At 40.7% G+C, this 57,671-nt stretch carries 59 protein-coding genes and 1 riboswitch (2 of these 60 only partly in view); of the genes, 31 read left to right on the top strand and 28 right to left on the bottom strand.

The features are described 5' to 3' along the window. A protein-coding gene (locus tag KK487_RS12925; protein ID WP_064663416.1) for an SIMPL domain-containing protein crosses the window boundary here: on the top strand, positions 1–54 show its 3' portion. It extends 663 nt beyond the left edge of the window; the window shows 54 of its 717 coding nt (coding positions 664–717); its start codon lies beyond the left edge, outside the window; the stop codon is at positions 52–54. On the opposite strand, the gene KK487_RS12920 is transcribed toward KK487_RS12925, so the two are convergent. From KK487_RS12920 to KK487_RS12885, 8 genes are all read right to left on the bottom strand, one after another. After that, positions 46–705, bottom strand: coding sequence for a hypothetical protein (locus KK487_RS12920; RefSeq protein ID WP_215521834.1), 660 nt, complete (start codon positions 703–705; stop codon positions 46–48). The genes KK487_RS12925 and KK487_RS12920 overlap by 9 nt on opposite strands. Positions 706–809: 104 nt before the next feature. After that, a complete protein-coding gene (locus KK487_RS12915; RefSeq protein ID WP_215521833.1) occupies positions 810–2,642 on the bottom strand; it encodes a DUF885 domain-containing protein in 1,833 nt (610 codons plus the stop codon). Positions 2,643–2,679: 37 nt separating this feature from the next. Further along, positions 2,680–3,816, bottom strand: a complete 1,137-nt coding sequence (gene hemW, locus KK487_RS12910; protein ID WP_058155239.1) for a radical SAM family heme chaperone HemW — start codon at positions 3,814–3,816, stop codon at positions 2,680–2,682. Continuing rightward, complete coding sequence (locus tag KK487_RS12905) at positions 3,813–4,412, bottom strand: XTP/dITP diphosphatase (RefSeq protein ID WP_069439858.1); 600 nt, start codon at positions 4,410–4,412, stop codon at positions 3,813–3,815. Before KK487_RS12905 ends, hemW begins: the two co-directional genes overlap by 4 nt. Positions 4,413–4,414: 2 nt before the next feature. Next, positions 4,415–4,858 carry a DUF4426 domain-containing protein gene (locus KK487_RS12900; protein WP_128583159.1) on the bottom strand — a complete coding sequence of 148 codons (444 nt, stop codon included), beginning with the start codon at positions 4,856–4,858 and terminating at the stop codon, positions 4,415–4,417. A 58-nt stretch (positions 4,859–4,916) separates the two neighbouring features. Continuing rightward, positions 4,917–5,450, bottom strand: a complete 534-nt coding sequence (locus KK487_RS12895; RefSeq protein WP_008113334.1) for a YggT family protein — start codon at positions 5,448–5,450, stop codon at positions 4,917–4,919. 26 nt (positions 5,451–5,476) lie between these two features. Beyond that, the gene (gene proC, locus KK487_RS12890; RefSeq protein WP_013465853.1) at positions 5,477–6,298 is read right to left on the bottom strand and encodes a pyrroline-5-carboxylate reductase; all 822 of its coding nucleotides are present in this window, start codon (positions 6,296–6,298) and stop codon (positions 5,477–5,479) included. A gap of 17 nt (positions 6,299–6,315) precedes the next feature. Further along, positions 6,316–7,029, bottom strand: coding sequence for a YggS family pyridoxal phosphate-dependent enzyme (locus KK487_RS12885; RefSeq protein ID WP_024600821.1), 714 nt, complete (start codon positions 7,027–7,029; stop codon positions 6,316–6,318). A 2-nt stretch (positions 7,030–7,031) separates the two neighbouring features. Between KK487_RS12885 and KK487_RS12880 the strand changes: the two genes are divergently transcribed. The 3 genes from KK487_RS12880 to KK487_RS12870 all read left to right on the top strand — a co-directional run bounded on the left by KK487_RS12880 (position 7,032) and on the right by KK487_RS12870 (position 10,676). Then, a complete protein-coding gene (locus KK487_RS12880) occupies positions 7,032–8,072 on the top strand; it encodes a type IV pilus twitching motility protein PilT (RefSeq protein ID WP_013465851.1) in 1,041 nt (346 codons plus the stop codon). Between the two features lie 9 nt (positions 8,073–8,081). Further along, positions 8,082–9,218, top strand: coding sequence for a PilT/PilU family type 4a pilus ATPase (locus tag KK487_RS12875; RefSeq protein WP_013465850.1), 1,137 nt, complete (start codon positions 8,082–8,084; stop codon positions 9,216–9,218). Between the two features lie 111 nt (positions 9,219–9,329). Then, positions 9,330–10,676: an IS1182 family transposase gene (locus tag KK487_RS12870; protein ID WP_138561695.1), complete on the top strand. Its 1,347-nt coding sequence runs from the start codon at positions 9,330–9,332 to the stop codon at positions 10,674–10,676. Between the two features lie 225 nt (positions 10,677–10,901). Here KK487_RS12870 and ruvX read toward each other — a convergent pair whose 3' ends face one another. From ruvX to KK487_RS12840, 6 genes are all read right to left on the bottom strand, one after another. Then, the gene (gene ruvX, locus KK487_RS12865; protein WP_064663514.1) at positions 10,902–11,351 is read right to left on the bottom strand and encodes a Holliday junction resolvase RuvX; all 450 of its coding nucleotides are present in this window, start codon (positions 11,349–11,351) and stop codon (positions 10,902–10,904) included. Between the two features lie 17 nt (positions 11,352–11,368). Then, complete coding sequence (locus KK487_RS12860) at positions 11,369–11,926, bottom strand: YqgE/AlgH family protein (RefSeq protein ID WP_024600819.1); 558 nt, start codon at positions 11,924–11,926, stop codon at positions 11,369–11,371. A gap of 135 nt (positions 11,927–12,061) precedes the next feature. Beyond that, the gene (gene gshB / locus KK487_RS12855) at positions 12,062–13,012 is read right to left on the bottom strand and encodes a glutathione synthase (protein ID WP_076922109.1); all 951 of its coding nucleotides are present in this window, start codon (positions 13,010–13,012) and stop codon (positions 12,062–12,064) included. A gap of 66 nt (positions 13,013–13,078) precedes the next feature. Next, positions 13,079–13,813 carry a 16S rRNA (uracil(1498)-N(3))-methyltransferase gene (rsmE, locus tag KK487_RS12850; protein ID WP_055012525.1) on the bottom strand — a complete coding sequence of 245 codons (735 nt, stop codon included), beginning with the start codon at positions 13,811–13,813 and terminating at the stop codon, positions 13,079–13,081. 70 nt (positions 13,814–13,883) lie between these two features. After that, positions 13,884–14,357, bottom strand: a complete 474-nt coding sequence (locus KK487_RS12845; RefSeq protein ID WP_215521832.1) for a hypothetical protein — start codon at positions 14,355–14,357, stop codon at positions 13,884–13,886. A gap of 77 nt (positions 14,358–14,434) precedes the next feature. Beyond that, positions 14,435–15,328, bottom strand: a complete 894-nt coding sequence (locus KK487_RS12840) for a DUF350 domain-containing protein (RefSeq protein WP_076922107.1) — start codon at positions 15,326–15,328, stop codon at positions 14,435–14,437. A 78-nt stretch (positions 15,329–15,406) separates the two neighbouring features. Between KK487_RS12840 and glnE the strand changes: the two genes are divergently transcribed. Next, positions 15,407–18,202, top strand: a complete 2,796-nt coding sequence (glnE, locus tag KK487_RS12835) for a bifunctional [glutamate--ammonia ligase]-adenylyl-L-tyrosine phosphorylase/[glutamate--ammonia-ligase] adenylyltransferase (RefSeq protein WP_215521831.1) — start codon at positions 15,407–15,409, stop codon at positions 18,200–18,202. Between the two features lie 64 nt (positions 18,203–18,266). Here glnE and KK487_RS12830 read toward each other — a convergent pair whose 3' ends face one another. From KK487_RS12830 to tolC, 3 genes are all read right to left on the bottom strand, one after another. Beyond that, positions 18,267–18,839, bottom strand: a complete 573-nt coding sequence (locus KK487_RS12830; protein ID WP_013465842.1) for a toxin co-regulated pilus biosynthesis Q family protein — start codon at positions 18,837–18,839, stop codon at positions 18,267–18,269. Between the two features lie 37 nt (positions 18,840–18,876). Continuing rightward, positions 18,877–19,800, bottom strand: a complete 924-nt coding sequence (gene lpxL / locus KK487_RS12825; RefSeq protein WP_138687047.1) for an LpxL/LpxP family Kdo(2)-lipid IV(A) lauroyl/palmitoleoyl acyltransferase — start codon at positions 19,798–19,800, stop codon at positions 18,877–18,879. A 372-nt stretch (positions 19,801–20,172) separates the two neighbouring features. Continuing rightward, the gene (gene tolC, locus KK487_RS12820; protein ID WP_013465840.1) at positions 20,173–21,531 is read right to left on the bottom strand and encodes an outer membrane channel protein TolC; all 1,359 of its coding nucleotides are present in this window, start codon (positions 21,529–21,531) and stop codon (positions 20,173–20,175) included. Between the two features lie 158 nt (positions 21,532–21,689). Between tolC and KK487_RS12815 the strand changes: the two genes are divergently transcribed. From KK487_RS12815 to rraB, 9 genes are all read left to right on the top strand, one after another. Beyond that, positions 21,690–22,316 (top strand): NUDIX domain-containing protein, encoded by a 627-nt coding sequence (locus KK487_RS12815; protein ID WP_013465839.1) that lies wholly within the window; start codon positions 21,690–21,692, stop codon positions 22,314–22,316. 31 nt (positions 22,317–22,347) lie between these two features. Continuing rightward, a complete protein-coding gene (locus KK487_RS12810; protein ID WP_215521830.1) occupies positions 22,348–22,806 on the top strand; it encodes a DUF1249 domain-containing protein in 459 nt (152 codons plus the stop codon). Further along, positions 22,793–23,578, top strand: coding sequence for a metallophosphoesterase (locus KK487_RS12805; RefSeq protein WP_215521829.1), 786 nt, complete (start codon positions 22,793–22,795; stop codon positions 23,576–23,578). The genes KK487_RS12810 and KK487_RS12805 overlap by 14 nt, the downstream gene beginning before the upstream one ends. Next, positions 23,563–24,126: a YqiA/YcfP family alpha/beta fold hydrolase gene (locus KK487_RS12800; protein WP_215521828.1), complete on the top strand. Its 564-nt coding sequence runs from the start codon at positions 23,563–23,565 to the stop codon at positions 24,124–24,126. The genes KK487_RS12805 and KK487_RS12800 overlap by 16 nt, the downstream gene beginning before the upstream one ends. Positions 24,127–24,146: 20 nt before the next feature. Further along, complete coding sequence (gene parE, locus KK487_RS12795; RefSeq protein WP_013465836.1) at positions 24,147–26,036, top strand: DNA topoisomerase IV subunit B; 1,890 nt, start codon at positions 24,147–24,149, stop codon at positions 26,034–26,036. Between the two features lie 27 nt (positions 26,037–26,063). Beyond that, positions 26,064–27,158 carry a PQQ-dependent sugar dehydrogenase gene (locus KK487_RS12790; RefSeq protein WP_033102549.1) on the top strand — a complete coding sequence of 365 codons (1,095 nt, stop codon included), beginning with the start codon at positions 26,064–26,066 and terminating at the stop codon, positions 27,156–27,158. Between the two features lie 10 nt (positions 27,159–27,168). After that, the gene (gene parC, locus KK487_RS12785; RefSeq protein WP_013465834.1) at positions 27,169–29,466 is read left to right on the top strand and encodes a DNA topoisomerase IV subunit A; all 2,298 of its coding nucleotides are present in this window, start codon (positions 27,169–27,171) and stop codon (positions 29,464–29,466) included. Positions 29,467–29,631: 165 nt separating this feature from the next. Next, on the top strand, positions 29,632–30,345 hold the full coding sequence (locus tag KK487_RS12780) for a 1-acylglycerol-3-phosphate O-acyltransferase (protein ID WP_036956639.1): 714 nt from the start codon (positions 29,632–29,634) through the stop codon (positions 30,343–30,345). Beyond that, the gene (gene rraB / locus KK487_RS12775; protein ID WP_008110603.1) at positions 30,345–30,680 is read left to right on the top strand and encodes a ribonuclease E inhibitor RraB; all 336 of its coding nucleotides are present in this window, start codon (positions 30,345–30,347) and stop codon (positions 30,678–30,680) included. The genes KK487_RS12780 and rraB overlap by 1 nt, the downstream gene beginning before the upstream one ends. Before the next feature lie 67 nt (positions 30,681–30,747). On the opposite strand, the gene KK487_RS12770 is transcribed toward rraB, so the two are convergent. After that, entirely contained in the window at positions 30,748–31,719 is a 972-nt protein-coding gene (locus KK487_RS12770; RefSeq protein WP_036956638.1) for a zinc transporter ZntB, read from the bottom strand. Positions 31,720–32,251: 532 nt separating this feature from the next. Here KK487_RS12770 and KK487_RS12765 point away from each other — a divergent pair. From KK487_RS12765 to KK487_RS12755, 3 genes are all read left to right on the top strand, one after another. Continuing rightward, positions 32,252–32,674, top strand: coding sequence for an ATP-dependent zinc protease family protein (locus tag KK487_RS12765; protein WP_008110607.1), 423 nt, complete (start codon positions 32,252–32,254; stop codon positions 32,672–32,674). Positions 32,675–32,740: 66 nt separating this feature from the next. Next, positions 32,741–33,646 (top strand): 30S ribosomal protein S6--L-glutamate ligase, encoded by a 906-nt coding sequence (gene rimK / locus KK487_RS12760; RefSeq protein ID WP_008110610.1) that lies wholly within the window; start codon positions 32,741–32,743, stop codon positions 33,644–33,646. Then, entirely contained in the window at positions 33,633–34,691 is a 1,059-nt protein-coding gene (locus KK487_RS12755) for a succinylglutamate desuccinylase/aspartoacylase family protein (RefSeq protein WP_008110612.1), read from the top strand. Before rimK ends, KK487_RS12755 begins: the two co-directional genes overlap by 14 nt. A 98-nt stretch (positions 34,692–34,789) precedes the next feature. Here KK487_RS12755 and KK487_RS12750 read toward each other — a convergent pair whose 3' ends face one another. From KK487_RS12750 to recQ, 4 genes are all read right to left on the bottom strand, one after another. Continuing rightward, the gene (locus KK487_RS12750; RefSeq protein ID WP_013465831.1) at positions 34,790–35,365 is read right to left on the bottom strand and encodes a mechanosensitive ion channel domain-containing protein; all 576 of its coding nucleotides are present in this window, start codon (positions 35,363–35,365) and stop codon (positions 34,790–34,792) included. A gap of 65 nt (positions 35,366–35,430) precedes the next feature. Further along, on the bottom strand, positions 35,431–37,149 hold the full coding sequence (locus tag KK487_RS12745) for a POTRA domain-containing protein (protein ID WP_215521827.1): 1,719 nt from the start codon (positions 37,147–37,149) through the stop codon (positions 35,431–35,433). Between the two features lie 128 nt (positions 37,150–37,277). After that, entirely contained in the window at positions 37,278–37,562 is a 285-nt protein-coding gene (locus tag KK487_RS12740) for a DUF3630 family protein (protein WP_215521826.1), read from the bottom strand. 7 nt (positions 37,563–37,569) lie between these two features. After that, a complete protein-coding gene (recQ, locus tag KK487_RS12735) occupies positions 37,570–39,393 on the bottom strand; it encodes a DNA helicase RecQ (RefSeq protein WP_028835655.1) in 1,824 nt (607 codons plus the stop codon). 152 nt (positions 39,394–39,545) lie between these two features. Between recQ and KK487_RS12730 the strand changes: the two genes are divergently transcribed. Together KK487_RS12730 and rarD are read left to right on the top strand one after the other, a co-directional pair. Continuing rightward, positions 39,546–40,001 (top strand): thioesterase family protein, encoded by a 456-nt coding sequence (locus KK487_RS12730; RefSeq protein WP_028835656.1) that lies wholly within the window; start codon positions 39,546–39,548, stop codon positions 39,999–40,001. 51 nt (positions 40,002–40,052) lie between these two features. Further along, the gene (rarD, locus tag KK487_RS12725; RefSeq protein WP_215521825.1) at positions 40,053–40,973 is read left to right on the top strand and encodes an EamA family transporter RarD; all 921 of its coding nucleotides are present in this window, start codon (positions 40,053–40,055) and stop codon (positions 40,971–40,973) included. A 5-nt stretch (positions 40,974–40,978) separates the two neighbouring features. Here the strand turns inward: rarD and KK487_RS12720 are convergent, their stop codons facing one another. Together KK487_RS12720 and KK487_RS12715 are read right to left on the bottom strand one after the other, a co-directional pair. Beyond that, a complete protein-coding gene (locus KK487_RS12720; protein ID WP_215521824.1) occupies positions 40,979–42,211 on the bottom strand; it encodes a response regulator in 1,233 nt (410 codons plus the stop codon). Between the two features lie 86 nt (positions 42,212–42,297). After that, complete coding sequence (locus KK487_RS12715) at positions 42,298–42,672, bottom strand: MaoP family protein (protein WP_008110628.1); 375 nt, start codon at positions 42,670–42,672, stop codon at positions 42,298–42,300. Positions 42,673–42,761: 89 nt separating this feature from the next. On the opposite strand from KK487_RS12715, the gene KK487_RS12710 reads away from it, so the two are divergent. The 8 genes from KK487_RS12710 to ung all read left to right on the top strand — a co-directional run bounded on the left by KK487_RS12710 (position 42,762) and on the right by ung (position 50,393). Then, positions 42,762–43,631: a LysR family transcriptional regulator gene (locus tag KK487_RS12710; protein ID WP_013465823.1), complete on the top strand. Its 870-nt coding sequence runs from the start codon at positions 42,762–42,764 to the stop codon at positions 43,629–43,631. Positions 43,632–43,794: 163 nt separating this feature from the next. After that, on the top strand, positions 43,795–44,724 hold the full coding sequence (locus tag KK487_RS12705) for a porin (RefSeq protein WP_215521823.1): 930 nt from the start codon (positions 43,795–43,797) through the stop codon (positions 44,722–44,724). Between the two features lie 50 nt (positions 44,725–44,774). Next, a riboswitch (cobalamin riboswitch) is annotated at positions 44,775–44,912 on the top strand. Positions 44,913–44,988: 76 nt separating this feature from the next. Next, positions 44,989–45,801, top strand: a complete 813-nt coding sequence (locus KK487_RS12700; RefSeq protein ID WP_215521822.1) for an ABC transporter ATP-binding protein — start codon at positions 44,989–44,991, stop codon at positions 45,799–45,801. A 1-nt stretch (position 45,802) separates the two neighbouring features. Next, positions 45,803–46,813 (top strand): FecCD family ABC transporter permease, encoded by a 1,011-nt coding sequence (locus tag KK487_RS12695; RefSeq protein WP_028835661.1) that lies wholly within the window; start codon positions 45,803–45,805, stop codon positions 46,811–46,813. After that, positions 46,813–48,294 carry a cobyric acid synthase gene (locus KK487_RS12690; RefSeq protein WP_096038757.1) on the top strand — a complete coding sequence of 494 codons (1,482 nt, stop codon included), beginning with the start codon at positions 46,813–46,815 and terminating at the stop codon, positions 48,292–48,294. The genes KK487_RS12695 and KK487_RS12690 overlap by 1 nt, the downstream gene beginning before the upstream one ends. Beyond that, positions 48,287–48,886 (top strand): cob(I)yrinic acid a,c-diamide adenosyltransferase, encoded by a 600-nt coding sequence (gene cobO / locus KK487_RS12685; protein WP_028835663.1) that lies wholly within the window; start codon positions 48,287–48,289, stop codon positions 48,884–48,886. The genes KK487_RS12690 and cobO overlap by 8 nt, the downstream gene beginning before the upstream one ends. After that, complete coding sequence (locus KK487_RS12680) at positions 48,886–49,734, top strand: cobalamin-binding protein (RefSeq protein WP_215521821.1); 849 nt, start codon at positions 48,886–48,888, stop codon at positions 49,732–49,734. Before cobO ends, KK487_RS12680 begins: the two co-directional genes overlap by 1 nt. Then, the gene (gene ung, locus KK487_RS12675; protein ID WP_215521820.1) at positions 49,731–50,393 is read left to right on the top strand and encodes a uracil-DNA glycosylase; all 663 of its coding nucleotides are present in this window, start codon (positions 49,731–49,733) and stop codon (positions 50,391–50,393) included. Before KK487_RS12680 ends, ung begins: the two co-directional genes overlap by 4 nt. A 59-nt stretch (positions 50,394–50,452) precedes the next feature. Here the strand turns inward: ung and KK487_RS12670 are convergent, their stop codons facing one another. Together KK487_RS12670 and tal are read right to left on the bottom strand one after the other, a co-directional pair. Beyond that, on the bottom strand, positions 50,453–50,641 hold the full coding sequence (locus KK487_RS12670; RefSeq protein ID WP_008467780.1) for a DUF3545 family protein: 189 nt from the start codon (positions 50,639–50,641) through the stop codon (positions 50,453–50,455). A 226-nt stretch (positions 50,642–50,867) separates the two neighbouring features. Further along, on the bottom strand, positions 50,868–51,818 hold the full coding sequence (gene tal, locus KK487_RS12665; protein ID WP_076922089.1) for a transaldolase: 951 nt from the start codon (positions 51,816–51,818) through the stop codon (positions 50,868–50,870). A gap of 218 nt (positions 51,819–52,036) precedes the next feature. Here tal and yaaA point away from each other — a divergent pair, with 218 nt between their 5' ends. Together yaaA and KK487_RS12655 are read left to right on the top strand one after the other, a co-directional pair. Next, positions 52,037–52,816: a peroxide stress protein YaaA gene (gene yaaA, locus KK487_RS12660; RefSeq protein ID WP_028835667.1), complete on the top strand. Its 780-nt coding sequence runs from the start codon at positions 52,037–52,039 to the stop codon at positions 52,814–52,816. Positions 52,817–52,921: 105 nt separating this feature from the next. Then, positions 52,922–53,878, top strand: coding sequence for a mechanosensitive ion channel family protein (locus tag KK487_RS12655; protein ID WP_033102560.1), 957 nt, complete (start codon positions 52,922–52,924; stop codon positions 53,876–53,878). 748 nt (positions 53,879–54,626) lie between these two features. Here KK487_RS12655 and KK487_RS12650 read toward each other — a convergent pair. Next, on the bottom strand, positions 54,627–54,947 hold the full coding sequence (locus tag KK487_RS12650; RefSeq protein WP_036956628.1) for a BON domain-containing protein: 321 nt from the start codon (positions 54,945–54,947) through the stop codon (positions 54,627–54,629). A 238-nt stretch (positions 54,948–55,185) separates the two neighbouring features. Continuing rightward, positions 55,186–56,412, bottom strand: a complete 1,227-nt coding sequence (gene srmB, locus KK487_RS12645) for an ATP-dependent RNA helicase SrmB (protein WP_013465810.1) — start codon at positions 56,410–56,412, stop codon at positions 55,186–55,188. Between the two features lie 76 nt (positions 56,413–56,488). Between srmB and KK487_RS12640 the strand changes: the two genes are divergently transcribed. Both KK487_RS12640 and KK487_RS12635 read left to right on the top strand, forming a co-directional pair. Beyond that, complete coding sequence (locus tag KK487_RS12640) at positions 56,489–57,187, top strand: tRNA1(Val) (adenine(37)-N6)-methyltransferase (RefSeq protein WP_036956627.1); 699 nt, start codon at positions 56,489–56,491, stop codon at positions 57,185–57,187. A gap of 94 nt (positions 57,188–57,281) precedes the next feature. After that, a protein-coding gene (locus tag KK487_RS12635; RefSeq protein ID WP_036956626.1) for a DUF2147 domain-containing protein crosses the window boundary here: on the top strand, positions 57,282–57,671 show its 5' portion. Its footprint extends 69 nt past the window's final position; 390 of the gene's 459 nt are visible here — the first part of the coding sequence; its start codon is at positions 57,282–57,284; the stop codon falls past the right edge of the window.

The raw sequence follows: 57,671 nt of genomic DNA, 5'->3' as shown, positions 1-57,671 counted from the left end.
CAAATTAAAAACGTACGTGTTGTTACCAGCGTAGAATATTACTTATCAGATTAGAGCCGCCACTTGTTCAGTAGAGCGCTGTAAATAAGCGGCGCTCAGTAGCAAGGTTATCTCGCTTGGGGGATTATTTTTTAATGCCTCAAGTATTTGTAATTTTGCTGCAGGATTTTGTTTTTGCTCAATTTCCATTAATGCGAGCAAGGCCGAAAATTCATGTTTTACCGGAATGTTTGGCTTATGTGCATAGGCAATATAACTGGCAACCGGAGTGAGCCCTCGCTTATTTGTATGTGCTAACGCATGTAGTAACTCTTCGTTAGATTCAAATAACATTAACGAGCGAACATAGTTAAAAGGCAGTTGTGTGGGCATTGCTTGCTTAAATACATTATGCAGGGCGTTATTGCCAGTGTCGTCTGTACTAATAAACCCCTTATTTAATTTAAGTGCAGGCGTAAAAAAACTCAGCGCATCTAAACTGGTTAGTTTTTCAATAAACGGCGCTGGTGGCGTATTAGTGGTTAAAATACGCACGGCGATGTTTTGCATAAAATCGTATTTAATACTCATGCGTAGCGCACTTTCAAACAGGTAATTAAGCTGTATTACTTGCTGTGCCTCAGTGAGCTTTTTAAAATCGTTATCTAGCTCATCAAACTGCTGTTGTTTAATACGCGCATTGAGTAGCTGTATGCTTAGATCCATTCTGTTCTCCTTGAATTCCAACTTTATCCTAGCTTAATTTTTTGCTTTATAAAACAAAAGGCCGCAATTGCGACCTTTTATACCTTTAAGTAAATACTTAAAAATTAAGCTTGTTTGCTGGCAATCCACTCATTAACGAAGTTTTCTAGTACGTTTAATGGTACAGGGCCATTTTTAAGCACTACATCGTGGAACTGGCGGATATCAAACTTATCGCCAAGTTGCATTTTAGCATCTTCACGTAGTTCTAAAATCTTCAGCATACCTACTTTGTAAGCCGTTGCTTGAGATGGCATTACAATGTGACGCTCAACCATTTTCACACCGTCAGAAGTGGCGTTAGGGGTGTTGTTAACGTAGTAATCAATACCTTCTTGACGAGTCCACTTCATTGCGTGAATACCGGTATCAACCACTAAACGACATGCACGCCATAATTCCATGGCTAAGCGACCAAAATCTGAATACGGGTCTTCGTAAAGGCCCATTTCTTTTGGTAGTAATTCTGAGTATAACCCCCAGCCTTCAATGTAGGCTGTGTAACCACCAAATTTACGGAACTTAGGTACACCCTCAAGTTCTTGTGATATGGCAATTTGCATATGGTGACCCGGAATCCCCTCATGATAAGCCAAGGCTTCCATTTGGTAAGTAGGCATTGCTTCCATGTCGTATAGGTTGGCGTAGTAAATACCTGGGCGAGAACCATCTGGCGCAGGTTGTTGATAAAACGCTTTACCTGCCGCTTTTTCACGGAATGCTTCAACACGTTTTACAATCATGTCGGCTTTTGGTTTTACAATAAACAGCTCATCTAAGCGTGTTTTCATGTTATCAATTAAGCCTTTAGCTTCACTTAGGTACTGTGCTTTACCAGCTTCAGTGTTAGCTAAATAAAATTGCTTGTCGGTTTTCATAAACTGCATAAAGGCGTTTAAGTCGCCCTCAAAACCGACTTTATCTTTAATGGCACGCATTTCATCATGAATACGTGATACTTCAGCAAGGCCAATGGCATGAATCTCTTTTGCTGTAAGGTCTGTCGTGGTGGTGCGTTTCAGTGCGTTATTGTAAAACGCTTCGCCATCAGGGAATTTCCAAGCACCGTCACGGTCATCAGCACGTTTTTCTAACTGTGCAATGTAGTTAATTAACTTAGAGTAAGCAGGTTTAACCGCTGTTTTTAATGCTTCAGTCGCTTTACTAATAAGTGCATCTTTTTCAGCTTGGTCTATTTCTAAGGCATTAACTTTGCGTTTAAAGTCAGCTAAAAGCGTAGAATCTTCACCTTGTTCAAACGGCGCACCTTTAATGATGTTTTTGCTTGAATCAATGACGTGTGGGAATACAAATTTAGGCGCGATGATGTTTTTATCGGCGCGAATTTCTAAGCCAGTAATAAGCTGATCAAATACACCCGGTACCCCATTTAAACGAGCAATGTAATCGTTGGCTTCTTTTACGTTGCTAATTTGATGCTGGTTGATTAAAAAAGCCGGCACCATAGAGTGCGTACCAAACATTTGGTTTACTGGGTAGTTATGGTAACGCCATTTGAAATCAGCAATGCTGGCTTCTAAATCTTGTTTTTTTAAATCATAACTTACTTGGGTTGCTGTATCTAATTGCGCACGATCAATGCTGTTGAGTGTGACCAAATCGGCTTTAGCTTGTGCCAAGTCTTTAAGGGCTTTTTCTTCGCTGTTGTCATCCCATTTATCGTAATCTTTTTTGATGCCCATGTAGGTTTGATAAACCGGGCTGCTCATTACATCACGATTAAAAGTGTCTTCAAAAAAAGCATTCGCTTTGTCAATTTCACTTTGAACAGGTTGAGCTTGAACCGCAGGTGCAGGCGTTGATTGTTGTGTTGCTTGTTGGCAACCTGCAAGCAGTGCCACACTAATGGTGGCAGCAATTAGAGTAAGTTTACGCATTCGTTTCCCTTTTGTTGTTAGAAACCTATTATTGTCACTAAACAAATAACGCAAGTAGATCATTTAAAAAACGTTGCCCTTGGAGTGTAACGTGCCAGTGGCTGTCTGTTTTTGTTAGTAAACCGGCATTAATGGCTTTATCTAGTGCATGCTGTTGGCTTTGCAGTGGTTGCTGCGTCAGCGCATTAAAATCATTTATAGGGCATGGCTCTATTAAACGAAAGCGATTCATAAAAAATTCAAACGCTAAGTCGTCTTGCTCTACTTGCCAGCTTTTGTACAAGTAGGGTTTAATAATATCCATATAGCCCCGAGGGTGTTTTACCTTTTCAGTGCGTGTTATCACCCCCGTTTTCGCATCAGTAACCTTACCATGAGCGCCGCAGCCAATGCCAAGATAATCGCCAAACCGCCAATAATTCAAGTTATGTTGGCATTGATAGCCAGGTTTTGCATACCCTGATATTTCATATTGCTGATAGCCAGCTTGTGCTAATAATGCTTGGCCTTGCTCTTGAATATCCCATAAGGTTTCATCTTGTGGCAAAGTCGGCGGTTTTGAAGCAAATTGCGTATTGGGCTCAATGGTGAGCTGATACCAAGAAATATGCGGTGGATTGAGCGCAATAATTTGTTTTAAATCACTCAGTGCATCATCAAGAGACTGCCCTGGTAAGCCATGCATTAAGTCAAGGTTAAAGCTATTTAACCCTGCTTCACTGGCTTGCTGTGCAGCATAACTGGCTTCATCGGCACCATGAATTCGACCTAGGGCTTTTAACTTATCGTCCTGCATGCTTTGCACGCCGATAGAGATACGGTTAATGCCTGCTTTTACATAATCTTTGAAACGGCCCGTTTCTACTGTGCCGGGATTTGCTTCAAGGGTTATTTCACAGTTATCGCTTAAGCCAATTAGGCTATCTACTTCCTTGAGTAAACGGGTGTATGCCGCGCCGGTTAATAGGCTTGGTGTGCCGCCACCTATAAAAATACTGTGAATCTTACGCCCTTGTACTAAGTGTAAATCAGCTTTTAAATCGTCGATTAAATGCTGCACATACTCAGCTTCAGGGATGTCACCTTTTTGTCCGTGGCTGTTAAAGTCGCAGTAAGGGCATTTTTGCACGCACCATGGCACATGCACATATAAACTCAGTGGAGGAAGGTTCACAGGCCGCCTTTGTGTTGTAGCTCTTGCAGTAACATTTTAAGTGCTTGCCCACGATGACTCAGTGCATTTTTTTGCGCTTTTGTCAGCTCTGCACTGGTACAATTTTCTGATGGCACAAAAAAGATAGGATCGTAGCCAAAGCCACCTTCACCGTGTTGGCTAAGGGTAATTTCGCCCTCCCAGCTAGCACTGCAAATAAGTGGGGTAGGGTCGTCCGCGTGACGCATCAGTACTAACACACACCAAAAACGAGCGCGTCGGTTAGGGTTATCGCCTAAATCAGCCAGTAATTTATCGATATTATCTTGATCACTTGCGCCTTTACCTGCAAAGCGAGCAGAGTAAACACCGGGTGCGCCATTTAAGCTATCAACTTCTAATCCCGAATCATCAGCAATAGCCGGTAATCCAGTTATTTTAGCTGCATGACGCGCCTTAATTATCGCGTTTTCTACAAACGTGGTGCCTGTTTCGGCCACGTCACTGACATTAAAGTCGCTTTGTGGTACTACATTAATATTAAGCGAGCTGAGCATGTTAGCCAGCTCATTTACTTTGCCGGGATTGCCGGTTGCAAGTACTAAGGTGTTGGTCATATTTAATCTACGTAAAATTTTTGCTGAAACTTTAATGTTTGGAACTGGTTACCTTGTTGGATTTCAATTTCAAAACGTAAAATTTCTTCGTTGGTGTAATCTACTTGTGCTAGGTAATAAACAGAATCGCCTTCAACGACTTCTTTAAAGTTGAGGCTTTGTTTATTGCCTAATAAATTTCTAGCGGTGCCTTGTAATGTCGCTTTTTGCGCTGTTTTATCAGTATCATTTTTTAAGATGGAAATATTAACAATACCTTTGTAGCCACTGCGTTCCAAGTCATATGTTTTGGCTATTTGTGGCTGAATAAACGTTGATGGAAAGGCTATATAATGAACTTGCCAAGGGCCTAGTTCTTTATATTGAGCGCCTTGTTCTTGTGCGCTGTGCGCATTAAATGCTAAAACGAGACAAGCAATAAAACAAAACTTTATTAAACGTTGCATAGTTAACTCCTGAGTATGTAAAAAAGAGGCACTAGGCCTCTTTTATATTACGTTATGCTTAAGCTAAAAGGTCCATTAGCAGCATTTGTAAAAACTGAATGCCGATGATTAGTACCAGTACCGATAAATCTAATCCCCCTAATGGCGGTAAAATTTTACGGATGGGCTTTAACATTGGCTCAGTAAGCTGATGGAATACCGCTTCAATTGGGTTATAGCCTTGGCTTACCCAGCTTAAAATAGCGCGGATGATTAACACCCAAAAGACTAAATTTAAACCTTCTTTTAAAACAGTTATTAGCGCCTGTATAAGCACAGGCTGAATAGCCCAAGAGCTATAAATAAGCCACATTAGGGTACTTATTTTTGCCGCAGCCACTATAAATGCCAGCAACAAAGAGGCTAAATCAAGCCCGCCTAGCCCTGGAATGATTTTTCGCAGCGGGTTAACTGCAAACGAAGTGGCTTTGACCACAAATTGGCTCATAGGGTTGTAAAAGTCGGCTTTTGCCCACTGTAGCCAAAAACGCAGTAGTACCACCATTAAAAATAGATCAAACAAGGTGCTAATTAAAAATTGCATGGCATTCATAGTATAACCTTCAATAAAAAATGGTTTTAAAGTTCTTGTTCCATTTGCACTGCACGCGCAATACACGCATCCATTGCATCGCCTACGGTTTTAGTTAAACCTTGTGCTTTTAAATGCTCAACGGCTGCATGCGTGGTACCGCCTTTTGATGTCACATTTGAACGTAATTGTGAAATGCTAATATCAGTTTGGCTAAGTGCCATTTCAGCTGCGCCAAGGGCGGTTTGCTGCACTAAGCGGCGTGCGTCTTCATCACTAAACCCAAGCGCTTTGGCTTTTTCTTCAATGGCTTCCATAAATAAGAAAAAGTAAGCCGGTGAAGAGCCGGTAACAGCAATCACGTCGTTTATTTGCGACTCTTTTTCAACCCATACAACGATGCCTGTACATTCAAATACTTGCTGTACAAAATCATGCTCACTTTGGGTTTCGCCTGCACCATATAAGCCAGATACACCACGGCCAAGTAATGATGGCGTATTTGGCATACAACGTACCATTTTTACATCTTGACCAAGCATTTCACGTAAGCGCTTAACGGTTAAGCCTGCCGCGACTGAGATAAATAATTTATCGCTAAAGTCGACACCTGAATCTTGAAATGATTGGCATAAATCGCCCATCATTTGTGGTTTAACAGACAAAACAATGACATCGGCATCGCGCATAGCTTCGTTATTGTCACTGGTGGTTTGCACCTTGAAATCGGCAGCTACCTTAGCTAGTTTTTCTTGGTTGCGGTTAGTCGCAATAATATTATTTGCGTTAAAGCCGTTTTTTACCATGCCACCAATGATGGCGTAGCTCATATTACCTGTGCCTATAAATGCGATTTTTTTATCTGACATATGTCTGTTATCACCTTTTAAGTTCGTGTTCCAAAAATATCTGTGCCGATCCTCACCATGGTTGAACCTGCCGCTATGGCAGCTTCTACATCGTTACTCATCCCCATCGACAACGTATCTATATGAGGATATTGGGTCTGTAGTTTATCAAAGCAAGTTTGTAATTGCTCAAAATATTGAATTTGCGTGTTTGCATCGTCACTTTTAGCGGGAATAGCCATCAGTCCGCGCAACTGTAAATGGGCACATTGATCTATATATTGCGCCAGCTCAGTGATTTCATTGGGGTGACAACCAGACTTTGCTTCTTCTTCGCTAATATTCACTTGAATAAGTACATTTAGTGGCGGCATTGTCTCAGGGCGTTGACTGTTTAATCGCTTGGCTATTTTAAGTCTGTCTACACTTTGCACCCAAGCAAAATTGGCAGCGACTAAAGCACTTTTATTTGACTGAATAGGGCCAATGAAATGCCAAACAATATCGCTAAATGTGTCTAGTTGCGCTATTTTATCTACAGCCTCTTGAACATAAGATTCACCAAATTGACGTTGCCCTTGCTCATAAGCTGCCATAATATCAGTAGCGGGTTTGGTTTTAGATACTGCAAGTAACGTAATATCGTTACTATTACGTTGTGCTTTGTGCGCTGCCTCTGCAATTCTAGCGTAGGCGGATGTGAGTCGTTCTGCTATTGTAACCATATATTTATCAGTTAGTTGTGGAGTCATAAATGGATATCACCGAATTATTGGCATTTAGTGTGCAACATAAAGCATCAGATTTGCACTTATCATCAGGGGTATCACCTATGATACGTGTTGATGGCGATGTGCGACGTATTAATATACCAGCACTTGGAGATAAAGAAGTCAGCAGTCTGGTTTATGACATTATGAACGATAACCAGCGTAAGGACTATGAACAAAATCTCGAAGTGGATTTTTCTTTTGAAGTCCCTAATTTAGCACGTTTTCGTGTAAATGCCTTTAACTCTAATCGTGGCCCTGCTGCTGTGTTTCGTACTATCCCGAGTGACGTACTCACTCTTGAAGATTTAGGCGCACCTGAAATATTTAAACAAATTTCAGATAACCCACGAGGCCTAGTGTTAGTCACGGGCCCTACCGGTTCTGGTAAGTCGACCACGCTTGCGGCGATGGTCGATTACATTAACCAAACTAAGCATCATCATGTGCTGACTATTGAAGATCCTATCGAATTTGTTCACGATAATAAACTCAGCTTAATTAATCAGCGGGAAGTTCATCGTGATACACATAGCTTTTCTAACGCACTACGCAGCGCACTCCGTGAAGACCCAGATGTTATTTTAGTGGGTGAGTTACGAGATTTAGAAACTATTCGCCTTGCTATGACCGCTGCGGAAACTGGTCACTTGGTGTTTGGTACTTTGCATACGACCTCTGCACCTAAAACCATTGACCGTATTATTGATGTATTCCCTGGCGAAGAAAAAGATATGATCCGCTCTATGCTCTCTGAGTCATTACGTGCAGTTATTTCGCAAACACTGATAAAAAAAGTAGGGGGAGGGCGAGTGGCTGCACATGAAATTATGTTGGCAACGCCTGCTATTCGTAACTTAATCCGTGAAGATAAAATTGCACAAATGTACTCATCAATTCAAACCGGTGCGTCGCAAGGCATGCAAACCATGGATCAATGTTTAACAAGCTTAGTTAACCGTGGCATTATCACTCACTCAGCGGCGTATACAAAAGCGCAAGATAAGACGCAGTTTAGCGCTTAAGGAATTATTATGACTTTATCTTTAAATCACTTTTTACAAATAATGATCGACAAAAAAGGCTCTGATTTATTTGTATCGAGCCAACTTCCTATTAGCGCTAAAATTAACGGCGAGCTAACTCCTCTTAATGACGATAAATTAACAGATGAGCAAGCGCTAGAGTTAGTCGAATCAGCGATGAGTGAAAAACAAAAAGCAGAGTTTCATAACACTAAAGAATGTAACTTTGCGATTGCAACTAGCGAAGGGCGCTTTCGTATTTCGGCTTTTTGGCAACGCGACAGAGCGGGCATGGTTATTCGTCGAATTGTCACTAAAATACCCGATGTTAAAGAGCTTGGATTACCCTCTGCATTGACCGATGTGATTATGTCAAAGCGCGGACTCGTGTTATTTGTAGGTGGTACGGGAACCGGTAAATCAACGTCTTTGGCGGCACTTATTGGTTATAGAAATCGCAATCAACGTGGGCATATTTTAACCATAGAAGATCCGATTGAATTTGTGCATGAACATCAAAAAAGTATTATTACCCAACGTGAAGTGGGTTTAGATACTGAAAGCTTTGAATCGGCACTTAAAAGCTCTTTGCGCCAAGCGCCTGATGTTATTTTAATTGGTGAAATTCGTTCGCAAGAAACCATGGAATATGCGTTGAGCTTTGCAGAAACGGGTCATTTATGTGTTGCCACCTTGCATGCTAACAATGCTAATCAAGCTATTGACCGCATTATGCACTTAGTACCAAAAGAAAAGCACGATAAGCTTAAATATGACTTAGCATTAAATTTACGCGCTATCATTGCTCAGCAACTTATTCCTACCTCTGATGGGGAAGGGCGTGTTGCTGCCATTGAGGTATTACTTAATACGCCAATGGTCAGTGAGCTAATTAAAAACGGTAATATTGGTGGCATTAAAGAAACCATGGCTAAATCAACAGAGATGGGCATGCAAACCTTTGACCAAGCGCTGTTTGAGCTTTACAGACAGCAACGGATTAACTATGCCGATGCACTTCATCATGCGGATTCGCCAAATGACTTACGTTTAATGATAAAACTACGTAATAACGAGCAGCAAGGCGCAGGCTTCTTACAAGGTGTGACCATTGATGGCCTTGATGATAAAGGTAATATGACTTAGTCTTAACCCACATAAAAAAAAGCGCCTTAGGCGCTTCAGACTGTTGAAAAAGGGCTAGACACAGCTCGAGCCCTTTGATCTAATAAGCAGAGTGAATTTGGAGAGTTCATTATGCTTAGAGATAAAACCCCGCAACAACATGAATTAGAAATGGTCGCAATTGACCACCTTGTTCCACAAGACCACTTAGTACGACTCGTAGACTTAGCTATCGACTTTGAATTCATACGTGATGAAGTCGCCCACTTATATTGCAAAAATAATGGTCGACCAGCCGTAGACCCTGTCCGCTTTTTTAAATACCTTTTCTTAGGTTACTTGTTTGGTATTCAAAGTGAGCGCCGCCTTATTAAAGAAGTGCAAGTGAATGTTGCATACCGCTGGTTCTTAGGTTTAGGGCTCACCGATGACGTTATCCATCATTCGACACTGAGCCAGAGCCGTGTAAAGCGCTTTAAAGACAGCAATATTTATCAATCGATTTTCGACAATATAGTTCGTCAAGCGATGAAGCAAGGGCTCATTGGTGGGCATAGTTTATTTGCAGACAGCACCCATTTAAAAGCCAATGCCAATAAGCGCCGTTATGACATTGAAGACTTAAAAGTCAGCCCCTCAGTGTATGTTGAGCAGCTTAATAAAGCAGTGATAAATGACAGAGAAGCCGAAGGAAAAAAGCCCCTGAAGTATGAGGAAAAGGAGCCTTGTACAAAACCAACCAAAGTAAGCCGAACTGACCCAGACAGTGGGTTTATGGTGCGTGATGAAAAGCCAAAAGGATTTTTCTATTTAGACCATAGGGTTGTGGATGGCAAACACGGAATTATCGTTGATACACATGCCACAGCAGGTAATGTGCATGACAGTCAACCAATCATACAACGCTTAGACCGCGTACTTGATACGTTTGAACTCAACCCCATTGCCGTAGGATTAGATGCAGGGTATTTTACAGCCGCAGTGTGCCATAATTTAGAAGAACGACAACTCATTGGTGTCCTGGGTTATCGACGGCCAAACAAAAAGAAAGGCTATTTCGCAAAGCGAGAATACAGCTACGACGCAGACACCGATACATACACATGCCCACAAGGCGAAATACTGATTTATAACACCACGAATAGACTAGGTTATCGGCAATACCACTCAACCCCGAAGACATGTAAAGACTGTCCAGTGCGGTCGCAATGCACAAACAGTAAAAACCATATCAAAGTAATTACACGGCATGTGTGGCAAGCAAGTGTAGAGGCTGCAAATGAAATACGGCTGAGCGAATGGGGTAAAAAACGATACAAACGACGAGGTGAAACAGTCGAAAGAAGTTTCGCGGATGCAAAGCAACATCACGGGCATCGTTATTGTAGATACAGAGGAATAAAGAATGTCAGTGCGCAATGCTTATTGGCAGCGGCCTGTCAGAACATGAAGAAAATGGCGTTAATGAAGGCAGCATAGCCCAAGATGAGCGTAATAAGTCTCAAAAGCCCTCTAAAACCCCGTCATACGGCGGTAAATTCAAGAAAAGTCACATCAGCACTAAAATTCAAAGAATAATAATAGCAACAGAAAAATATCGCGATCGCAGCCTTCGGCTGCTCAAAAATAATAAACCCTGCAAAAAAGCAGGGTTTATCGTCAATCTGAAGCGCCTTAGGCGCTTTTTTATGTGTGTTAAGTGCTTTATTCACCATAACTGGCTTCAAAAAAGCTCTCTAGAATAATCACCGCAGACATATTATCTACGTTGCCTTTACCTAAGTTTTTATAACCACCACGTTCAAATAACCGTGCCTTTGCATCTGCAGTCGTTAAGCGTTCATCTTGAGTATGAACCGCTATACCGTAATGATTATGCAAACGATTAGCAAACTTTTTGGCTTTAAAGGTAACCTCTTGTGAGGTGCCATCCATGTTTAGCGGTAAGCCAACCACCATTAAATCGGGTTGCCACTCTTTTACCTGTACAGCAATGTCATCCCAATTAGGAATGCCATCTTGGGCTTTCACCGCTTTTAAGCTGGTGGCGCTGCCTGTGAGCTCTTGACCAATAGCAATACCAATGCTCTTAGTACCAAAGTCAAATCCCATAACGGTGCGCTCACCTTGCGCTTTTACTATTTTTTTAGTCATGTTTATCTTTTATGTTATTAGGCATGTCCAGCTTCGGGGCTTAATTGGCTAACATCAAAACCAAGCATAGAAACGGCCATTTCCCAGCGCTTTTCCACTGGAGTATCAAAAATTATTTTAGGATCGGCTTTAATGATCAGCCAGCTATTATCAAGTAGCTCTTGCTCTAATTGGCCTTGTTCCCAACCTGAGTAGCCTAAGGTAATTATAAATTGCTCGGGTGCTTGGGCTGTGGTTAACGTGGCTAATACATCTTTTGAGGTGGTGATCATAATATCACTGCTCAACTTTTGGCTTGCCGAGTACCCAGGTTTAGGTGAATGTAGCACAAAGCCACGGTCTGTTTTTACCGGCCCGCCAGCAAACACAGTCACTTGCGCGGCATGTTGAGATTTATCGTTATCAATATCAATTTTGTCGAGTAACTCACCTACGGTGACATCAATCGGCTGATTGATCACCAATCCCATAGCGCCTTCTTCGTTGTGTTCACAAATATAAGTGACGGCACGTTTAAAAAAAGGGTCTTGCATTGATGGCATTGCGATTAAAAAGTGATTTTCTAATGACTGCATAAGTTTTACCCTTTTAGTTATTGAATCTTGAGTATGGCATAGTCCCATGTTTTAACACTAAAAATTTATTCGAGTTTTCAGCGATGACACAATAAGCGTCATCGCTTTATATCTTAGAACTGGTTCAGTGATAATTTATTTATTAAGCTTTTTCTCTATGGCATCAAATAAAATGCCGGTAATTGAAATATCGTAAGCGGCTTCAATTTCTTTTACGCAGGTTGGCGCTGTTACGTTAATCTCAGTTAACTTATCACCAATGATATCTAAGCCAACAAATATTAAGCCTTTTTCTTTCAATGTAGGGGCAACTGCTTGAGCAATTTTAAGATCTGATTCGCTAATTGGGCGTGCTTCACCACGTCCGCCGGCGGCTAAGTTACCGCGCGTTTCGCCATTTTGTGGAATACGCGCTAAGCAATAAGGAATCACTTCACCATCAACAACCAATACGCGCTTATCGCCTTGAGTGATCTCTTCAATGTAATTTTGCGCCATGGCAAAGCGACTGCCATGCTCAGTTAAGGTTTCGCATATTACGCCTATATTAGCATCATCGGCTTTTACTCTAAAAATAGAAGCGCCACCCATGCCATCAAGCGGTTTTAAAATAATATCTTTATGCTGGGCTAAAAATTCACGAATTTGTTTTTGGCTGCGTGTTACTAATGTATCTGGCGTGTGTTCACTAAACCAAGCGGTAAAGAGTTTTTCATTGGCGTCGCGCAAGCTCTGTGGCTTATTAATAACTAAAGTACCCGCTTGCTCTGCACGTTCTAAAATATAGGTTGCGTAAATATATTCAGTATCAAAAGGCGGATCTTTACGCATTAAAATAACGTCTAAATCAGCCAGTGCAATGGTGGTTTTTTCTTCAAGTTGGTACCACTTTTGTTCGTTATCAAAAACTTGAGCTTTAGCTGCAGTGGCGTAGGCATTGCCTTGACGCAGCGATAAATCATCCATTTCCATGTAGTAAATTTCGTAGCCACGGGTTTGTGCTTGCATCATCATTGCAAAACCGGTGTCTTTTTTAATATTAAATCCACTAATAGGATCTGAAATAATACCTAACTTAATTGCCATGCGCTGTGCCTTAATTTATGTGTTTTTTACAACTGTAATCTTGATATGTGGGTGCTTTTAGTTATTTCAATTAGCTAAATCGCCAAATTGTAATTGCAGTGCGCTTAAAACGGTTAACGCTGCTGTTTCTGTGCGAAGTACCCGCGGGCCTAAGCGAATATCTACAAATTCTTGTTGCTTTGTTTGTGCTATTTCATCGTCGGTAAATCCGCCTTCAGGCCCTACTAAAAAGCGCACGCCGTCATCGGGAACGGTAATGGTTTTAATACTGTGTTCGGCGCGAGGATGCAAAGTTAATTTAATGGCAGCTGTTTGCTGTTCAAGCCAGGTTTTTAAATCAACGGGTGAGTGTATTTTTGGCACAAAGTTGCGCCCAGATTGCTCTGCTGCGGCAATGGCTATTTTTTGCCATTGCTGGTGTTTTTTTTCTAAGCGGTCGCCACTTAGCTTTACGCCGCAGCGCTGGCTAAAAATAGGGGTGATTTCAGTGATCCCTAATTCAACAGACTTTTGAATGGTAAAATCCATTTTGTCACCACGGGATACGCACTGGCCTAAATGAATCTTTAATGGCGATTCAACGTCATGAGGATTAAATTCAAGCGGCATAACAACCACGCTCTTTTTACTCACCTCAATAATTTCACTTAGAAACTCTCCGCCTTCACCATTAAAAATAGAAACCTGCTCGCCTACTTTCATGCGCAACACACGGCCTATGTGCCCTGCAGCATCATCGTCTAGGTTTAAAGGAGTATTAAGGGCAATTGGTGATGATTGATAAATATGAGGCACTCGCATGGCAAATCACTTTTTTACATAGAAGTTATATCCCTCTATGGTAAGTAAGCAAAGGCTTGGGTGCAATTATTTATTTTTCATATTCAGGGACTGCAAGCTCTGTTAGTTCTTGTGCGGTTTGGGCTATATCGGTATCACAGGACAAATGATTTGAATGGCACTCTTCATTTATGGGGTTAATGTCATAGCCATGATTGGTTTGACTAATCATATAGCGTTTTTCATGTAATGAATTATAAATAAAGCGCTGTGTATCATCAGCGAGCAAATAATCTGTTTGGTTAAACAGTACCCCCTGAATATTGTGGTGTTCGTGAAGGTAGCTGGCCAGTTCTGAAATACTGATTTCGTTCTCAATATCGCAATAGCAATAATCTTTAACGAGTTCATCAAACATCATTTTAACCAGCTTTTGCGTGTTCGCACCGGCTATTATGATGTCCTTTTTAGCAGCATCATTAGTATTTATGTAATGTTTTACAAATGCTCGGCTGAACTCGTTATCTATATCGATTAATAGATAACTTCCTGTTTTAATTGCCATATGCCTAAAGTCCCTGTTAATTTACCAGACTATTAAATAGGGACGTTAAGCAACGGCTAAATTTAATGAGTTTGGTACTAAATTGAAAACATACTTATTAATAAATAACCAATAGCACAAAATACAGCAAATTCAATACAGGCAATGCCAATATTATCCTGATGATCGACTTCAAGTGCGGTATCTATATTTGGCATTGAAATAATTTTTATAATATACGTTAAACAGTATAGTAACAGCCACATCACACCGCAATGCATTACCAAAGTAAATAAGTTCTCTACCATTTTACCGTTTTGAAACGCCGCACTCGATAAACCAGCATATGCAGCAAGTGCTAAGCCTATTGATTTACCCGCATAGCGAATACCAATGGAGGTGTTTTCTAAACCAAAGTTACTTTGCAACGAGGCCCCTTGGTTGGCTTTAGCAAAGCGTTTTTCGCGTATTTTACTGTCTAGGGCAAACATGCCTTGTAAAACAAAAAAGCTTACCGAGGCTATTAATAAATTACTAAAGCCTTGAGTGTGTGTCCACGTATATAAACCCAATACTAAAATGCAGTTGGCAATCAGCATGCCTGAATCAACTAACGCTGCACAGACGTTTTGCTTTAGTATTGCGGCTTCTTCATTAAAGCGGCGTAATATCCATTTACGATGGATTAAATGCCCCATTTTAATAAATGAAAATAGCAGCACAATTAACAAAATCACTTTTAATGGATTTGATTGTGCAGTGCTAATACTAATTTCATCAAATAAAAACGCCATGGTGGCTATAACAACAGATATTTCAGAGGCAAAACTAATCCCCATTGCAAAGTTATCATGCTGCGCTAATTCTTCTTTAAGTGCTTGTTTTGCTTTTATTTGAGTAATAATTCTTAAACTGATGATAGTAATACAAATAACCACAAAACTAATAGCAATCGCAACTAAACTAGTGTTAGATAATGACAAGTATGACATGGTGTTCCTAAATAGATTTACCTTGATAGGTTTTTAACCATTCTAGTATGGTTATTGGTGAGATAAAAGAGGGTATTGATGAGTAACGACACGCAGCTTCCTATTGAATTAAAAAAACTCGGTGAAACACGCTTTGCCGCGCTGTACCCAGAGCAACAAAACCAGCAGCAGATAGAACGGCTATTGGCGTTAAGTGATTTTGCTTGGCGCAGTTTAAGCTCTCAACCTGCGCTACTGTCTTGGTTGCTGTGTGAGCACGAAATTAAAAATAGAGAAATTTTAGACCCTTTTGCACAGCTAGATATAACTAAAATAGAAGAGAGTGAGTGCCATAAGTTACTGCGCCAATACCGAGAAAAATACTGGTTAAAGGTGGCTTTTTTAGATTTATGCTGCAAAAACCCGATTGAAAATAGTATTAAATATATTAGTGAACTTGCTGATAAACTGATCGACAGTGCGAATCAATGGGCCTATAAAAATGTCGCTAAAACCAATGGTGAGCCATTAGATGAGCACAACAACCCGTTACCGTTAATGGTATTAGGAATGGGTAAACTAGGTGGACAGGAACTCAATTACTCATCTGATATCGATCTTATTTTTGCATATCCTCGCAATGTTAAAACCCAAGGTGGGCGTCGCTCGCTTGAAGCATCTGTCTTTTATACTAAAGTTGCCCAAAAGCTAATTACAGCACTTAATCAATGTACGGTCGATGGCCAAGTTTTTCGCGTAGATATGCGTTTGCGACCATTTGGGGAAAGTGGTCCGTTGGTAATGAGCTTTAATGCCATTGAAGATTACTACCAAGAGCAAGGGCGTGATTGGGAGCGCTACGCGATGTTAAAAGGGCGCTTAATTGGCACGCCTAACATTTATTGGCAGGAGTTTAATACTTTGCTGAGACCTTTTGTTTATCGTCGCTACATTGATTTTTCTGTGATTGAATCGCTTAGAAAAATGAAACTCATGATTGCCCAAGAAGTGCGTCGTAAGCGCTTAACTAATAACATTAAATTAGGTGGTGGCGGCATTCGCGAAGTGGAGTTTATTGTTCAAGCATTGCAAATGGTCAGAGGCGGCAGAGAAGCAAATTTACAAACACAATCTTTATTAACTGCATTAGAGCAGCTAACAGTTAGTCAAGTGATTGATGAGCATGAAGCCAGAGGGCTTAAAAATAACTACCTTTATTTACGTAGGGTAGAGCAATACCTACAAATTTTTGATGATCAGCAAACACAAACTCTGCCCGATGATGAGCTAAATCAGCAACGGCTGAATGTATTGTTGAAGCAAGGTAATTTTGACTCAGCTATTGAAAAAATAGAACAGGTCATGGCGCAAATTCATAATGAGTTTATTCAGGTAATTGGTGAAGAAACTGAACCACTTGATACTTGTGAAGGCGCGTTTATAAGTACTTGGGATCATGGTGATGTTAGCTTTTTAAATGAGCCCAGAGATGAGTGGCAAACACCATTATACGACTTCAAACAGCGCCTATCTAAAGCTAAAGTAGGCAATCGTGGGCGCGATATTCTTGATAAATTAATGCCGGCATTACTTAAACAGTTAAACGACTTTAATGCCAGTGCTAGCGCCTTTGCAACGGTATGCCAAATATTAAATAAAATTATTTCGCGCACCGCTTATCTAGAGTTGCTGTATGAAAATCCAGGAACGCTAAAACAATTGGTTTTACTTTGTTGTCACAGTAAATGGATTGGCGAGCATATTTCATTATACCCCATTTTGCTCGATGAACTTATCGACCCAGCTGTGCTTTACAAGCCAACCCCATTAACTGCATATAAAGATGAAATAAGGCAGTATTTTTTACGCATTGAACATGACGATTTAGAGCAGCAAATGGAAGCGCTGCGTCAGTTTAAGCAAACCCATCAATTACGCATTGCCGCAGCTGATGCGACGGGCGTTATTGATGTAATGAAAGTAAGCGATCACTTAACAGCATTGGCTGAAGCGATAGTCGATCAGGCTGTAAATATTGCGTGGTACCACTGCGTAAAACGCTTTGGTATGCCACCTAACACCGATGATGAAAACAAGGGGTTTGCGGTTATTGCGTATGGTAAAACTGGCGGTTTTGAGGTGGGTTATGACTCTGATCTCGATTTAGTCTTTGTGCATAACCATGATGGTACAAGCTACACCAATGGTGATAAAGCGATTGACTCAAGGCAGTTTTATTTAAAACTCGCACAACGATTAATGCATTTATTTAATACCCGTACCGCCTCAGGTATTTTATATGAGTTAGATACTCGTCTGCGTCCAGAAGGTGCATCAGGGCTATTAGCTATTAACCTAGAAAGCTTTAATCATTATCAGCAAACGCAAGCATGGACATGGGAGCATCAAGCGCTGGTTAGAGCGAGGCTGATTTTAGGCCAAGCTGAATTAGTAACACGATTTGCACAAATTCGCGCCGAGATATTGTGCCAACAACGTGATGAAGATACTTTAAAAGCAGACGTGATTAAAATGCGCGAAAAAATGCGTGGCCATTTGGCTAAAGGCAATGCGCAGCAATTTGACTTAAAACAAGATGTGGGTGCCATGACCGATATTGAGTTTATAACGCAATACTTGGTATTAAAACATGCCCATGAGTTTACCCACTTATGCGATAATTCTGACAATGTGAGAATTTTAACTGATGCGGCTAAAATTGGCTGTATCAGCGATATTCAAAAACAGCAGCTTATTCAAGCGTATATAGACTATCGCTCACGCTATCATGTGTTGAGCTTAGACCAGCAAGGTCGCTGCGTTAAACGAGAAGAGTTTAGTGAAAATATCAATAATGTTAGCACGGTTTGGAAGGCAATATTTGGGCTAGATTGAGCAATTTAATGTTATGCGCTCAGCAATATTTGAGCGCATATCAACAAAATTAAACCGAATGTAGTTAATTGCTTAGCTTTAAACAGTTTGAGCGTACAAATTCAGACGGTAGCTCGGTAATCACCGCTGCACGTTGTTTAGGGCAGAAAAACGCATACACTTCATTTGAAAAGTCATCATTAATAGAGCGGCTAACGCGGTATAAAGCGGAGTTAAAACTGCTATCTATACGAAAGTGATCTTTTATTACGTAATCTTTGTTTAAGTACCACATTAAAGTAATACCTTCGTTATTAGCATATTGGGTCAGTACAGTACGCAAGGTTGAGTCACGTTGAAAGCGACGCGGGCCTACTTCTCCACTCCAATTTAAAGGCATAGGCTCTACTACAAAAGAGCGTTGGTTTAGCGCTCTGTCGAGGCTAAGATCGGGTTTTTCGAGTTCAATGACAAATTTGTCATTGTCTTTATTGACAGTAATTCTATCTCGAATTGATGCATAAAACCGTGATAACCCTTCAGCAGCAGCGTTGGTGGTTTGTTGATAATTAAGTGACGACGTACCATTTAGTAAAAAGTAAATGGCTGCACCAATTAACAATAAAGCTAAAAGTATATATCTAATCCAAAACCACATGGCTGTCACTCATCTTTGTTATTTTAATAACCCATCTTTAATAAAAAGAGGGGGCGTCTTTATCGGGTCGTGTTTTAAAGCGTCTATGTAGCCACATATATTGTTCAGGGGCGGCATTTATTGATTGTTCCATGCGCTGATTAACACGTGTTACATCGGCTTTATCATCGCCGCTCGGGAAGTTTTCAAGCTCAGGCACGATTTCTAAGTGGTACTTTCCGTTGTTATCCCTATAAGCAATTAAGCTCATTGTTTCGCAGTTTTTACTACCTGCAAACATTAGTGTACCAGTGGTGGTTGCTGTATCGGGTACTGCGTAAAAAGGCACAAACTCACAGCGGTTACGGCCATAATCCTGATCGGGTAAGTAATAACACAGTTTTTTATTTTTTAATGATTTTAATAATCCTTTTACGTCTTTTTTTCCAACCATGTATTCATTAGAGCGAAGACGCCCATTGGTAGTAAAGTATTCCATAAGCGGATTGTTATGTGGGCGGTAAAAGCCAATACCTTGGCACTTCAAACCCATTACACGACTTGTCATTTCAAGGTGAAGTATATGTGGAACAAGTAATAAAACGCCTTTTCCTGATTGTTGTACGCGCTCAAAGTGCTCAAGCCCTTTTATTGATCCCAATACTTTTTTGACCCGCCATTGTGGCCACCACCAAGCCATACCGGTTTCAACCATAGCAATACCGGTATTTTCCATATTTTTAAGTACCAGCTGTTGTTGCTCGGCTTCGCTCATCGTGGGGAAACAGTGTTTAATATTAACTTCAGCAATATGCCTTCTGCGCTTCATATATTTATGAACCAAGCGTCCTAGCTGCTTACCCATAGCTAATTGTATTTTTTGCGGTAACCATGAAATGAGATATAAAAATAAGACACCAATCCAAGTTAGCCAATAACGAGGACCTAAAAAAGAGGCTTTAAAAGGGGATGAGTTGACCACAAAAATTTCTCTAAAAATAAAAGGCAAGGGTCTGTTGACCTTTGCGGATTAATATTTGTTCAAACTAGGGGCGGTTTAATCGCGGCGCGAGGTTTGTAACCTAGTGGACTAAGTAAAAACCGAGCAACAAAGAGTTAATTGCCCCTAGGCAGAACCCTTCGGGCAGCGCCTGTTTGGCATTGATGCTGCGTTATCGCCTATTTATGGGGAATAACCACACCACATAGGCTCTGCCTTGCCTAAATACCAAACAGGCTGCTGCAAATTTAACCTTGAAAGGTCAACAGACCCTAGTTTAACGCTATGTGTTAAAAAATACAAAAAGCCAGCAAAAAGCTGGCTTTAGTAATTATTTATAATGAAGTCGTGTGTTTAGTTAACGGTATTTAAACCTTGGTTTATACCCACTAAGTCTTCGCGGCTTAATGTGCCAGTTGCTTGTTTTAAGCGAAGCGTTGATACAACATAGCGATAACGCACATCAGCAAGATTACGCTTTGCGTTGTATAAGTTTTGCGTACTGACGAGCACATCAACAATGGTACGTGTACCCACTTCAAAACCCGCTTCCGTGGCTTTTAATGCGCTTTGTGCTGAAATAACCGCTTGTTCAAGCGCTTTATAGGTCGCAATATCAGATACCACTTGGTTATAAGAAGTAATAACAGAGCGAGTTACTGCGCGATAATCCGTTTCAAAATCTTGGCTCGCAGCAACGTAAAATGCACGTGCTTGATCTGTTGCAGCAACCGTTGCGCCACCAGAGTAAAGTGGTACGCTAAAGTTAAGTCCAACAGATGTTGAATCTGAACGAGGCTGGTCGTCAAAACTAGCGCCATTTAACTCGCTATCTGTTAATGAGTCGCCGTAACTAGCATTTAAAGTTAGTTTTGGATAATGCCCTGCTTTAGCAAGTTCAATTTGCTCTTTAGCGATATCAACCGTTATTTTTGATACTTGCAGATTTAAGTTTTTGTCTTTCGCTATTTTAACTAAATCCGTTGCAGGCGTACTTGGCTTAACAGTAGAAAATGTTTCGGTGTTTAACATATCCAGCTTTGCATGGTATTTACCGGTGATCTCACGTAGTTGCTCACGGGCTGTTTCTACCGCATTATTAGCAATGATTTCTTGCGCTACTGAGTTATCAAATTGTGCTTGTGCTTCATGTACATCGGTAATAGCCGTTAAACCTACAGCGTAACGTTGTTTAGTTTGTTCAAGTTGGCGCTCAATGGCACGTTTTTCAGCTTGTACAAATTCAAGGTTATCAATAGCGCTTAATACGTTAAAATAGCCTTCAGCCACACGTACTATTAAATCTTGTTTAGCAAAATCGTACTGGCCACTAGCTTGCAGTGCTTGTTTGTCAGCAATGCCGAGTGAATTCCACGCGCCCAAATCAAATAGCGTTTGGCTTAAGCTAATACCACGTCTGAATTGGTCCGTTTCACTTTCGACTTTAACTTGGTTTGATAAATCGCCTACGCTTTGAAAAGAGGTCGAGTCACTTTTTTCATAACTCATGCTTAAACCAATTTGCGGTAATAGTGCGCTCATAGCGCGATCGCTTTGGTATGATTGTGCATCAGCTTGGGCTTTTGCTTTTAAAACGGTAGGATCGTTGGCTGTTGCGATTTCAAAAACTTGAAGTAAATCTTCTGCATTGGCTACGGTTGAGCCCAATGCGCATGATAAACTAACCAGTGCAGCAAGGATGTTCTTTTTCATGTGATGTTCGGTCCTTAGACAATTTTTGTACTAGTAGCATGTTAACCTGTTTTAACTAATAACTAAAAAAAAAATTAGTAAAACAGCGTTCTCAAGTGTAACAGAATATATACCTAAATGACGTTGATGTATTTGCACCCTCAAAAAGGAAAGAATAGATGGCGAATAAAAGTCGTATTAAATTTACCCATGACGATGTGAGATTAAAACCAATTGAAAATTTGTATGATGGTTTTTTTAAAATAAACCTTTATCAATTTAAGCATGCCTTATTTGCGGGTGGAGAGTCTGAGGTTATTCGTCGAGAAATTTTAGAGCGTGGCGATGCGGTCGCAGTTTTACCTTATGACCCAGTAACTGAGCAAGTGCTGCTAATTGAACAAATTCGAATTGGCGCAATTAAAAGCAAACACACGCCTTGGCTGTTAGAATGTATAGCGGGCATGACCGATGGCAGTGAAGATTACGAGTCGGTTGTTAAAAAAGAAGCGTTTGAAGAAGCGGGACTTAATTTAACAGAACTTGAGTTTATGTTGTCTTACCTTTCAAGCCCCGGCGGTACTACAGAGCGTTTATATTTATATTTAGCTCACGCCGACTTAAGCCAAATTAATACCGGTATATATGGCTTAGACACCGAAGGTGAAGATATTAAAACGCATATTATGGATTTAGATGAAGCATTTGAGCGACTCAATCGTGGCGAGATAGATAATGCGGCTACGGTAATTTGCTTGCAATGGTTAGCACTAAATCGCGACAGAATACGTAAGAAGTGGGCATAGTTTTTAATTTTTTAATAGTAATGGCGGTATTTTGACAGCACTTTTAACGACTAATCGATACATTCAAAGCCTTCCAAAGTATTTAACACTTTGTGAGCATAATTACGTACGCCTTTTAAAATTACTACCTAGTGAACGAGCGATTGGCAGTGTTAGAGAAATCAAACTGGGCTACAGTGAATTTGCCATCAACATAGATGACAATGCCAAGTACACCCTTGATGTATCTATTAAACAGTTATCAGGAATGGTAAGTGGTATTTCGCCTTTGTATTTAACCGTGCGCTTATATAATGATGCTAAAGTAGCCGAAATTGTCCATCATGATTACCACCAACGAATCAAACCTTCCTATGGCTACCCTAATCCTAAGATGCATCAAAAAGATGAAAAGTATCAGTTGAATGCTTTTTTATATGATTGGTTGGTTGCCTGTGTAGAGCGAGGTCAATCAACACTTAATTGGGATGTAAATAATGGCTTGGTTTGATGATACGTATTATTTTGAGCAAGCCCAGCTTCGTATAGCCCATATAACGGATTGTCACCTTTTTAGCGATAAGCAGGGCGAGTATTTTGGGGTTAACACCGTAGAACATTTTACTAGGGCACTTACAGATATAGCAAAACAGCAGCCTGATGCCTTGATATTTGGTGGCGATTTAACCCAAGATCACAGCTTTAATTCCTATTTATTATTTGCTGAACTGATTCATAATAGTGACCTTGATTGCCCCGTATTTTGGGTTCCCGGCAATCATGATGAAATTGATCAGCTCAATTTAATTAGTGGCGGGCAAATACAACGCGCTAAACATATTGTGGCGCAAGGGTTTGAACTGATATTAATTAATTCTAAAGGAAATACCCCTGCTGGGTGGGTGACGCCCTCGCATTTAGAGGAAATTATGGCGTGTTTAGTCGATTCAGATAATCGTCATATTGTATTTTGCCATCATAACCCATTGCCTATTAATGGCTACCTAGATAAACACATACTAGAAAATGGGCCGCAGCTATTAAATTTATTAGTTAATAATGGCCGCGTTGATGCGCTGTTTCATGGGCATGTTCACAATGACTACCAACAGCAATTTAGAGAGCTTGATATTTACGCGACACCGGCCAGTTCCGTGCAGTTTACAAAGCACAGTGCTACTTGGCAGCAAGAAGATAAAGGGGCGGCTTATCGTATGCTGCACTTAAATGCTGAGCAACAAAAGGTGCATATACGCACGGACGTGGTATGGTTAAACGAGTAATCTATATTCACGGTTTTAATAGCTCTGAAAAATCATATAAAGCTGTGCGCTTTGGTGAGCTTATGGCACACTATGATGTTGATTATTGTGTGCCGCGCTTAAACCATGAACCTATAGAGGCGATTATAGCGCTTGAACAACTATTAACACCGAATACCGTATTATTGGGCAGCTCGTTAGGTGGTTTTTTTGCCACGTATTTATCGCAGCGTTATCAAATTCCTGCGGTGGTAATTAATCCTGCCGTTGCCCCATATACATTATTAGAGCCTATACTTGGGCCTAATTATAATCCGTATCAAGATTATAATTACCAATTACAATCTCGTCATATAGATGCGTTAAAAGCATTAACGGTGACAGAGTTAAAACACCCTGAGCTGTTGTATTTATTACAGCAAACAGGGGATGAAGTGTTACATTTTCAGCACGCAATAAAGTATTACTCACAATGTAAACAGTTAATTGAATTTGGCGGCGATCATAGCTTTAATGGCTTTGAGCGAGCTTTTTCAAGCATTGTCGATTTTCTTAAAATCAGATATTAGCGTATATAAAGATAAAAACTATGACTCAACAAAATTATAACGCCGAAGCCATTGAAGTACTTAATGGATTAGAGCCGGTAAAACGCCGCCCAGGCATGTATACAGACACATCGCGCCCCAATCATTTAGGCCAAGAGGTTATTGATAACAGTGTTGATGAAGCAATGGCCGGGCATGCGACGCGTATTGATGTCATTTTGCATGAAGATAACTCACTTGAAGTGAGCGATGATGGTCGGGGGATGCCGATAGATATTCACCCTGAAGAAGGTATTCCTGGGGTTGAACTAATATTCACCAAATTACACGCAGGTGGTAAGTTTTCAAATAAAAATTACCAGTTCTCTGGTGGTTTGCATGGGGTAGGTATCTCGGTCGTTAATGCGCTATCTACCCGTGTGGAAGTAACGGTTCGCCGTGACGCACAGCAATTTAGAATGGCTTTTGAGCATGGCGATAAAGTTGAAGATTTAAATGTTATTGGCTCAGTGGGTAAACGCAATACCGGTACTACCGTGCGCTTTTGGCCAGATACCAGCTATTTTGATTCTGCTAACTTTTCACTGACTAAGCTTAACCATTTATTAAAAGCCAAAGCGGTACTATGCCCAGGTTTGCGTATTAAGTTTGTAAATAAACAAACGAAAGAAACCCAAGAGTGGTTTTATGAAACCGGCTTAAAAGATTACTTAGTAGAAGCAGTTAAAGGCTATGAGATACTGCCTAAAGACCCATTTGTAGGTGAGTTTTCAAGTTCTATTGAAGGCGCTGATTGGGCCGTTGTATGGATGCCTGAAGGCGGTGAGTCAACAGCCGAAAGTTATGTAAACTTAATTCCTACCGCACAAGGTGGCACCCACGTAAATGGCCTGCGCCAAGGGCTTTTAGAGGCGATGCGTGAATTTTGTGAATTTAGAAACTTATTACCACGTGGTGTAAAGCTCACCCCAGATGATATTTGGGAACGTTGTAGTTATGTATTGTCGGTAAAAATGCAAGACCCACAATTTGCAGGGCAAACCAAAGAAAAACTCTCATCACGTTCATGTGCTGCGTTTGTATCGGGTGTCGTAAAAGATGCCTTTAGCTTATGGCTAAATGAGCACACTGACACCGCAGAGTTACTTTCTGAATTATGTATTTCAAATGCACAGCGTCGCTTACGCGCGGCTAAAAAAGTAGTTCGTAAACGTGTTACTTCAGGCCCTGCATTACCAGGCAAACTGACCGATTGTAGTGCTGCTGATAATGACCGCACGGAATTGTTTTTAGTAGAGGGTGATTCAGCGGGTGGCTCAGCTAAACAAGCGCGAGATCGTGAGTTCCAAGCAATCATGCCACTAAGAGGTAAAATTTTAAATACTTGGGAAGTAGAATCAGGGCAAATTTTGGCCTCTCAAGAAGTGCATGATATTTCAGTGGCATTGGGTATTGACCCCGATTCAAGTGATTTATCAGGGCTGCGTTACAATAAAATATGTATATTAGCGGATGCTGACTCGGATGGACTGCACATTGCCACTTTATTGTGTGCCTTATTTGTGCGCCACTTCCCACAATTGGTAAAAACTGGGCATGTGTATGTTGCTATGCCACCGCTGTTTAGAATTGATATTGGTAAAGATGTTTATTACGCGCTTGATGAAGATGAAAAAACCGGAATTTTAGCGCGTATAGAAGCAGAGAAAAAACGCGGTAAGGTAAACGTGCAACGCTTTAAAGGCTTGGGTGAAATGAACCCGCTACAATTGCGTGAAACAACCATGGATCCAAATACCCGTCGTTTAGTGCAGCTAACACTTGATGAAGAAGAACAAACAATGGAAATGATGGATATGTTACTTGCTAAAAAGCGTTCATCAGATCGCCGCCAATGGCTTGAAGATCACGGTAACAAAGCACAAGTTTAATAAGCCTTTGGGCTACAGGAGAGGCAAATGAAAAGACTATTTAGCACACTGTTGTTAGTCGGCTTTATGTCATCGCCAGTGATGGCGAAAAATATTCTCGACAAGCTGACGGCTGCCCCAGGGTTTGAAATAAGCTTATTTGCTGATGATGTTGAAAATGCTCGGCAAATTGCAGTATCAAGCCGAGGTATAGTGTATGCAGGTTCGCGTAATGCGGGTAATGTGTATGCATTGATTGATCATAACAGCGACGGCGTTGCAGATAAAAAAATAGTGATTGCAGAGGGACTGAATATGCCCTCGGGTTTAGCGATTAAAGACGGTGATTTATATGTCGGTGAAGTGCACCGTATTATTCGTTTTAAAAATATCGATAAACACCTCAAAAACCCTGAATATGAAGTGTTTTATAGCGATTTACCGTCAGAGCGCCACCATGGCTGGAAATTTTTACGCTTTGCGCCAAACGGCGAGCTGATTATTCCGGTGGGTGTTCCCTGTAATATTTGCGAAGAAGATCCTCGGTTTGGTCGTATTTTTTCGTTAAACACCGACACCAAAGAAATAACCACTTTAGCCAAAGGTGTGCGCAATACTGTAGGCTTTGACTTTCACCCTAGCACGCAAATGCTATGGTTTAGCGATAATGGCCGCGACATGATGGGGGATGATATTCCACCCGATGAGCTAAACCGCATCACTAAAGAAGAAGAACATTTTGGTTTTCCATACGTGCATGGCGGCGTTATTGTTGATCCGGAGTTTGGTGAAGGCAAAAACATTGCTAACTACACTCAACCTGCATTGGCATTAGGTGCGCATGTTGCGCCATTAGGTATTCATTTTTATACCGGCAAGCAGTTCCCTGATAGCTATAAACAACAGTTATTTGTAGCTGAGCACGGTTCATGGAACCGCTCTAAAAAGGTCGGTTATAAAGTGGCAGTGGCAACTATAGAAAATGCTAAGGTAACAAAGTATACGCCACTGATCACCGGCTTTATGCAAGACGAAACGACATTTGGACGCCCTGTTGCATTTGCACAATTAAATGATGGCAGTCTATTGGTAAGCGATGATTACGCAAACGTAATTTACCGCGTAAGCTATAAGAAAAACTAGGTAAGCTTTAATGAGTGATACAGATACCTTGCTAATGCAAGGAATTGAACAACAAACAATGGGGCGTTTTACCGAAGACGCCTATTTAAATTATTCAATGTACGTGATCATGGATCGTGCCTTACCGCACGTTGGTGACGGCCTAAAACCAGTGCAACGTCGTATTATTTATGCGATGAGTGAGTTGGGATTATCGGCAAATGCAAAATACAAAAAATCAGCCCGTACCGTGGGTGACGTATTAGGTAAATACCATCCTCATGGTGATAGTGCCTGTTATGAAGCCATGGTACTGATGGCGCAGCCGTTCTCTTATCGCTACCCCTTGGTGGATGGGCAAGGTAACTGGGGTGCAGCTGATGATCCTAAGTCATTTGCGGCAATGCGTTACACTGAAGCGCGTTTATCTAAATTCTCTGAGGTATTACTCAAAGAATTAGGCCAAGGGACCGTTGATTGGACGCCAAACTTCGATGGCACCATGGATGAGCCTTTAGTGTTGCCATCGCGCTTACCGCATATATTACTTAATGGGGTAACTGGTATTGCTGTGGGTATGGCAACCGATATACCACCGCATAATGTGCGTGAAGTGGCCAGTGCCTGTTGTTTATTACTTGATAAGCCAAAAACAGAGCTCGAAGAGTTACTGGATTTAGTGCATGCGCCAGATTACCCAACCGATGCTGAAATAATTACGCCTAAAGCTGATATTCACAAAATTTATAAAACCGGCCGTGGCTCAATTAAAATGCGTGCAGTGTATTGTGAAGAGCAGGGCGATATCGTCATTACCGCTTTGCCGCACCAATGTTCGGGTGCAAAAGTACTTGAGCAAATTGCAGCGCAAATGAACGCTAAAAAGTTACCAATGGTGGCTGACTTACGTGATGAGTCTGATCACGAAAATCCAACCCGTATTGTGATTGTGCCGCGTTCAAACCGAATTAAAGCTGAGCCATTAATGGCGCACTTATTTGCAACAACCGATCTTGAAAAAAATTACCGCGTAAACTTAAACATGCTGGGCTTAGATGGCCGTCCACAGGTTAAAGACTTACGTAGTATTTTAACTGAATGGTTAACCTTTAGACGTGAAACAGTGCGTCGTCGTTTGCAATATCGACTCGATAAAGTACTCGCAAGATTACATATTTTAGAGGGCTTGCTTGCTGCCTTTTTAAATATTGACGAAGTTATAGAAATTATCCGCTCTGAAGATAAGCCTAAACCATTATTAATGGAACGCTTTGAGTTAACCGATATTCAAGCGGAAGCCATTTTAGAATTAAAACTTCGCCATTTAGCAAAACTTGAAGAGTTTAAAATTCGTGGTGAGCAAGACGAATTAGCCAAAGAGCGTGACAAATTAGAGCAAACATTAGGCTCAGACCGTCGCATGTCGACGTTGCTTAAAAAAGAAATTCAAGAAGCCGCAGAAATGTATGGCGACGATCGTCGCTCACCTGTTATTGAGCGTGTGGAAGCCAAAGCACTGAGCGAAAAAGATTTAATCCCTTCAGAGTCTGTGACTGTTGTTTTATCTGATAAAGGCTGGGCACGTGTTGGTAAGGGGCATGACTTAGATGTAGAAGGGTTAAATTACCGTGCCGGTGATGGCTATAGAGCATCAGCGCGAGGTAAAAGTAATCAACCTGCGGTATTTTTAGATTCAGCAGGGCGTGCATTTGCGACCGATGCGCATAGCCTTCCTTCTGCAAGAAGCCAAGGCGAGCCTATGACAGGGCGCTTTAACTTAACCTCAGGCGCAAGCTTTGAGCACGTAGTTATGGGTGAAGACGCTCAAGTATTGCTAATGGCTTCTGATGCCGGTTATGGCTTTATTACTGACTTTAAAGATTTAGTCAGTAAAAACAAAAACGGTAAAGCCTTAGTGAGTGTGCCAAAAGGTGGTGTGTTACTTTCGCCAATTCGCGTGAATGACGTTGCCAGTGATTACTGTATGGCAATTTCTAACGAGGGACGAATGTTGTTATTCCCACTGCGTGATTTACCTAAGCTAGGTAAAGGCAAGGGCAATAAGATTATTTCTATTCCGGGCGCTAAAGTACAAGCGCGCGAAGAGTTTGTAAAAGTATTAGCTGTTGTGCCGCAAGGGAGCAGTGTTACGCTGCATGCAGGTAAGCGTAAATTGACGCTTAAACCAAGCGACCTTGAGCATTACCATGGCGAGCGAGGCCGCAGAGGGAACAAGTTACCTCGTGGTTTACAGCGCGTTGATGAAGCCGTGGTAGAGTTAACACCTCAGCAAGTTGATGAGCCAAATTCAGATACTGAGCAAAGTTAAAACACTCGGAAAATTAGACTAAATTAGATAACGGCTTACTTAGGTAAGCCGTTTTTTATGACTGTTTTATTTCAGCGAACGCTTGTGCGCTATTTTCTCGTCTGCGCAACAAAATAACGTTATAATAAAGCAATACATGATTGTGGTTATATTGGAGAGGCGCACTTGCTAGCTGTTATACGTATTTTAATAATGCTGTTGTTTATATTATTAAGTTGTTTTTTTGGTTTGTTGTTATCAATATTTAGACCATTTCATCCTAATAATGTGCACGTTATTGCAAGTTGGTTTGGCTCAATGGCTAAAATGCTTGGGGTTAAATTAGAACTAAAATATCACCCTGATGCGCTTAAGGTGGGGCCTGCTGTGTATGTAGCGAATCATCAAAATAGCTACGATTTATTTACTATTCCAGCCATGGTACCAAAAAATTGTGTGAGCGTTGGCAAAAAAAGTCTTAAATGGATCCCATTTTTTGGGCAGCTTTATTGGTTGTCGGGTAATATTTTAATCGACCGTTCAAATCGTTCAAAAGCTGCTGGCACAATCTCAAAAGCAGCGGCTAAAATAAAACAAAAAGGCTTATCGGTGTGGATGTTCCCTGAGGGGACGCGTAGTTATGGTCGTGGTTTACTCCCCTTTAAAACCGGTGCATTTCATACCGCAATGAGTGCAGAGGTGCCTGTTGTGCCAGTATGTATGAACACAACCGATAAAACCATTAAACTAAATCGCTGGGATAATGGTACAATTTACATTGAAATGTTAGCCCCCATAGCACTTGATAACAGTATCAGTGCCCGTGAACATGCTAAAAGTGTGCACAGTGTTATGGCTGCTAAAATAACAGAATTAGATGCTCAAGTGAGAGAGAAATAATGGAAAACTGGCGTGAAATAAGTGAAGACATCGTAACTTCACTACTTGAAGATGGTTCCGATCCAGAAATTCTTTATGAAGTAGAACACCACTTTGTATGTGAAGACTTTACTAAGTTAGAACAAGCGGCATTGGCTGCGTTTAAACTAGGTTACGATGTAGAAGAGCCAGCAGAACTTGAGCTTGAAGACGGTGAAAAAATTTGGAGTTTTGACATTGTTGTTGAAGCCGAGTTAGATGTCGACGTGATAATGGAAGACGTTGACAAACTCGCGCAACTTGCTGTTGAATGCGATGTTGAATACGACGGTTGGGGCACTTACTTTCAAGAGTAAAGATTACCAATGCAAAAGGCGAACAATATGTTCGCCTTTTTTGTGCCTTGTTGGATCTGTATTGTAATTACAGCCACTTTTTATTTTTAAAGTAAATACCAATCCCACCAGTTAAAACAATTAAAAACACCACAAATGCAGTGAATGCATAGGGGCTTTCTGTTCCAGGTATACCGCCGACATTGACCCCCAATAATCCAGTTAGAAAGCCCAGCGGTAAAAATAAAGCAGCCACCACCGACATTACATACATCCGCTGATTTAATTGCTCAGAGACCTGATTTGTAATGGTTTGTTGGATAACAAGTGCGCGCTCTATTGAACTATCGAGCTCTTCTAAATAGCGAATAAGTAAATTGGTGGTTTCATTTAGCTTGGCTTTATCATCGTCAAAAAGCCATGGGTAATGATTATTAACCATGCTACTGAGTGCTTCTTTTTGTGGTTTTAAGTAACGTTTTAGCGCGATGGTTTGACGGCGAAGTTGCGACAAGCCTTGATTATCAAACTTTTTACTGGGCTCATCAATTTCCTCTTCAAAATCATCTAAGCTTTCATCTAGCTCATCAATTACTGTTTGCATACGTGAAGTGAGCTTGTGCGCTAATGTACACACCAATTCAGAAATACTGCATGGCCCCTCATTAATATTCAACGAGGCTAGAATATCTTGCACTGATAATAATCGGCGCTTACGCGTGGTGATCACCACATCGTTATTTATAAATAACCGAATAGATACCATGTCTTCAGGGCTTTGTGCTGGGTTTAAGTTGATCCCGCGTAAAAATAACATATGGCCATTAGTTGTTGGCGTTATTCGTGGACGCGTTTCATCAGCAGTGAGTGATTCCAGTTCATAGTCGTTTAACAGCCCGCAGTTTTTTAACCAATCTACCGCATCTGTTTGGCTGTAGTCCATATGCACCCACAGTTTTCCATCAGTAGGTTGCCATTGGTGTAATTGCTTGCTGTTTTCTATGGGGCGTGCACCGCCTTTTTCATCAAGAATAAGCGCATGAAGTAAGCCATTAATCATAATAATTTCTCATCGATAGTATATTTTCAATACAGTTAACTGTAATGTATTTAGGATCTGTTTATCTTTCAAGGTTAAATTTACAGCAGTCTATTTGGTATTTAGGCAAGGCAGAGTGTGGTTATTCCCCATAAATAGGCGATAACACAACATCAATGCCAAATAGGCGCTGCCCGAAGGGTTCTGCCTAGGGGCAATTAACTCTTTGTTGCTCGATTTTTACTTAGCCCACTAGGTTACAAACCTCGCGCCGCGATTAAATTGCCCCTAGTTTGAACAAATATTAATTCGTAAAGGTCAACAGACCCTAGTTAAATAAATAAAATTTAGCTTTACTTTGTATATGTTAAACTGAGTTTAACAACAAAAACTTATGTTTTAGCCTATGGTTAAATGCATACGTAAGAGCTGCATTGTTAAACGAGTTAACTTAAAAGGTCAATCAAATCGGCTTATCGAGTAGATTAATTTATTTTGTTGGTGTTTTATTTGCTGTAGCGTATAAAACACTTTTTTTACTAAGGGCACATTTATGACGACAAAAATAACAGTTGGTTGGCGTGAGTGGTTGAGTTTACCCGAGCTGGGCATCGAGCAAATTAAAGCAAAAATAGATACCGGTGCACGTACTTCCTGTATTCATGCAATTAATATTGAAGAATATGAAGTGGAAGGCGAAAAATGGGTTAAATTTATAGCCCAACCATTGCAAGAAGACGAGCAAACGCAAATCACCTGCAATGCCAAAGTTAAAAAAATGAAGTACGTTACCAGCTCTAGTGGCCAAAAAGAACTGCGTTACTTTATTGAAACTACATTACATGCTGGCGAATTTAGTTGGCCAATAGAAATTACATTAACAAGTCGTGCGTCAATGAAGTTTAGAATGTTATTAGGACGCACAGCTATGGAAAATCGTATAGTCGTTGATCCGGCTTTATCACATTTATTATAAGAATTCGTTGAGTAGCAAACATACTTATATGTGCTTGCTCAACATAATTTAGTTAAGGTTTTAACTATGAAAATTGGTATTTTATCTCGCAACAAAAATTTATATTCAACGCGTCGTTTAATTGAAGCGGCTGAGCAACGTGGTCATGAAGTAAAAGTGATTAACGCGCTACGTTGTTATATGAATATAAACTCAGATCAACCTGAAATCCATTACCGCGGCGAAAACCTAAAAGATTTTGATGCCATTGTTCCGCGTATTGGCGCATCAGTTACTTTTTATGGCTGTTCTGTATTACGCCAGTTTGAAATGATGGGTGTTTATCCGGTTAATGAATCTGTGGCTATTTCTCGTTCGCGCGATAAATTACGTTCTCTACAATTATTATCACGCAAAGGCGTAGGCATGCCAGTAACAGGCTTTGCTAGCAAGCCAGATGACGTAAAAGACTTACTCGAAATGGTAGGTGGCGCACCGGTCGTTATTAAGCTACTTGAGGGCACTCAAGGTATTGGTGTGGTACTTGCTGAAACACGTAAAGCCGCTGAAAGTGTTATTGAAGCGTTTATGGGTTTAAAAGCCAATATCATGGTACAAGAATATATTAAAGAAGCGGGTGGTGCGGATATTCGTTGCTTTGTACTCGGAGATAAAGTGATTGCTGCAATGAAACGTCAAGCACAAGAAGGTGAGTTCCGCTCAAACCTTCACCGTGGTGGTAGCGCTACACTGGTGCGTATTACGCCAGAAGAGCGTAAAACAGCGGTTGCAGCGGCAAAAGCAATGGGCTTAAACGTTGCTGGCGTTGACTTACTTCGCTCATCTCGTGGTCCTTTGGTTATGGAAGTAAATTCATCGCCAGGTCTTGAAGGGATTGAAGTGGCAACAGGTAAAGACATTGCGGGCATGGTGATTGATTTCATCGAGAAAAATGCTGCAAGTAAAGGAACGGCAACTCGTGGCAAAGGTTAAAATTAACCGACCTTTCACCCTATTAGGTGAAAGTATTGGTGTAGGTGAACGTAAAACACTCGCGCTAGAAGCTGCAAAGCTTTACACCCATTCACCGCTTAATATTCCTATTGAAGTGGTTAACGGTGTAATGGAAGGCCCTGTGTTGATGGTGTGTGCGGCTATACACGGCGACGAACTAAATGGGGTTGAGGTTGTGCGCCAGTTACTGGCTAAAATCGACCCTAATCAGCTGCGTGGTACATTAATTGCGGTCCCGATTGTGAATGTATTTGGTTTTATTCATAAATCGCGTTATCTGCCCGATCGCCGTGATATGAACCGGAGTTTTCCGGGGTCTGAGCGTGGTTCATTAGCAGGTCGCATGGCGTATATGTTTTTTAACCAAGTAGCTGTGCATTGTACGCATATTATTGATTTGCATACGGGGGCGATTCACCGTACTAACTTACCGCAAATTCGCGCTAATTTAGCCGATGAAGCAACAGCGCAAATGGCTAAAGCCTTTGGTACGCCTGCGGTTATAGATGCGTCATTACGTAATGGCTCGCTGCGTAGTGAAGCCGCTAATTTAGGTATACCTGTTATTACTTATGAGGCGGGTGAAGCACTACGCTTTGACCCTATTGCGATTGCTGCAGGCGTGCAAGGGGTTGATTATGTTATGCGACATTTAAAAATGATACGCGGTAAACGCCCTAAAAAACTGCCTGACCCTGTGATTGCAAGTTCAACTAGTTGGGTGCGTGCAGAAGTAGACGGCATAGTAAGAGCGCAAGTATCGTTAGGTGAGCGAGTAATGAAAGGCCAAGTGCTTGCTTATATTAGCAGTCCGCTTGGCGATTCAGAACTTGAACTCCTTGCTCCTCGAAGCGGTATTATTATTGGCCAGCAGACCATGCCACTGGTAAATGAAGGCGATGCCGTATTCCATATTGCTTATTTTGCACATGCAAATAGCTTGGTAGAGCAGCAGTTAGAAACGTTTATTGATGAGATAAATGATTTAGATGATGAGCTGAAAACGGCTGAACTAAATAATTAATACCAATTTGCTCAATTAAGTGAATTGGTATGACTCTATCTGTAGATATAAAAAACCGCCTTAGTTTTAAGCTAACGCGGTTTTTTAATAGGTGTTGTTTAGCTACGCGGTTTAGGGCCAATAATGCGTTTAATTTTAGGCGCTTTTGTTGGTTTAGGCTCCGTATTAAGCACTAACACCGGGCGGGTAACAAATAAGTTATTAGGGTAAATCACTCTGTGGCCATCAACGTGTTCGAGTAAGACATTCATCAGCCCCATTTCAATAATACGCCCTTCAATGGCGTTAGCTCCATCCACAATTCTCACCCAATAACCTACACGGCAGTCATTTTGAATAAACATCAGTAAAAACGCGGTTAAGTTACTCAGCAATGACCACGCCGCAAAGAGTGCAACGCCTAGCATGGCAAATAAAGAAGAGCCTAATACCAGTAAACCACGCAGTTCTATTCCCCAAAAAACTAATACTAAACACAGCATCACAAAGGCGAGTATTATTTTTAGTAGTAGCTCTGCACGGTACTTTCGGTGTAAATCGATTTTACCTCTGATAGCTTTTTCGAGTAATTTTTTAGTTACTTTTAATAGTAGCGGAAAGCTCAAAAGGGCAATCACGGTCACGATAAGTTTATATTGTGTGCCCAAAAGCTCTAAAAGGGTGATTAATTCCAAAATGTATTCTCACAATAATGATAGGCGCAAAGTGTAACGTTTAACGTAGGCGCGCAGTAGTGATTTTAAAAAGAATTTTTGACGCTGAGCAGCCATTGTACCGAGTCAACATCATCATATTTATTTAGCGGCGCGGCTATATCAAGGTGGATCATGGTACCCGCATTGGCGCGACTTGGCGCAAGGCGCAAACCTAAGCCCACATTTTTTAGCACTGGGGTGTTCTCAACTTGATACTGAGTGTTCGAGTCGTTGTTATACCAAGCTCGACCGATATCTAAAAAGGCCGCACCTCCCACTTTAAACAGCTGTAGTAAGTCATATTCCCAGTAATAGCGCTTTTCTAAACTGACTAAAAAACTCCGATCCCCATGTTGAAATTCCATAGGATAGCCACGAAGTCCAGTTTCGCCCCCTAGGGTGAGCTGTTTATCATTAGTGAGGTTTTTTGCGTATTGCAGCCTTGCTTTTACATACCAAGATTGATCAATACTGGTATTTAAATAATATTGAATTTGGCTAGTAGTGAGCAAGTTTTCGAGCTGTTTTTTCTCGTTATTCCAATAGCCTTGAATATCTGCATGAAAACGCCAAAGGGTATGGTTAGTGCTAAAATGGGCTTTGTTAAAATTAAACGAGTACACAGCGCGGCTATCGTCGTTACTCATTGATTCATCGGAGTAGCCCAGGGTGGCTTTGATATTCCAACCTAAATTTAAATCCTCAGTACGATAAATACTGTCAAAGTTACGTACTTTTATAAAGTTATCTTCAAACCAATGACCGCTGATGTAGGGGTAACTTAAGCTTCTGTTTTCAGCCACTGCTGTAGTGGTAGAATCAATCGCTTTGAAAGTGTGTTGCTCATCAATATAACCAAGGCTCAAGCGCTGGGTCCAGTTATGACTAAGGGCTTTAGAGTGGCCAAAAAACACCTGGTTTAGGTCGGTTTTTTGTTCAAACTCACTAAACTTTTCACCTCTGATGTATAAGGCTTCTTCTCGTTGGGTTGAGTAACTCAGGGCGCCATAACTATAGGGCGTATCGATGGCATAAAACGGGTAGGTTAGTTCAACTAAATGACTTTTGCCGTCGCTGTTGTCGGCATACTCTAAACGCCCTCGGTAGCGAGTTGATAAGATATTAGGATCATCATAAACAAATAAATAACCATTTCGGTCACTGTCTGTTTTACGTGCAAACGATAACCGTTTGCCCCAACCAAATAAGTTAGATTCGCGAAAACCAATACTTGATTTATTTTCACCACCACTACGGCTAAAACTAAGTTCGGGCAGTAAAGTCCATAAGTCTCGAGTAATTACTGTTACATCAATATTTCCATCACAATTTTCGTCAGCAATAATTTGTGCATCATATAAATAACTTTGTTTTCTCAGTAACCGCTCAGATTCGGCCAGCGCTTTTGGATTAAAGGTATCGCCTGACTTAAACAGTAAAATACTCTTAATTACCTCAGGCTCGGTTTGTATGTGCGCCCGATTGGCAAAACGAAATAATGCATTGTTCTCAGCCTCTAGTTCAGTATTAAATACATTAAGCTGTTGCAAAGTAATGGAGGTAATTTTAGTGTTACTTTGTGCTGTGAGTGTTGGAGTTTGAGATGTAATTTGACGACGCAAATTACTTTCATGAGTTTGTGATGAGTCGTCACTAGGGCAGCTTTGGGCTAGTGGCGCTTCTTGCGCGCAAACGCTGAGCATAAACATACTCGAAATAGAAAGGCTAAAACAACTACGTGCAATCCATTTTCTATTTAACATTGATCCTCTTTAGCGCTATTTTGCAAAATAAAACACTTACTCTTAGCTTACATCATTGTTATTGATATGTAAGTAAAAGACAGGTTTAGTTTTATTTTTATAGCGATTATAAGGTATTAGCTATGCATTTAAGTTAAATGAAATGTTAACGCTGCCAATAGGTTGTCGGCATCTTGTCCTTCACCATTAATCCACACACTTTGGCTGTAATGCTCAAAATTTAAATTAAATGTGTGGTTAGCATAGTTAAAACGCAGTTGATGACGATCTGCCCCAGCGGCATACTCATTAATGCTAATTTCATCGCTGTGCAAAAATAACGTTCCCCACAATTCAAAGTCTTCATCGTGCGGCAGCTCTGTCGGTTTAATAATAATACATTGATGTGTGTGATCGTATTCAAGTTCGGTCATAAGGGGCTTATTGCGTTGCTAGGTAATGTCGAATTGCGGTTAAAAACTCACCGCCATACTTGTTTAATTTAGTAAAACCAACCCCCGACACTTTTAAAAATTCACTGTCGTTAGTGGGCATAAGCTGCGCCATTTCGGCTAGCGTTTTATCGTTAAATACTACATAAGGCGGCACATCATCGGCATCGGCTAACTCTTTACGCAATGCACGCAGGCGAGCGAATAGTTTTTTATCGTAATTAAACTGCGCTAACTTATCCTGATAAACATGTTTAGCTTGTAAGCGAGGCTCGGCCAATTGCAGCGCATATTCACCTTTTAAAATAGCGCGTGCAGCTTCAGTTAAACGCAATGAAGCGCCTTGGGTTATATCTTGGCTTAATAGCCCTTGATGAATAAGTTGGCGTAAAATACTAAGCCAAAATTCACTGCTTTTATCTTTACCTATGCCATAGGTACTAAGTTCATGGTGATTGTTATCACGAATGCGGCTAGTATTCGCGCCGCGTAATAACTCTACAATGTAACCCAATCCAAATCGTTGTTGCGCGCGATACACACACGAAAGCGCTTGCTGTGCGACTAATGTGCCATCAAAACTTTTAGGTGGATTTAAGCAAATGTCACAGTTCCCACAGGGCTCGCGTTGGTACTCACTAAAGTAGTTCAATAATATTTGACGACGACACGTTTGTGCTTCGGCAAAGCTGGCCATGGCATTAAAGCGCTGCTCTTCTACGCGGCGGCGTTGTTCATCGTCAATATCTTCAAAAAAGCGTCTAACCCGGCCTATATCGGCAGGGTCAAAATACATGATGGCCTCTGCAGCCAGCCCATCTCGTCCAGCACGGCCTGTTTCTTGGTAATAAGCTTCAATACTTTTTGGAATGTCGTAATGCAGAACAAAGCGTACGTTAGGCTTGTTAATTCCCATACCAAAGGCAACGGTGGCAACCACAATTTGAATATCGTCACGGGCAAATCCGGTTTGCACAAACTGACGTTGCTCGTTACTCATTCCCGCATGGTAAGCGGCAGCATTAAGGCCTGCATCAGCAAGCTTTTCAGCTATATCATCAACACGTTTACGACTGGTGCAATAAATAATACCACTTTGATTTTTTTGCTCTTTTAAATAACGCAGTAATTGCACCATAGGTTTAAATTTTTCTTCTATGGTGTAACGAATATTAGGGCGATCAAAACTGCCGGTATGAATGTAGGGCTGTTGTAGCTTGAGTTGCTCAACAATATCAAAGCGAGTCGCTTTATCGGCAGTGGCAGTGAGTGCCATCATAGGCACATGTGCAAAGCGTTGTTTAAGCTCATTTAAACGAAAATAATGCGGTCTAAAATCGTGACCCCAATGAGAAACACAGTGTGCTTCATCAATAGCAAACAAGCTCACATTCAAATGAGAGAGCCGCTCTAAAAAGTCGCGTTGTAGCACTTTTTCAGGAGCTACATAAAGTAGCTTTATCAGCCCTTGATGCAATTGCTGATACACTAATTGTTGTTCTTCGCGAGCTAGGCTGTTATTGACATAAGCGGCCTTAACTCCCAGTGCTTGTAACTGGGTGACTTGATCTTGCATTAAAGAGATCAGCGGAGAAATAACAATGGTGACTCCCTCTAATACCAACGCGGGTATTTGGTAACACACCGATTTACCACCACCGGTGGGCAGTAATACTAATGAATCTTGGCCATTAATAGCGGCATCAATTACTGCACTTTGACCGTCGCGAAATTCACTGTAACCAAACACTTGTTTGAGTACAGTTTCGGGTTTACGCACAAGCGTATTAGGAGAAGGAGTTAGTGTATTCATCGGCGCTATTTTAGTGGTTTTTTATCAGGATGTCTTTAGCTTTCATTACTTGGTACACACATCTGCAGTGATAAACTAAAATCTGCAGGGGGGTTACAATAGCCTCAAGCTGTGCTTTACTCATCGTACCACTGTAAACATAGAGAATAACAATGAATAAAGAAATGTTGATCGATCAAGTAGGGGCGCTGTTTGTTAATAACATGCCCTTTAACCAGTTTTTAAAAATAGCAGTAGAGTCACTTAGTACTGAACAAGCTAAAATATCATTTCCTTGGCAAGACGTATTAATTGGTAATCCGGCGCAAAAGATTCTTCACGGTGGAGTGATTTCTGCGGTGCTCGACAATGTAGGCGGAATGCTTGCTGCAGCAAGTGTAATAGGAAAACTAGACGATGCCGACTTACCCAGTGTGCATAAAAAGTTAGCAACGCTGGGCACCATAGATTTACGTACTGATTATTTACGCCCAGGTAAAGGGGAGGTATTTATTGCCAGCGCCACACTTATTCGCTCAGGAAATAAAGTGTGCGTGTGCCGGATGGAGTTACATAACGAGCAGTCGGTACAAATAGCGTTTGGAACGGGCACGTATTTAGTTGGCTAAAAAGTGAGAGGGGGTTAAACTTACGGCCTTTTAAATCATCAAGTGGTTACTATGTCGATTGATACCGAGCAGCGAAAGGGCGCCATTTTTGCCTGCCTCGCCTTTTTTATGTGGGGCCTAGCACCCATTTATTTTAAGATGATCCAACATGTATCAGCATTTGAAATTTTAATGCATCGTGTTATTTGGTCAGTGATGTTTCTTATTTTGGTGGTGAGTGTGCTCAACTACTGGAATAAAATTAAACGCATTTTAATCCAACCTAAATTAATTCTGATGCTAGTTGTTACCTCGACCTTACTGGGATTTAACTGGGGGTTGTTTATATGGGCTATTAATAACAACCACATGCTAGATGCCAGCTTAGGCTACTATATCAATCCTTTGTTAAATGTATTACTTGGTATGGTGTTTTTAAACGAGCGGTTACGTAAGTTGCAAGGAGCTGCTGTTGCCTTGGCTTTTACAGGTGTTTTATTACAATTAATTAGTTTTGGTTCATTTCCGATTGTGGCATTTTCGTTAGCGACTTCTTTTGCGTTATATGGCCTATTACGTAAAAAACTACAGGTTGATGCCCTGCCTGGGATTTTAATTGAGGCATTAATATTATTACCGGTGGCACTGACCTATTGGTGGTTAATGGTGCCGACTGAAACGTCTAATTTACCAGCGAATGATTGGCTAACTAATGCGCTATTGGTAAGTGCAGGTATAGTGACTACGCTACCATTGCTGTGTTTTACCGGCGCAGCTAAGCGATTGCAATACACAACGCTTGGGTTTTTTCAGTACATAGGGCCTAGCTTAATGTTTATTTTAGCAGTGGTGTTTTATGGTGAAGTGTTTGATGCTGAGCGTGTAATTACCTTTGCGTGTATTTGGAGTGCACTGGCTATTTTTAGTTGGGATTCATACCATCAGTCGCGTAAACGCAGAAAAGCAGCCATTGTCGCCTCAGGTGTGGTTTAGTTAAACTAAACCACTTTATTACGCCCCGACTCTTTGGCTTTGTAGAGCTTTAAGTCGGCTTGTTTTAATAGTTCGTCAATTTGATAGGTTTCACTGTGGCTGAAGCCTATCGACAGCGTAAACTTGATTTGTGCTTGGCTAAACTCATGGCTATTAAGCTCAATAAATAATCGAAAACTTTCTAGTCGTTTTAGCGCTTCTTGTTTGGTCAGTTCAGTAAAAAATACCGCAAATTCTTCTCCGCCTAAACGGGCAACCAATTGGTTTTCAAAATATTTATTAAAGCATACCGCCAGCCCTTTAAGCACTTCATCTCCGGCATCATGGCCATAGGTATCATTAATAGCTTTAAAATGGTCAATATCAAGCATAGCTAACATGGCTGGTGCTTTTGCTTTTTTAAACTGCTTTAATGACTTGTTAGCCTCTTCAAAAAAGTAACGACGATTAGGGAGTTTAGTTAAGTAATCTGTATTGGCTTGTCGTTTTATAGTTTCGATATGCTCTAGCATATCGACGTTTTGACTTAACCGGCAGTAAAATTCTTCACTGTTAAATGGTTTGTATAAATAGTCATTTGCTCCATTTTTTAAAAATAAGGCAGATAAATTAGACGAAGTAGCGCCTGAAATACCAATAATGGCTTTTTCGTTATTACTATAAATGCGTCTAATTTCATTACACAGCTCAATACCGCCCATATTAGGCATTTCTTTGTCGGTAATAATCACAGAAATATCGGGGGTGCTTTCAAGCTCTTTAAGCGCCTCTAGGCCATCGGCTGCTTGTAATATTTGATATTTGTGACGTGTTAATAAACTACATATGTATTGGCGTGTTGACGCAGAGTCATCAACAACCAATACTTTTACATGCTTATTACGGGGCAGGCGGTAAAGCTGCTTTTCTAAATACTCGTAGGCTTGTTTATTGCCTTTAATGATGTAATCAATAATGGGGTATTTTTCAACGGTGTCACGGGTATGCTTATCGATATTGCCTGTCATCACTATGGTAGGAATATCTGCTGCAATGGTGCATGGAACAGCTTCACCTTGTGGCGCGTCAGGTAATATAAAGTCGACCACTGCGCAAAAATAATGGTGCTTACTTATAAGCTCTTTAGTCTCAGCCAAGGATTGAGCAATATCAACCTCGTAGCCGACTTTTTGCGCGATATGCTTTTGCACTCGCGCAATAGTAGGAGTGTCTTCAACAATAAGTATTCTGTGCGTCACGTAACAGCCTTGTTTAAATTTTGCAAAATTGTTTGCTTATACAAGTTGTAACTGCTAAAACGCCAAAAAGCAACTATTGTAGTGACTTATAGATTGTCTGCCTCAGAATAATAATCTTGGCTTATTGGTGTTGGCCCTGAAATTTTTGAGCGTCCAAATAATGTATGGAATTTTGTTTTGCAGGTTGTTAACTTTAAATATTTAACCCATGCTCGCTCAATTGGGTTACTTGGCTCTATTATGCCACTGACAGCATTTACAAATTGTTGCTGATGTTCGTTTTGTGGCTCAACTGTTTTGTTATACAGGCTTTTTAAAACAACACCGTGCTGTTCTAAAATACTTGCCTCTAACAGGGTAAAGTGTCCGCTGCGGCTAAATCCGCGTGGAAAGTTTTGGTCATCATAAAATTGACGTTGACTTACGAATGCTTGACGAAGTAGTGAAATATCATTGCTCATAGCTGTACCCTCATACCAATTATTAGCTGGAGTATGGGACATAATCGCTATTTTTTTAAACAAAAAATTTTTATCGTGAGGATAAAAAATTGGACATAGATTTATTAAAAACATTTGTTGAAGTGGTGCGTACTCGCCATTTTGGTAAAGCGGCAGAAAACCTATACATAACGCAGTCTGCGGTGAGTTTTAGAATTCGCCAACTAGAGCAGGGCTTAGGCGTAAATTTATTTATTCGTCAGCGTAATAATATTCAACTCACCGCCCCAGGTGAGCGTTTGTTACCGCATGCGCAAATGATTATTACTGGGATGCAAAGAGCCAAAGTGGATGTTGCACTTGCAGATAATATGCATAAGCAAATTAGCTTAGCAGGTACGCCTAATATTTGGGATGCATTTTTACAGTTTGGTATTACAAATATTGTATCGGCGATGCCTGGTGTATCGCTGGTGGCAGAAGTGAAAGCGCAACAAGAAAGCACTCGCTTATTGTTGGAGCGCACCCTTGATTTAGCTATTTTATTTGATCCTCCTAAAGTTGATGAACTTGTGGTTGAACGTATTTGTGAACTGCCCATTATTCCGGTGAGTGGTTACGATACGGCAACCAGTGATAACTTTTTTGATAATCAATATGTGTATGTTGATTGGGGAACCACGTTTTCTCTTTGGCATGCGCGTCAGTTTACCGGTAAAACACCGCCTTATTTTAGAACCAGTACAGGGCGTATAGCGCTTGATTTAATACTGCAATGTGGCGGTAGTGCGTTTATTCCACAGGTATTAGTTAAAGATCATTTAGAAAAAGGCGAACTTTTTCATGTAAAAGGGGTAGAAAATACCTCAAGAGATGTATTTGTTGCCTATCATAGAGATAACGAACAGAAAGAGTTGATAGAAACTTTGGTTAATTTGTTGTCGCAAATGACACCGAGTTTGTTGAAACAAAGTAAGTAGTCGGTAGGCAGTTTATTTTACATGTTATTTTGATTTCAGATTTAATGCAGTTTTATTAACTTAAAAAGACAAAAATGTGTCCTTTGTAATATTTTTGTCATTTAGTGGTGACACACTGCTGCTGTTTTAAAAATTAGTCTATTGTGATTATCGAGGAAATAACATGAAATTTGCAAAATCGAGCTTATGCTTAGCCCTACTTAGTGGTTTATCTTTTAATGCACTTGCAGAGGTAGACATTTACGGTAAAGCAAATGTAACCGTTCAATCATCTGATGATGGTGAAGGGTCTTTTACTGAAATTAAAAGTAATGCATCTCGTTTTGGACTTAAAGGGTCTGAAAAAATTTCAGACGGTTTAGAAGCTGTTTATAAGTTTGAATTTCAGGTTGATGTGTCTGATGCTGACTCAAAAGGCGATAAAGATAATATTTCAGCGCGTAATCAATATGTGGGCTTTAAAGGCGGATTTGGTCAGGTTGTGATAGGCCGAAATGACACCGCGCTTAAGCAAGCGCAGGGGAAACTAGATCTTTTCAACGATCTTGAAGGTGATATAAAAAATACCTTTAAAGGTGAAAATCGTTTAGGTAACTCAGTATCTTATGCTTCAAACTCATATGAAGGTTTTAAAGTATTAGCGTCATTTATTGCAGAAGACGACGTAGATGCCAAAAATGGCTACTCAGTGGCGTTAACTTACGGTGATGCAGGCCTTAAAAAGAGCGCAGTATATGCTGCCATTGCTGCTGATAGCGAAGTCAATGGTTACGATGTAGTGCGTGCAACAGTTCAAGGTAAAATTGAAGATTTTAGACTTGGCGCAATGTACCAAACACAAGAAAAAGTAGATGGCAGCGCTGAGGCTGACGGTTACTTAGTGAATGCAGCTTATCTTATGGGTAGCAACACTTTCAAAGTGCAATACCAAACAATGGATTTTGATGACAGCGATGATAAAAGCGCGGTATCGGTAGGTGTTGACCATAAGCTAAACAAAAACCTTAAAGTATTTGGCTTTTACTCAAGCTTTGATATGGACAACAATGTTGACCAAGATTACCTAGGTTTAGGTATGGAATATAAGTTTTAACTAAACCTTAGTTAAAACACTCCCTTTTAACCGCACTCAGTTGAGTGCGGTTTTTTTTTGCTTTAAATTATTTACTTATCTGCGCATAATAGCCAAGCATTTGGAATGAGGTGTAACTCCTCAACTATTCCCGTAACTGTGATCAGTTTTACTGTAAGTCAGATACAAATGCCTTAAAACTTCATATAACGAGCGGGTTAACTCATTTTCTTTTTGGTACGTATTAGTACTGAGTGTGGGTGTTTCCCTGCCTAGGATAATTTTTTGCACACTCACACCTCTTTAAACTTACCGCTTTTAACCGTTAACAACGTTTCTTGGCGAGTGGACAATACATTAATTCTTAAGCACATTAATGTGAGCATTGAGCGTGGTAAATTTATTGGTTTAATTGGCCCTAATGGGGCAGGAAAGTCGAGTTTACTGCGGTGCTTATATCGATTTAATCAGCCATCAGCAGGCGAGATTAAATTTAACGATACCGATATTTGGCAGCTAAAAAGTGAAGACTATGCCAAGCAAGTTGCGGTAGTGCTACAAGAAACACCGTCGCAATTTAATCTCTCGTTATTCGATGTTGTAGCTCTAGGGCTTACCCCGCATAAAACGCTATTTAGCTCGACCATCCAAGCAGATAAACAAAAAATAGCGCAGGCTATTAGTCGTGTTGGGCTTGAATCTCATAGCAATCAGTCATTTGACTCACTATCTGGCGGTGAAAAGCAACGAGCGCTTATTGCCAGAGCGATTGTGCAGCAACCACAGCTACTCATTATGGATGAACCCACAAGCCACCTTGATGTTAAATATCAAATTCAATTAATGGAGCTGGCTAAATCTTTGGGCATTACTGTGTTTGCTTCATTTCATGATTTAAATTTAGCGGCAGCCATGTGCGATGAGTTAGTGGTTATTAAAAACGGAGAAATCGCTAGAGCGGGAAAGCCTAATAAGGTGATCACCGAGCAAATGCTTGATGAGGTTTTTGGTGTTTGCGCGCAAGTTAATACTCACCCTCAAACGGCGTCCAATGGTGAGTCTATTCCCCATATTACCTATTATTATGGATACCAATAACATGGCGATTATGTCTAACCATGGTGTGGCGTTAATTATTGCACTGTTATGCGCTGTATTTAGTTTATTTGTGGCATTGAGCTTTGGTGCTGCCCCTACCTCGCTCGCAGATGTATACCATAGCTTAACTTTTTCAAGCGAGGCCTCATTTACCAGCCGCATTATTATTGAATTAAGAATGCCACGTACGTTACTGGCTTTTTTGGCCGGCAGCGGTTTAGCGATTGCTGGATTGATATTACAAACAGTTACTCGTAATCCATTGGCTGACCCTTATTTGTTTGGTATTTCGTCGGGAGCATCATTAGGAGTCGTAGTATTAATGGCTTTTGTTGGAATAGGCGCAGGTATTGCGCTATCAGCAGCAGCCTTAATTGGCAGTTTAGTAGCAATGGGGTTATTAATTTTAATTGCTGGCAGTCAACGCAACGCCCAAGTTGAGTCGATGTTATTGGCTGGGGTGGCCTTATCATTTTTATTTAGCGCCTTTACCAGTTTGTTACTTTATTGGAGCGATCCGCAGGCCGTCGCGGCTATTTTATTTTGGACTTTGGGAAGTTTTGCTAGGGCGCAATGGCCGTCACTGTTATTACCTGCCTTGGTCATCATTACATGTACAGTCATTATGTTAGGTTTTAGACGCCAACTTAATGCCATGTTGTTAGGTGATGAAAGCGCAACAACGCTTGGTGTTCGGGTGCATCGCTTTCGAATTTTAATGCTTATTTTAAGCTCATTGATCACAGCCGTGTTGGTTGCTATGTGTGGTGGAATTGGCTTTGTTGGCTTAATGGTGCCGCACATAGTGCGCTTTTTTATCTCTCAAGGCAGTAGTGTTGGATTGTTAATGACCGGATTAGTCGGGGGCATATTTATGGTGTGGGTCGATGTACTGGCACGTTCATTACTCGCTAACCAAGAGCTGCCAATAGGGGTGATCACGGCGGCCATTGGTAGTCTATTCTTTTTAAGTATCTTGTATTTTCGTAAGCGCCAGCTGGTGGGTAAATAATGAAAACATTAATGGTACAAGGTACCACCTCCGATGCGGGTAAAAGCACCTTAGTTGCAGCACTTTGCAGAGTGTTTGCTAACCAAGGGGTTAATGTTGCACCGTTTAAACCACAAAATATGGCGCTCAATAGTGCCGTAACGCACGATGGTGGCGAAATTGGCAGAGCCCAAGCATTACAAGCCATAGCCGCAAAAGTTGAACCTGAAATCGACTTTAACCCTATATTACTCAAACCCAATAGTGATACCGGCGCACAAGTTATTATTCATGGTAGAGCTATCAGCAATATGGAAGCCGATGCTTACCATGACTACAAAAAAGTGGCTATGGATGCAGTATTAACCTCGCATAAGCGTTTAGCTAAACGCTTTGATTTATTACTGGTAGAAGGGGCTGGCAGCCCAGCCGAAATTAATTTACGCGCAAACGATATTGCAAATATGGGTTACGCCGAGCAAGTGGATTGCCCTGTTATTATTATTGCCGATATTGATAAAGGAGGAGTATTTGCGCACTTAGTCGGGACTTTGGCGTTATTAAGCGAGTCTGAGCAAGCACGAGTAAAAGGCTTTGTGATTAACCGTTTTCGTGGTGATATTAGTTTATTACAAGGTGGGCTAGATTGGCTTGAGGAGTACACCGGTAAACCTGTATTAGGGGTATTACCTTACTTGCACGATTTAGCACTTGATGCAGAAGATGCTGTGGCCATAGATAATAATGTGACCGATGCCAGTATAAATATTGCTGTACTGTTATTGCCACATATTAGTAACCATACCGATTTTGATGCTCTGCGATTACACCCGAATATAAATATAACCTACGTGCGCCATACACAAGCAATTCCTGCTGTTGATTTAATTATTGTACCTGGCAGTAAAAATGTACTCAGCGATCTCGCGTTTTTAAAAAATGAAGGCTGGGATCAGCAAATTAAGTGCCATCTTCGTTATGGTGGCAAAGTATTGGGTATTTGCGGTGGTATGCAAATGCTGGGTAACACTATCAGTGATCCGAATGGGGTGGAGTCATCGTTGGGGCAAGTGACGGGCTTAGCGCTTAGCGATTTTGATACGCTATTGGGTGAGCAAAAAGTGTTAAGCCGAGTGAGCGCAGTGCTTAATTTAAATAAGCAACAGGTTGCATGTGATGGCTACGAAATACATGCAGGTATTAGTCAAGGAAAGGCGCTCTACAAGCCACTCATTCGCTTTAATAAACACCCCAATGACTTTAAAACCGATGGTTTTGTGAGTGACGATAATGCCATTGCTGGTACCTATTTACATGGCTTGTTTGATAGCCCTGCAGCCACAGAACAGCTGTTAAAGTGGGTGAAACCAGAAAGTGCAATTAGTGCGATTAGTATAAATGAGCATCGTGAACGCCAGTTAGAACGCTTAGCTGATATGTGTAAAGCGCATTTAAATATTGAACAAATTATTAAAATTTATCAAGGACATAACAATGACTGAATCAACTAACGACAAGCACCAACAGCGTCAACAAAAAGTAAAAGAACAGGTTGACGCGCGAGTAGCCGCAGCGCAACGAGAAAAAGGCATTTTTCAGGTTATTACTGGTAACGGTAAAGGCAAATCGACTTCTGGTTTTGGTGTGGTTGCACGCTGTGTTGGGCACGGTAAAAAAGCTGCGGTATGTCAGTTTATTAAAGGCACATGGGAGTGTGGTGAGCGTAATTTACTGCAAGGTGCTGGGGTTGAATTTGCTGTTATGAACACCGGTTTTACGTGGGATACGCAAAATAAAGAGGCCGATACCGCGGCAGCGCAAGCAACATGGCAAGAGTCAAAACGGATGCTAAGCGACAGCAGTATCGATGTGGTATTACTCGATGAACTCACCTATATGGTGACCTATGGTTATATCGACCTAGAGGAAGTGGTTGTTGCTGTAAATAATAGACCGCCTATGCAATCAGTAATTATTACTGGTCGTGCTGCGCATCGCACCTTAATAGAGCTTGCCGATACGGTAAGTGAAGTACGTAATGTAAAACATGCGTTTGAGTCGGGCGTAAAAGCATTGAAAGGCTTTGATTACTAATGTTAAAGCGTATTGTTTTTGGGCTGTTATTGTTTGCTGTTAATGTGCCTCAAGCCCTAGCTGACAAGCCGCTTCGTATAGTGGCTTTAGCACCACACATAGTTGAAAATTTATATGCTATTGGGGCGGGTGATTTAATAGTGGGCACGCTGGATTACGCAGATTACCCGCAAGAGGCGACTAAAATTGAGCGTATTGGTGGCTATAATGGCATTTCTATTGAAAAGTTACTCATGCTAAAACCTGACATGGTGATTGCGTGGAAAAGTGGTAATCAGGCTGAAGATTTAGCACAAATAAAGCGTTTAGGAATTGAATTATATTTAAGTGATCCAAGTTCTATTGAAGGGGTTGCCTCGGAAATACTAAAACTAGGTCAAATAACGGGCCATATTGAGCAAAGTAAAAAAGTAGCCGAGACATTTACGGCCAAACTCAACGCAATTAAAGTTACACAGAAAGATAAAACCACGCTTACTGGGTTTTATCAGTTGTGGCCTGAGCCTATGATGACTGTATCAAAAAATACATGGATCAATCAGTTAATCGAAACTTGCCAAGTAACCAATGTATTTGCAAACAGCGACACAGATTACCCACAAATTAGCATCGAAAACGTGATAGTTACTAAGCCACAAGTTATTATTATTCCCGATGAAAAATCAAAAAGGGTAATACCCACAGTTAATTGGCAGCAGTGGCCTGAAATCCCTGCGGTAAAGTATGAGCAATTTATTAGCGTCAATGCTGATTTATTACATCGGTTTACCCCCAGAATGTTGGATGGATTAGCGCAGATGTGTGACAAAGTAGATATATCTAGAGAATTTATTAAGAGTCAATTATGAGCAACTGGTCATCTTTTTTAAACCATGAACTTAGCCAAACATATATGCAGCAAACCCTTGAATATATTGCGAATAAACGAGCCGAAGGCACTGCTGTATATCCGCCAAAATCACAGGTGTTTAGCGCATTTGATGCAACTCCACTTAGCGACATTAAAGTGGTTATATTAGGTCAAGACCCTTACCATGGAGAAGGGCAAGCGCATGGTTTGTGTTTTTCAGTATTGCCTGAGGTTAAAAAGCTCCCGCCTTCGCTCAAAAACATTTATAAAGAGTTAGTAACTGATATTAATGGCTTTACCACGCCAGAACACGGCTATTTACAAGGCTGGGCAAAGCAAGGTGTGTTTTTGCTCAATACAGTATTAACTGTAGAGCAAGGGCAAGCCCATTCCCATAAACACTTAGGTTGGGAGCAATTTACCGATAACGTGATTGCTCATATAAATGAGCACTGCCAAGGTGTGGTGTTTATTTTATGGGGCGCACATGCACAAAAAAAAGGTAAAAGTATTGATCGCCAGCGCCATCATGTATTGGCAGGGCCTCATCCTTCGCCTCTTTCAGCGCATCGCGGCTTTTTTGGTTGTCAGCACTTTTCCAAAACCAATGAACTGTTAATAGCGCAAGGGGCGCAGCCCATTAATTGGCAGGTATAGGGTAATAGGCATTAAAAAAGGCTTTCATTAATGAAAGCCTTTTTAGTTGCTTATGTTGGTTAAAACTCTAACTCATCAATAGCAACACTATCTGCAAAATAGTCAAGCTCCTGTAGTTCTTTGCGCAAACGTTGCTTATCTTTTATTGCTTCTATTTCGCGCCATTTTCTTTTTTTATTTTTTTGAGAGGTTTTTTTCGATGTATCAGAACCTTCTAATATCTCTATTATTTCGTTTAGGCTATCCATTGATTATCTCCTATTGACCACTTTTTGAACCTCGGCAGTATCTATACCACAGCTATTAATAAAATAGAATATAAATGTGACGAAACTGTTACTAACGGGTGGTATTTTGATGAAGATCAATGAGAACAGCACTTAAATGGGGACAAGGCGAGTATTTAAAATAAAATTGCAGGTATAAAAAAACGCCGCAATAAGCGACGTTTTTAAACTCTTAAACAGCGGTTAGTTACATCGCTTTAAAGCGTGCTTCTAACTGCTCTTGCGCATCTGCAAATGAGCGAATACCTTCAGCGAGTTTTTCAGTCGCCATGGCATCTTGGTTATGTAACCAACGGAACTGTGTTTCGCTAAGTGGCTCAGGTTTTGGCTCTTTAGTAATATCACTTGCTAGCAAGTATTCTTCAGCACCTTCTAAATTACCCAAATCTTCTAAAAGATTAGGGCTAATTGTTAGCTTATCGCATCCTGTAAGTGCAATAATTTCACCGGTATTACGAAAGCTTGCGCCCATAACTACGGTTTTGTAGTCGTGACGTTTGTAAAACTCAAAAATGCTACGTACAGATTGCACACCCGGATCTTGAAGCGGATCGGTTGGTTTTTCCATACCGTTTGCCACATGCCAATCTAAAATACGGCCAACAAATGGAGAGATTAAAAATACGTTTGCATCAGCACAAGCGCGCGCTTGGGCATCGCTGAATAATAAAGTAAGGTTACACTTAGTGCCTTCTTTTTCTAATTGCTCAGCCGCTTTAATACCTTCCCACGTTGACGCTATTTTAATTAAAATTTTGTCTTTGCTTACGCCTTCTTTTTCGTAAAGGCTCAATAGCGTGTGTGCTTTATTAATTGTTGCTTGGGTATCAAATGATAAACGTGCATCAACTTCGGTAGAAATATAACCCGGTACAATTTCACTAATTTCTTTACCAAGTAATACTGCAAAATAATCACAAGCCAGCTCTAGCTGTTTTGCAGGCTGCTGCTCTGTTTCTTTTGCATACTGCCATGCTTTATCTAGATAAGGTTTGTAAGCTTCAATCTCGCTCGCTTTTAAAAGTAGCGATGGATTGGTAGTCGCATCTTCAGGTTGATGTTTTTTTATGGCTTCTATATCGCCCGTGTCGGCCACGATAGAAGAATGTTGTTTAAGCCTTTGTAGAGCGCTAGTCATTTGCTTTTCCTCATTCCAAGCAAGTTAAAAGAAAATCTAAACTACCTTAATATAGCTATACTGCAACAGTGTGACAATGCTTGATAGGTCTTATGTCCTTATCAATAAAAAAACGGTAACGGTTGAGTTTTAGGTAGGATAATTTTAAACAAAACGTGCTTTTCGTTTCATTTAATGTTGAAATTGACATTAAATAATTTACAAGTCAATAGCTAACTATGATCACTGTTATTTCACCAGCAAAGAATCTTGATTACGACACGCCACCCGCAACAGATAAGTTCACTCAACCTGAATTACTTGAGCACAGCGAAGCGCTCATGAAAGTATGCCGTGAACTAACTCCTGCGCAAATTGGCAGTTTAATGAAAATTAGCGATAAACTCGCAGGCCTCAACGCAGCGCGTTTTAGTGAGTGGGCACAACCATTCACTACCGATAATGCTAAACAGGCCGTGCTTGCCTTTAACGGCGATGTATACGGCGGGTTAGATGCTAATACCCTCACTACTAAGCAGCTTGATTACGCTCAAGACCATTTACGTATACTTTCGGGATTATACGGAGTATTAAAGCCGCTTGATTTAATGCAGGCTTATCGCTTAGAAATGGGTACAAAACTTGAAAATAGCCGGGGTAAAAACTTATATGAGTTTTGGGGCAGTGTTATTGCTAATAAACTTAACGACGTATTAGCGGCACAAGATGCACAATACTTAGTAAACCTAGCCTCTAACGAATACTTTAAAGCAGTAGATAAAAAAACGCTTAACGCACACATTATTACACCACACTTTAAAGACTGTAAAAACGGCCAATATAAAGTGATTAGCTTTTACGCTAAAAAAGCGCGCGGCATGATGGCACGCTACATCATTGAAAATCAAGTGACTCAATTAAGCCAACTCAAAGAGTTTACTGTGGCCGGCTATTACTTTAGCCCAGAGGCAACCACCAAAGAACTTGAACCGGTATTTTTACGCGAAGAGCAAAACTAACACACTTTTTAAAGTATTTAATAAGCCATGCATTGCATGGCTTTTTTATACTGGCGTTATTTTTGCAAACCTTAGATTACTAACCCTAACTAAGGTATAAAATAAATGCTCTCAATTCCCTCAATTACAGAAGCCGAAAAGTTGATAGAAGAAAAGCTCGGCGGTTGGTTTGATGTAGTTATAAGCCATATCCCTAATTTTATTGTTGCGGTGATCATTGCCATTCTATTTTCATTTATTGCGCGTTTGGCAGGCAAAGGAATGAAAAATGTTTTACGTCGCTCGCTCGACTCTACGCAAATTGCCGATTTAATGGCCTCAATATTTAAAGTTATTGTACTGAGTGTGGGGGTATTTATTGCCCTTGATTTTATGGGCTTAAAAAGTACTGTCACTTCTCTGCTTGCTGGTGCAGGTATTGTTGGTCTTGCCATTGGTTTTGCTTTTCAAGATATGACCGAAAACCTGATAGCGGGTATTGCCATGGGAATTCGTAAACCGTTTAAAGCGGGTGATGTCATAGAAACCGATAATGTGTTTGGTTCGGTACATTCAATAAACTTGCGCAACACACTAATAGAGAGCTTTTACGGGCAATTGATACTGGTACCTAATAAAATACTATTTAGAAATGTACTGCGTAATTACAGCACCTTAGGGGTAAGACGAATAGAAGTGCCGGTGGGTATTTCTTACGCTGACGATATAGAAAAAGCCAGTGAGGTCATCGTCGACAAAATTAACCAATTTGACTTTGTGATCCGCAAAAATGAAACCGCTGTTTATGCCGAAGGCTTTGGTGATAGCAGTATAAACTTGTTGGTGTGGTTTTGGATCAAATACCCTGGCGAGCCTGATTTTATGACGGTGCGTCACAAAGGAGTTGTGGCTGTAAAGCAAGCACTCGATGCCGCTGATATTAGTATTCCGTTTCCTATTCGTACGTTGGATTTTGGTATTAAGGGCGGTGAAAAACTCGATGCCATGATAAGCGATAAAATAAGTCAGCAGTCAGCAAATAAAGAGGGTGACAATAATACTGATGCAAGCCAAGGTGAGTAAATAATTTAAAACCCCGAAGGTAAAAGCATTGGGAAATAGTTACTGACTATCAGCGCGTTTTTACAAAGTAAAACGCGCTTTTTATAATAAATAATATAAGGGTCTGTTGACCTTTGCGGATTAAAATTAGTTCAAACTAAGAGCTATTTAATCGCGACGCGAGGTTTGTTGCCTAGTGGGCTCGATAACTGCTCCTGCGTTATTCTACTGGCTTACATCCATGTAATAATAAGTAAAAACCGAGCAAAGCTTCCGCGTCCAGCTCACGCTCCTTACCACCATCCATGTAGCCAACAAAGAGTAAATGTCCCTGGGCAGAACCCTTGGCTAAATACCAAACAGACTACTGCAAATTCAACCTTGAAAGAACAACAGACCCAATTGATAATCTGAAGTAATTAAAGCCTTGCGCTAACTGCCTTAAAAGCATCTCAATTATAAAACTATATCGATAAGGTTTCTCATCTCAAAATAGATTACTTAATTAATCGAATTTGTGCTCAAGCTTGATGCAAGCCCTATATAGTAAGTGTCTGTGAGTAATAAAGGATTCAATGGTATAAGTAGCTGCAATGAGCGTCGCGATTGGTGCGTAAACAAAAAGGCTTTTAATCAAGCTATTTAAACTGGATTGGGATTATGTCTGTATTGAATTTATATTGTGAAGGCCATAAAAAGCGCCGCTTGTGTTGGAGAAGCAAGCAGCGCTGAGGGATAAGTTAAGTGTATTAGTTAAGAAAAAGTTGTATTAAATAACACTAATTTTGTTGCGAATTACTTTAACTCCATCCATATTTTCTAAAAATTTTTGTGCAAGAGCACGTTCAAAACCGTTATTAGCTTTGCCATTAAGTTCAACGTCGCCATTTTCGACCTGTACGTTCAAATTTTCTAATTCTAAATTTGGATTAGTACGTAACTCATGAGTAATAGATTGTTGTAAATTAGGTTGTGTGGCCACACTACTTACTACTGCTAAATGCGTTGCTGCACTAACTTTAAAAGCAGAGACTAATAAAAATAAACAACAAAACGAAATAAAACCGATAGTAAATTTAATGCGACTCATAACTATATCCTTAGTGTTTTTGAAAAAGCAGCGCCGATACTCGGCGTTTTAATACTCATACACTAGCTTGGGTTACAAGTTTCATTCCAAAATTAACCATTTGAAATAATTGGATATTTTATTAAGTGGTTATTCAGCTAAGTAGTTTTTACATATTACTCTGAATTGCTTACTCACTGTTTTTAAGCCACAAAAAAGCCGACAAACGTCGGCTCAATCAAATGTATTAAAGCTAAAGCTATTTTTTCTTTTTAGCTTTGGCTTTTTTCTTCGCTTTCATTTTTACTGGATCTTTACGCTTTTTGACTGGTGGCTTGGCTTCTTTATGCTTTGGCTCTAATCCTTTAAATACACGGCGTTTTAGCTTCTGTTCTATGTAACGTTCTACTTTGTAAAGGATTCCAATATCGTGCGCTTCAATGAGTGAAATCGCTATGCCTTTTTTACCCGCGCGGCCTGTACGGCCAATACGGTGTACGTAAACATCTGCAGTGCGAGGCATATCAAAGTTAATTACGTGGCTTATATCAGCTACATCAATACCACGCGCGGCTACATCGGTCGCGACTAAAATGCGGGTTTTGCCACTGTGGAAATTTTCCATCGCTTTCATGCGTTTATCTTGTGGCATTTCACCACGTAGCCACGCAGCTTTAACGCCGTTATTGGTTAGTTCACCAATAAGGGTTTCAAGGCGCTCACGAGTTTTTACAAACACAATCGCTTTACTAACATCAGGGCCGTTTAAGGTGTTAACTAATAGCTCAAGTTTATGGCGGTAGTCGTCGGCTAAATGAACCCATTGATGTATTTTAGCTTTTTCTTTGCGTGATGATTCGGCTTCAAGCAGAGCCGGGTCGTTTAAAATACGCTCTGCAAATAATTCTACGCTGTCACCTTCAAGAGTAGCTGAGAATAAAAAGCACTGACGACGGTTTTTAGCTTCATCACAAATGCGCAGCATTTCTTTACGAAAACCCATGTCGAGCATGCGGTCGGCTTCATCAAGAATGAGCATTTCTACGTTTTCTGCATGGAAGTTTTCGGTTTCTAAATATTCCATTAAACGCCCAGGTGTGGCGATTAAAATGTCGTTATTATTTTCAAAAATTTCTTTGTGTGTACCGTAGTTAATACCACCGGTAACTACCCCAATTTTTAACTGGGTTTGTTTTGCAAGTAACTCACATTGTTCATGAATTTGATAAGCAAGCTCGCGCGTTGGGGTCATAATTAATACCCGTGCAAAGCCCGGATCACGACGCGGAAAATCCATTAAATATTGAATTGCCGGAATTAAAAATGCCGCCGTTTTACCTGTACCTGTTGGTGCCGACGCTAAAATATCGCGTCCTTGCAACGCCTCAGGAATGGCTTGTTGTTGAATGCTAGTGGGGGTTTCATAGCCCATTTTATTAATAGCATTGAGTAGCTTATCATCAAGATCAAATTCAGAAAATTGCATAGAGTGTCAAAAATAGGGGACAATTGCCGTTAATTATACGCACTTAAACCTGCTTGGTGAATGAAAAGGTGAAAAAATGTCTGGTTTTGCATTTAAACAATTTAAGGTTGAGCACGACCAGTGCGCCATGAAGGTCTCTACCGATGGTATTTTACTGGGCGCATGGGCTGATTTAAGCCACGCAAATACGTTACTTGATATAGGAACAGGCACAGGGTTACTGGCTCTAATGTGTAAGCAACGAGCGCCACATTTAAAGGTGAGTGCGGTTGAAGTTGATGAAGCCGCCTACCAGCAGGCTTTACAAAATTGCCAGCAAAGTCCTTGGCCGGATATTAGTATTTACCATCAGCCTATTCAGCAGTTTGAGGCTGCAGGTTTATTTGATTGTGTTATAGCTAATCCGCCTTATTTTAATCAAAGTTTAAAAGGTGATAATGCAGCGCGAAATACCGCTCGCCATACCGATGGTTTAAGCTTTGCAGAACTGCTTGGTGCGTTTAGGCAACTAAGTCATCAACATTCGCGTTTTAATCTTATTTTACCCACTACTGAGGCGCAGTTATTTATAACATTAGCACAGCAGCAAGGGCTGTATTTAAATCGCCTTTGCCAAGTACAAGCTATGCCAAATAAGCCCTTTAGACGCAGTTTGATGACTTTTAGTTTTGATGATTGTGAAGTAAGTAAAAGCACTCTATGCATAAGGGAGTTAAGTAATGCTTACAGTCAAGACTACATTGCACTGTGCAAGGCGTTTTATTTAAATATGTAATACCACGCTGTATGCCTAAAGCATTTTTACGTAGAGTGTTTTATAAAGGGTTGTTAGTATGGCACCATTATTGACTCATATTTAAAGTAATTTGATGAATTTATTAACTAAAAAATCAAAAAAAATACTATTACTAGCCCTTTTAGCGGGCAGCTTATTTAACACCTCTGAGGTTTTTGCTAACCCCACACCGGTTGGGCTTTGGAAAACTATTAACGAAGAGACTAACGAGGCTAAGTCGTACGTGCGCATTACTGAGCAAGATGGCGTGCTGACTGGAAAAATTGAAAAAATACTCAATAAAGCCAAGCAAGATGCACTTTGCACCGAGTGTGATGGTGATAAAAAGAATCAGCCTATGTTGGGGATGACCATTATTGAAGATGTGACCTATGCGGGTGACGGTAGTTGGGAAGACGGTGAAATACTCGACCCAAATAACGGTAAAACCTACAGCGTGCGTTTAACACCGCAGCAAAATGGC

Source organism: Pseudoalteromonas sp. SiA1 (assembly GCF_018732205.1).
Lineage (GTDB): Bacteria > Pseudomonadota > Gammaproteobacteria > Enterobacterales > Alteromonadaceae > Pseudoalteromonas > Pseudoalteromonas tetraodonis.
The sequence above is the reverse complement of the archived record's forward strand: the minus strand, read 5'-3'. Positions and strand labels throughout refer to the sequence as shown.

Coding starts and splice junctions, on each gene's coding strand:
- cobO (WP_028835663.1), top strand. CDS start 48,287: ATGACTGAATCAACTAACGACAAGCACCAACAGCGTCAACAAAAAGTA.
- KK487_RS12705 (WP_215521823.1), top strand. CDS start 43,795: ATGAAATTTGCAAAATCGAGCTTATGCTTAGCCCTACTTAGTGGTTTA.
- KK487_RS12870 (WP_138561695.1), top strand. CDS start 9,330: ATGCTTAGAGATAAAACCCCGCAACAACATGAATTAGAAATGGTCGCA.
- KK487_RS12730 (WP_028835656.1), top strand. CDS start 39,546: ATGAATAAAGAAATGTTGATCGATCAAGTAGGGGCGCTGTTTGTTAAT.
- rimK (WP_008110610.1), top strand. CDS start 32,741: ATGAAAATTGGTATTTTATCTCGCAACAAAAATTTATATTCAACGCGT.
- KK487_RS12895 (WP_008113334.1), bottom strand. CDS start 5,450: ATGAATGCCATGCAATTTTTAATTAGCACCTTGTTTGATCTATTTTTA.
- KK487_RS12650 (WP_036956628.1), bottom strand. CDS start 54,947: ATGAGTCGCATTAAATTTACTATCGGTTTTATTTCGTTTTGTTGTTTA.
- gshB (WP_076922109.1), bottom strand. CDS start 13,012: ATGGCAATTAAGTTAGGTATTATTTCAGATCCTATTAGTGGATTTAAT.
- ruvX (WP_064663514.1), bottom strand. CDS start 11,351: ATGACTAAAAAAATAGTAAAAGCGCAAGGTGAGCGCACCGTTATGGGA.
- yaaA (WP_028835667.1), top strand. CDS start 52,037: ATGATCACTGTTATTTCACCAGCAAAGAATCTTGATTACGACACGCCA.
- KK487_RS12875 (WP_013465850.1), top strand. CDS start 8,082: ATGACTTTATCTTTAAATCACTTTTTACAAATAATGATCGACAAAAAA.
- rraB (WP_008110603.1), top strand. CDS start 30,345: ATGGAAAACTGGCGTGAAATAAGTGAAGACATCGTAACTTCACTACTT.
- KK487_RS12745 (WP_215521827.1), bottom strand. CDS start 37,149: ATGTTAAATAGAAAATGGATTGCACGTAGTTGTTTTAGCCTTTCTATT.
- KK487_RS12830 (WP_013465842.1), bottom strand. CDS start 18,839: ATGTGGTTTTGGATTAGATATATACTTTTAGCTTTATTGTTAATTGGT.
- KK487_RS12695 (WP_028835661.1), top strand. CDS start 45,803: ATGGCGATTATGTCTAACCATGGTGTGGCGTTAATTATTGCACTGTTA.
- tolC (WP_013465840.1), bottom strand. CDS start 21,531: ATGAAAAAGAACATCCTTGCTGCACTGGTTAGTTTATCATGCGCATTG.
- srmB (WP_013465810.1), bottom strand. CDS start 56,412: ATGCAATTTTCTGAATTTGATCTTGATGATAAGCTACTCAATGCTATT.
- KK487_RS12715 (WP_008110628.1), bottom strand. CDS start 42,672: ATGAGCAATGATATTTCACTACTTCGTCAAGCATTCGTAAGTCAACGT.
- rarD (WP_215521825.1), top strand. CDS start 40,053: ATGTCGATTGATACCGAGCAGCGAAAGGGCGCCATTTTTGCCTGCCTC.
- KK487_RS12640 (WP_036956627.1), top strand. CDS start 56,489: ATGTCTGGTTTTGCATTTAAACAATTTAAGGTTGAGCACGACCAGTGC.
- KK487_RS12680 (WP_215521821.1), top strand. CDS start 48,886: ATGTTAAAGCGTATTGTTTTTGGGCTGTTATTGTTTGCTGTTAATGTG.
- KK487_RS12915 (WP_215521833.1), bottom strand. CDS start 2,642: ATGCGTAAACTTACTCTAATTGCTGCCACCATTAGTGTGGCACTGCTT.
- KK487_RS12900 (WP_128583159.1), bottom strand. CDS start 4,858: ATGCAACGTTTAATAAAGTTTTGTTTTATTGCTTGTCTCGTTTTAGCA.
- parC (WP_013465834.1), top strand. CDS start 27,169: ATGAGTGATACAGATACCTTGCTAATGCAAGGAATTGAACAACAAACA.
- KK487_RS12690 (WP_096038757.1), top strand. CDS start 46,813: ATGAAAACATTAATGGTACAAGGTACCACCTCCGATGCGGGTAAAAGC.
- KK487_RS12885 (WP_024600821.1), bottom strand. CDS start 7,029: ATGACTCCACAACTAACTGATAAATATATGGTTACAATAGCAGAACGA.
- proC (WP_013465853.1), bottom strand. CDS start 6,298: ATGTCAGATAAAAAAATCGCATTTATAGGCACAGGTAATATGAGCTAC.
- KK487_RS12845 (WP_215521832.1), bottom strand. CDS start 14,357: ATGGCAATTAAAACAGGAAGTTATCTATTAATCGATATAGATAACGAG.
- KK487_RS12740 (WP_215521826.1), bottom strand. CDS start 37,562: ATGACCGAACTTGAATACGATCACACACATCAATGTATTATTATTAAA.
- KK487_RS12905 (WP_069439858.1), bottom strand. CDS start 4,412: ATGACCAACACCTTAGTACTTGCAACCGGCAATCCCGGCAAAGTAAAT.
- KK487_RS12815 (WP_013465839.1), top strand. CDS start 21,690: ATGGCGAATAAAAGTCGTATTAAATTTACCCATGACGATGTGAGATTA.
- KK487_RS12880 (WP_013465851.1), top strand. CDS start 7,032: ATGGATATCACCGAATTATTGGCATTTAGTGTGCAACATAAAGCATCA.
- recQ (WP_028835655.1), bottom strand. CDS start 39,393: ATGAATACACTAACTCCTTCTCCTAATACGCTTGTGCGTAAACCCGAA.
- KK487_RS12920 (WP_215521834.1), bottom strand. CDS start 705: ATGGATCTAAGCATACAGCTACTCAATGCGCGTATTAAACAACAGCAG.
- KK487_RS12805 (WP_215521829.1), top strand. CDS start 22,793: ATGGCTTGGTTTGATGATACGTATTATTTTGAGCAAGCCCAGCTTCGT.
- parE (WP_013465836.1), top strand. CDS start 24,147: ATGACTCAACAAAATTATAACGCCGAAGCCATTGAAGTACTTAATGGA.
- rsmE (WP_055012525.1), bottom strand. CDS start 13,813: ATGCGAGTGCCTCATATTTATCAATCATCACCAATTGCCCTTAATACT.
- KK487_RS12790 (WP_033102549.1), top strand. CDS start 26,064: ATGAAAAGACTATTTAGCACACTGTTGTTAGTCGGCTTTATGTCATCG.
- KK487_RS12670 (WP_008467780.1), bottom strand. CDS start 50,641: ATGGATAGCCTAAACGAAATAATAGAGATATTAGAAGGTTCTGATACA.
- KK487_RS12770 (WP_036956638.1), bottom strand. CDS start 31,719: ATGATTAATGGCTTACTTCATGCGCTTATTCTTGATGAAAAAGGCGGT.
- KK487_RS12840 (WP_076922107.1), bottom strand. CDS start 15,328: ATGTCATACTTGTCATTATCTAACACTAGTTTAGTTGCGATTGCTATT.
- tal (WP_076922089.1), bottom strand. CDS start 51,818: ATGACTAGCGCTCTACAAAGGCTTAAACAACATTCTTCTATCGTGGCC.
- KK487_RS12800 (WP_215521828.1), top strand. CDS start 23,563: ATGGTTAAACGAGTAATCTATATTCACGGTTTTAATAGCTCTGAAAAA.
- glnE (WP_215521831.1), top strand. CDS start 15,407: ATGAGTAACGACACGCAGCTTCCTATTGAATTAAAAAAACTCGGTGAA.
- KK487_RS12655 (WP_033102560.1), top strand. CDS start 52,922: ATGCTCTCAATTCCCTCAATTACAGAAGCCGAAAAGTTGATAGAAGAA.
- KK487_RS12765 (WP_008110607.1), top strand. CDS start 32,252: ATGACGACAAAAATAACAGTTGGTTGGCGTGAGTGGTTGAGTTTACCC.
- KK487_RS12860 (WP_024600819.1), bottom strand. CDS start 11,926: ATGCAGTCATTAGAAAATCACTTTTTAATCGCAATGCCATCAATGCAA.
- ung (WP_215521820.1), top strand. CDS start 49,731: ATGAGCAACTGGTCATCTTTTTTAAACCATGAACTTAGCCAAACATAT.